Annotated in this window: 52 protein-coding genes and 3 pseudogenes; 38 read left to right on the top strand and 17 right to left on the bottom strand. The window is 71.3% G+C overall.

Annotation, left to right across the window (positions count from 1 at the left end; translation table 11 throughout):
- The coding region (locus ACLL9L_RS17030; RefSeq protein WP_411285843.1) for a dipeptidase at positions 1-774 on the bottom strand (774 nt) is incomplete at its 3' end.
- Between the two features lie 91 nt (positions 775-865).
- Between ACLL9L_RS17030 and rimO the strand changes: the two genes are divergently transcribed.
- From rimO to ACLL9L_RS17055, 5 genes are all read left to right on the top strand, one after another.
- The gene (gene rimO / locus ACLL9L_RS17035) at positions 866-2,347 is read left to right on the top strand and encodes a 30S ribosomal protein S12 methylthiotransferase RimO (RefSeq protein ID WP_411285844.1); all 1,482 of its coding nucleotides are present in this window, start codon (positions 866-868) and stop codon (positions 2,345-2,347) included.
- The gene (gene pgsA, locus ACLL9L_RS17040; protein WP_411285845.1) at positions 2,344-3,000 is read left to right on the top strand and encodes a CDP-diacylglycerol--glycerol-3-phosphate 3-phosphatidyltransferase; all 657 of its coding nucleotides are present in this window, start codon (positions 2,344-2,346) and stop codon (positions 2,998-3,000) included. Before rimO ends, pgsA begins: the two co-directional genes overlap by 4 nt.
- A complete protein-coding gene (locus ACLL9L_RS17045; RefSeq protein ID WP_411285846.1) occupies positions 2,997-3,455 on the top strand; it encodes a CinA family protein in 459 nt (152 codons plus the stop codon). The genes pgsA and ACLL9L_RS17045 overlap by 4 nt, the downstream gene beginning before the upstream one ends.
- Positions 3,456-3,645: 190 nt before the next feature.
- Positions 3,646-3,942 carry a helix-turn-helix domain-containing protein gene (locus tag ACLL9L_RS17050; protein ID WP_411285847.1) on the top strand — a complete coding sequence of 99 codons (297 nt, stop codon included), beginning with the start codon at positions 3,646-3,648 and terminating at the stop codon, positions 3,940-3,942.
- Between the two features lie 7 nt (positions 3,943-3,949).
- A complete protein-coding gene (locus ACLL9L_RS17055) occupies positions 3,950-5,086 on the top strand; it encodes a mandelate racemase/muconate lactonizing enzyme family protein (protein ID WP_411285848.1) in 1,137 nt (378 codons plus the stop codon).
- 6 nt (positions 5,087-5,092) lie between these two features.
- Here ACLL9L_RS17055 and ACLL9L_RS17060 read toward each other — a convergent pair whose 3' ends face one another.
- The 3 genes from ACLL9L_RS17060 to ACLL9L_RS17070 form a co-directional block, all read right to left on the bottom strand.
- Positions 5,093-5,980 (bottom strand): Fpg/Nei family DNA glycosylase, encoded by an 888-nt coding sequence (locus ACLL9L_RS17060; RefSeq protein WP_411285849.1) that lies wholly within the window; start codon positions 5,978-5,980, stop codon positions 5,093-5,095.
- An 87-nt stretch (positions 5,981-6,067) separates the two neighbouring features.
- Positions 6,068-10,894 (bottom strand): DEAD/DEAH box helicase, encoded by a 4,827-nt coding sequence (locus ACLL9L_RS17065; protein WP_411285850.1) that lies wholly within the window; start codon positions 10,892-10,894, stop codon positions 6,068-6,070.
- A 140-nt stretch (positions 10,895-11,034) separates the two neighbouring features.
- Positions 11,035-12,510 carry a DUF3352 domain-containing protein gene (locus tag ACLL9L_RS17070; protein ID WP_411285851.1) on the bottom strand — a complete coding sequence of 492 codons (1,476 nt, stop codon included), beginning with the start codon at positions 12,508-12,510 and terminating at the stop codon, positions 11,035-11,037.
- Positions 12,511-12,739: 229 nt separating this feature from the next.
- Between ACLL9L_RS17070 and ACLL9L_RS17075 the strand changes: the two genes are divergently transcribed.
- The 5 genes and pseudogenes from ACLL9L_RS17075 (at position 12,740) to ACLL9L_RS17095 (ending at position 16,064) form a co-directional block, all read left to right on the top strand.
- A complete protein-coding gene (locus ACLL9L_RS17075; protein ID WP_411285852.1) occupies positions 12,740-12,970 on the top strand; it encodes a DUF3046 domain-containing protein in 231 nt (76 codons plus the stop codon).
- A gap of 256 nt (positions 12,971-13,226) precedes the next feature.
- Positions 13,227-13,844 (top strand): annotated as a pseudogene (gene recA, locus ACLL9L_RS17080) (recombinase RecA); the annotation flags it as partial.
- Positions 13,836-14,690 (top strand): annotated as a pseudogene (locus ACLL9L_RS17085) (recombinase RecA); the annotation flags it as partial. The pseudogenes recA and ACLL9L_RS17085, both read left to right, overlap by 9 nt.
- Positions 14,691-14,867: 177 nt before the next feature.
- Positions 14,868-15,362 carry a hypothetical protein gene (locus tag ACLL9L_RS17090; protein ID WP_411285897.1) on the top strand — a complete coding sequence of 165 codons (495 nt, stop codon included), beginning with the start codon at positions 14,868-14,870 and terminating at the stop codon, positions 15,360-15,362.
- A 21-nt stretch (positions 15,363-15,383) separates the two neighbouring features.
- Entirely contained in the window at positions 15,384-16,064 is a 681-nt protein-coding gene (locus tag ACLL9L_RS17095; RefSeq protein WP_411285853.1) for a regulatory protein RecX, read from the top strand.
- Between the two features lie 66 nt (positions 16,065-16,130).
- Here ACLL9L_RS17095 and ACLL9L_RS17100 read toward each other — a convergent pair whose 3' ends face one another.
- On the bottom strand, positions 16,131-17,102 hold the full coding sequence (locus tag ACLL9L_RS17100) for an ERCC4 domain-containing protein (protein ID WP_411285854.1): 972 nt from the start codon (positions 17,100-17,102) through the stop codon (positions 16,131-16,133).
- Positions 17,103-17,189: 87 nt separating this feature from the next.
- Here ACLL9L_RS17100 and miaB point away from each other — a divergent pair, with 87 nt between their 5' ends.
- Complete coding sequence (miaB, locus tag ACLL9L_RS17105; protein WP_411285855.1) at positions 17,190-18,698, top strand: tRNA (N6-isopentenyl adenosine(37)-C2)-methylthiotransferase MiaB; 1,509 nt, start codon at positions 17,190-17,192, stop codon at positions 18,696-18,698.
- 64 nt (positions 18,699-18,762) lie between these two features.
- On the opposite strand, the gene ACLL9L_RS17110 is transcribed toward miaB, so the two are convergent.
- Positions 18,763-19,122, bottom strand: a complete 360-nt coding sequence (locus ACLL9L_RS17110; RefSeq protein WP_411285856.1) for a hypothetical protein — start codon at positions 19,120-19,122, stop codon at positions 18,763-18,765.
- 178 nt (positions 19,123-19,300) lie between these two features.
- Between ACLL9L_RS17110 and def the strand changes: the two genes are divergently transcribed.
- The 4 genes from def to ACLL9L_RS17130 all read left to right on the top strand — a co-directional run bounded on the left by def (position 19,301) and on the right by ACLL9L_RS17130 (position 22,209).
- Positions 19,301-19,918 carry a peptide deformylase gene (gene def, locus ACLL9L_RS17115; protein WP_411285857.1) on the top strand — a complete coding sequence of 206 codons (618 nt, stop codon included), beginning with the start codon at positions 19,301-19,303 and terminating at the stop codon, positions 19,916-19,918.
- The gene (miaA, locus tag ACLL9L_RS17120; protein ID WP_411285858.1) at positions 19,893-20,894 is read left to right on the top strand and encodes a tRNA (adenosine(37)-N6)-dimethylallyltransferase MiaA; all 1,002 of its coding nucleotides are present in this window, start codon (positions 19,893-19,895) and stop codon (positions 20,892-20,894) included. Before def ends, miaA begins: the two co-directional genes overlap by 26 nt.
- 4 nt (positions 20,895-20,898) lie before the next feature.
- Positions 20,899-21,774, top strand: a complete 876-nt coding sequence (gene dapF / locus ACLL9L_RS17125) for a diaminopimelate epimerase (protein ID WP_411285859.1) — start codon at positions 20,899-20,901, stop codon at positions 21,772-21,774.
- A 231-nt stretch (positions 21,775-22,005) separates the two neighbouring features.
- A complete protein-coding gene (locus tag ACLL9L_RS17130) occupies positions 22,006-22,209 on the top strand; it encodes a hypothetical protein (RefSeq protein WP_411285860.1) in 204 nt (67 codons plus the stop codon).
- 285 nt (positions 22,210-22,494) lie between these two features.
- Here ACLL9L_RS17130 and ACLL9L_RS17135 read toward each other — a convergent pair whose 3' ends face one another.
- Positions 22,495-23,106, bottom strand: a complete 612-nt coding sequence (locus ACLL9L_RS17135; protein WP_411285861.1) for a class I SAM-dependent methyltransferase — start codon at positions 23,104-23,106, stop codon at positions 22,495-22,497.
- A 92-nt stretch (positions 23,107-23,198) separates the two neighbouring features.
- On the opposite strand from ACLL9L_RS17135, the gene hflX reads away from it, so the two are divergent.
- The 7 genes from hflX (at position 23,199) to rpsT (ending at position 32,539) form a co-directional block, all read left to right on the top strand.
- Positions 23,199-24,653: a GTPase HflX gene (hflX, locus tag ACLL9L_RS17140; protein WP_411285862.1), complete on the top strand. Its 1,455-nt coding sequence runs from the start codon at positions 23,199-23,201 to the stop codon at positions 24,651-24,653.
- A 119-nt stretch (positions 24,654-24,772) separates the two neighbouring features.
- The gene (locus tag ACLL9L_RS17145) at positions 24,773-24,898 is read left to right on the top strand and encodes a hypothetical protein (protein ID WP_411285863.1); all 126 of its coding nucleotides are present in this window, start codon (positions 24,773-24,775) and stop codon (positions 24,896-24,898) included.
- Positions 24,899-25,190: 292 nt separating this feature from the next.
- Complete coding sequence (locus ACLL9L_RS17150; RefSeq protein WP_411285864.1) at positions 25,191-27,890, top strand: MGH1-like glycoside hydrolase domain-containing protein; 2,700 nt, start codon at positions 25,191-25,193, stop codon at positions 27,888-27,890.
- 32 nt (positions 27,891-27,922) lie between these two features.
- Positions 27,923-28,690 (top strand): SDR family NAD(P)-dependent oxidoreductase, encoded by a 768-nt coding sequence (locus ACLL9L_RS17155; protein ID WP_411285865.1) that lies wholly within the window; start codon positions 27,923-27,925, stop codon positions 28,688-28,690.
- Between the two features lie 95 nt (positions 28,691-28,785).
- Positions 28,786-31,020: an ATP-dependent DNA helicase gene (locus ACLL9L_RS17160; protein ID WP_411285866.1), complete on the top strand. Its 2,235-nt coding sequence runs from the start codon at positions 28,786-28,788 to the stop codon at positions 31,018-31,020.
- 38 nt (positions 31,021-31,058) lie between these two features.
- Complete coding sequence (gene holA / locus ACLL9L_RS17165) at positions 31,059-32,042, top strand: DNA polymerase III subunit delta (RefSeq protein WP_411285867.1); 984 nt, start codon at positions 31,059-31,061, stop codon at positions 32,040-32,042.
- 236 nt (positions 32,043-32,278) lie between these two features.
- A complete protein-coding gene (gene rpsT, locus ACLL9L_RS17170) occupies positions 32,279-32,539 on the top strand; it encodes a 30S ribosomal protein S20 (protein ID WP_411285868.1) in 261 nt (86 codons plus the stop codon).
- Between the two features lie 35 nt (positions 32,540-32,574).
- Here rpsT and ACLL9L_RS17175 read toward each other — a convergent pair whose 3' ends face one another.
- Both ACLL9L_RS17175 and ACLL9L_RS17180 read right to left on the bottom strand, forming a co-directional pair.
- Positions 32,575-33,135: a type II toxin-antitoxin system PemK/MazF family toxin gene (locus ACLL9L_RS17175; RefSeq protein ID WP_411285869.1), complete on the bottom strand. Its 561-nt coding sequence runs from the start codon at positions 33,133-33,135 to the stop codon at positions 32,575-32,577.
- Between the two features lie 32 nt (positions 33,136-33,167).
- Complete coding sequence (locus ACLL9L_RS17180) at positions 33,168-34,154, bottom strand: phosphotransferase family protein (protein WP_411285870.1); 987 nt, start codon at positions 34,152-34,154, stop codon at positions 33,168-33,170.
- Positions 34,155-34,307: 153 nt separating this feature from the next.
- Between ACLL9L_RS17180 and ACLL9L_RS17185 the strand changes: the two genes are divergently transcribed.
- On the top strand, positions 34,308-35,582 hold the full coding sequence (locus tag ACLL9L_RS17185) for an MFS transporter (RefSeq protein WP_411285871.1): 1,275 nt from the start codon (positions 34,308-34,310) through the stop codon (positions 35,580-35,582).
- Positions 35,583-35,780: 198 nt separating this feature from the next.
- Here the strand turns inward: ACLL9L_RS17185 and ACLL9L_RS17190 are convergent, their stop codons facing one another.
- The 3 genes and pseudogenes from ACLL9L_RS17190 to ACLL9L_RS17200 form a co-directional block, all read right to left on the bottom strand.
- Entirely contained in the window at positions 35,781-35,960 is a 180-nt protein-coding gene (locus ACLL9L_RS17190) for a BldC family transcriptional regulator (protein WP_411285898.1), read from the bottom strand.
- A 27-nt stretch (positions 35,961-35,987) separates the two neighbouring features.
- Positions 35,988-36,824 (bottom strand): annotated as a pseudogene (locus tag ACLL9L_RS17195) (GAF domain-containing protein); the annotation flags it as partial.
- Positions 36,825-36,934: 110 nt separating this feature from the next.
- Positions 36,935-37,684: an HpcH/HpaI aldolase family protein gene (locus tag ACLL9L_RS17200; RefSeq protein WP_411285872.1), complete on the bottom strand. Its 750-nt coding sequence runs from the start codon at positions 37,682-37,684 to the stop codon at positions 36,935-36,937.
- Between the two features lie 133 nt (positions 37,685-37,817).
- On the opposite strand from ACLL9L_RS17200, the gene ACLL9L_RS17205 reads away from it, so the two are divergent.
- The 5 genes from ACLL9L_RS17205 (at position 37,818) to lepA (ending at position 42,747) form a co-directional block, all read left to right on the top strand.
- The gene (locus ACLL9L_RS17205) at positions 37,818-38,249 is read left to right on the top strand and encodes a VOC family protein (RefSeq protein WP_411285873.1); all 432 of its coding nucleotides are present in this window, start codon (positions 37,818-37,820) and stop codon (positions 38,247-38,249) included.
- 85 nt (positions 38,250-38,334) lie between these two features.
- A complete protein-coding gene (locus ACLL9L_RS17210; RefSeq protein WP_411285874.1) occupies positions 38,335-38,925 on the top strand; it encodes a TetR/AcrR family transcriptional regulator in 591 nt (196 codons plus the stop codon).
- Positions 38,922-40,190, top strand: a complete 1,269-nt coding sequence (locus ACLL9L_RS17215) for a cytochrome P450 (protein ID WP_411285875.1) — start codon at positions 38,922-38,924, stop codon at positions 40,188-40,190. The genes ACLL9L_RS17210 and ACLL9L_RS17215 overlap by 4 nt, the downstream gene beginning before the upstream one ends.
- Positions 40,191-40,236: 46 nt before the next feature.
- A complete protein-coding gene (locus ACLL9L_RS17220) occupies positions 40,237-40,791 on the top strand; it encodes a DinB family protein (RefSeq protein ID WP_411285876.1) in 555 nt (184 codons plus the stop codon).
- Positions 40,792-40,908: 117 nt separating this feature from the next.
- Positions 40,909-42,747 carry a translation elongation factor 4 gene (gene lepA, locus ACLL9L_RS17225; protein WP_411285877.1) on the top strand — a complete coding sequence of 613 codons (1,839 nt, stop codon included), beginning with the start codon at positions 40,909-40,911 and terminating at the stop codon, positions 42,745-42,747.
- A gap of 102 nt (positions 42,748-42,849) precedes the next feature.
- On the opposite strand, the gene ACLL9L_RS17230 is transcribed toward lepA, so the two are convergent.
- Positions 42,850-43,668, bottom strand: a complete 819-nt coding sequence (locus tag ACLL9L_RS17230) for a tyrosine-protein phosphatase (protein WP_411285878.1) — start codon at positions 43,666-43,668, stop codon at positions 42,850-42,852.
- Positions 43,669-44,115: 447 nt separating this feature from the next.
- Here ACLL9L_RS17230 and hemW point away from each other — a divergent pair, with 447 nt between their 5' ends.
- Positions 44,116-45,354, top strand: a complete 1,239-nt coding sequence (gene hemW, locus ACLL9L_RS17235; RefSeq protein WP_411285879.1) for a radical SAM family heme chaperone HemW — start codon at positions 44,116-44,118, stop codon at positions 45,352-45,354.
- On the opposite strand, the gene ACLL9L_RS17240 is transcribed toward hemW, so the two are convergent.
- Positions 45,337-46,230, bottom strand: coding sequence for a DUF3097 domain-containing protein (locus tag ACLL9L_RS17240; protein ID WP_411285880.1), 894 nt, complete (start codon positions 46,228-46,230; stop codon positions 45,337-45,339). The two genes, hemW and ACLL9L_RS17240, sit on opposite strands and share 18 nt — an antisense overlap.
- Before the next feature lie 175 nt (positions 46,231-46,405).
- On the opposite strand from ACLL9L_RS17240, the gene hrcA reads away from it, so the two are divergent.
- From hrcA to ACLL9L_RS17260, 4 genes are all read left to right on the top strand, one after another.
- The gene (gene hrcA, locus ACLL9L_RS17245; protein ID WP_411285881.1) at positions 46,406-47,437 is read left to right on the top strand and encodes a heat-inducible transcriptional repressor HrcA; all 1,032 of its coding nucleotides are present in this window, start codon (positions 46,406-46,408) and stop codon (positions 47,435-47,437) included.
- A 26-nt stretch (positions 47,438-47,463) separates the two neighbouring features.
- The gene (dnaJ, locus tag ACLL9L_RS17250; RefSeq protein ID WP_411285882.1) at positions 47,464-48,591 is read left to right on the top strand and encodes a molecular chaperone DnaJ; all 1,128 of its coding nucleotides are present in this window, start codon (positions 47,464-47,466) and stop codon (positions 48,589-48,591) included.
- A gap of 63 nt (positions 48,592-48,654) precedes the next feature.
- Positions 48,655-49,386 (top strand): 16S rRNA (uracil(1498)-N(3))-methyltransferase, encoded by a 732-nt coding sequence (locus ACLL9L_RS17255; protein ID WP_411285883.1) that lies wholly within the window; start codon positions 48,655-48,657, stop codon positions 49,384-49,386.
- A gap of 43 nt (positions 49,387-49,429) precedes the next feature.
- Positions 49,430-49,792 carry an iron chaperone gene (locus ACLL9L_RS17260; RefSeq protein ID WP_411285884.1) on the top strand — a complete coding sequence of 121 codons (363 nt, stop codon included), beginning with the start codon at positions 49,430-49,432 and terminating at the stop codon, positions 49,790-49,792.
- Between the two features lie 13 nt (positions 49,793-49,805).
- On the opposite strand, the gene ACLL9L_RS17265 is transcribed toward ACLL9L_RS17260, so the two are convergent.
- Both ACLL9L_RS17265 and ACLL9L_RS17270 read right to left on the bottom strand, forming a co-directional pair.
- The gene (locus ACLL9L_RS17265; RefSeq protein WP_411285885.1) at positions 49,806-50,975 is read right to left on the bottom strand and encodes a Gmad2 immunoglobulin-like domain-containing protein; all 1,170 of its coding nucleotides are present in this window, start codon (positions 50,973-50,975) and stop codon (positions 49,806-49,808) included.
- Positions 50,972-51,550 carry an RNA polymerase sigma factor gene (locus tag ACLL9L_RS17270; RefSeq protein ID WP_411285886.1) on the bottom strand — a complete coding sequence of 193 codons (579 nt, stop codon included), beginning with the start codon at positions 51,548-51,550 and terminating at the stop codon, positions 50,972-50,974. The genes ACLL9L_RS17265 and ACLL9L_RS17270 overlap by 4 nt, the downstream gene beginning before the upstream one ends.
- 53 nt (positions 51,551-51,603) lie before the next feature.
- Here ACLL9L_RS17270 and ACLL9L_RS17275 point away from each other — a divergent pair, with 53 nt between their 5' ends.
- The 5 genes from ACLL9L_RS17275 to era are packed head-to-tail and all read left to right on the top strand — an operon-like array spanning position 51,604 to position 55,845.
- A complete protein-coding gene (locus ACLL9L_RS17275; RefSeq protein ID WP_411285887.1) occupies positions 51,604-51,948 on the top strand; it encodes a histidine triad nucleotide-binding protein in 345 nt (114 codons plus the stop codon).
- A 41-nt stretch (positions 51,949-51,989) separates the two neighbouring features.
- The gene (locus ACLL9L_RS17280; RefSeq protein ID WP_411285888.1) at positions 51,990-53,072 is read left to right on the top strand and encodes a PhoH family protein; all 1,083 of its coding nucleotides are present in this window, start codon (positions 51,990-51,992) and stop codon (positions 53,070-53,072) included.
- A complete protein-coding gene (gene ybeY / locus ACLL9L_RS17285) occupies positions 53,069-53,536 on the top strand; it encodes an rRNA maturation RNase YbeY (protein ID WP_411285889.1) in 468 nt (155 codons plus the stop codon). Before ACLL9L_RS17280 ends, ybeY begins: the two co-directional genes overlap by 4 nt.
- 7 nt (positions 53,537-53,543) lie before the next feature.
- Positions 53,544-54,869: a hemolysin family protein gene (locus ACLL9L_RS17290; protein WP_411285890.1), complete on the top strand. Its 1,326-nt coding sequence runs from the start codon at positions 53,544-53,546 to the stop codon at positions 54,867-54,869.
- Positions 54,859-55,845 carry a GTPase Era gene (gene era / locus ACLL9L_RS17295; RefSeq protein ID WP_411285891.1) on the top strand — a complete coding sequence of 329 codons (987 nt, stop codon included), beginning with the start codon at positions 54,859-54,861 and terminating at the stop codon, positions 55,843-55,845. The genes ACLL9L_RS17290 and era overlap by 11 nt, the downstream gene beginning before the upstream one ends.
- Before the next feature lie 18 nt (positions 55,846-55,863).
- Here era and ACLL9L_RS17300 read toward each other — a convergent pair whose 3' ends face one another.
- Positions 55,864-57,003, bottom strand: a complete 1,140-nt coding sequence (locus ACLL9L_RS17300; RefSeq protein ID WP_411285892.1) for a M4 family metallopeptidase — start codon at positions 57,001-57,003, stop codon at positions 55,864-55,866.
- Positions 57,004-57,072 lie beyond the last annotated feature (69 nt).

Here is a 57,072-nt window from a genome sequence, read left to right on the forward strand (position 1 = left end):
GTCGCCGTTGATGAACTCCGGCACGAAGGTCACCATGCACGTCCCGCCGCCGTCGCGCATCGTCTCGAGGACGTCGTCGGGCACGTTGCGGGGCACGTCGGTGACCCCTCGCGCGGAGGAGTGGCTGAAGATCACCGGCGCCTGCGTGGCGCCGAGGGCGGCGCGCATGGTGTCAGGAGAGACGTGGGACAGGTCGACCATCAAGCCGATCCGGTTCATCTCGCGCACCACCTCGACGCCGAACCGGGACAGCCCGCCGAGGACCGGCAGGTCGGTCGCGGAGTCGGCCCAGGGGGTGTTGTCGTTGTGGGTCAGCGTCAGATATCCCACGCCGAGGACGTGGAGCATCCACAACGCCGCGAGGGAGCAGCCGATCGACTGCCCACCCTCGGCGCCCATCATCGAGGCGATCCGCCCGGAGGCGAAGACGGCGCCGACCTCGTCCGCGGTCCGGGCGAGGCCGAGGTCGCCCGGATGGCTCGCGACGAGCCGGTGGACGGCGTCGACCTGCTCCAGCGTCGCCGTGACAGCGGTGTCCCCGGGCAGGTTGCTCGGGACGAAGACCGACCAGAACTGGGCGCCGACGTGCCCCGCCCGCAGCCGCGGGAGGTCCGTGCGGGTCGTCGTCAGCCGCTGGGCGAGGTCGAGCCGGGTGACGTCGTCGCCCGCCTGCAGACGGGCCGCCCACGGGAAGTCGTTGTGCCCGTCCACGAGCGGGTATGCCGTGAGCAGCCGGTGGGTGCGCTCGTCGAGGTCCGCGGGAGTCGAGGTCACGGCGCCGATCATGGCACGCAGTTCGTGGCACGAGGTCATGGCCTGCAGGTCGTGGCCGCTTGGTGCTCGAGCGCCCCCGTAGACTCGGCCGGTGACGATTTCTGCAACGCCGCGCCGCAGCGTCGCGCTCGTGACCCTGGGGTGCACCCGCAACGAGGTCGACTCGGAGGAGCTCGCCGGACGGCTGCAGGCCGAGGGCTGGGAGCTCGTCGAGGACGCCGCCGACGCCGACGTGGCCGTCGTCAACACCTGCGGCTTCGTCGAGCAGGCCAAGAAGGACTCCATCGACGCACTGCTCGAGGCCTCCGACCTCAAGGGCGGCGGCAACCGGACCCGTGCGGTGGTCGCGGTAGGCTGCCTCGCCGAGCGGTACGGCGAGCAGCTGGCCTCGCAGCTCCCCGAGGCCGACGCGGTGCTGGGCTTCGACTCCTACGGCGACATGTCCGCGCACCTCGCGTCGATCCTCGGCGGCGGCCAGGTCGCGTCGCACACCCCGCGGGACCGGCGCCTGCTGCTGCCGCTGTCCCCGGTCGACCGGCCGGGCGCGGCGGGCACGGTCTCCCTGCCCGGGCACGGCAGCGCGGGGACCAAACCGGCGGACGACGTCACGATCGAGGGACCGATGCCAGCGAGCGGACCCCGCGTCATCCGGGCCCGGCTCGACGGCCGGCCCTGGGCGCCGCTGAAGATCGCGAGCGGCTGTGACCGCCGCTGCGCCTTCTGCGCGATCCCGACGTTTCGCGGGGCGTTCCTTTCCCGCCGGCCGGCCGACATCATCGCCGAGGCTCGCTGGCTCGGCCAGCACGGCGTGCGCGAGGTCTTCCTCGTCAGCGAGAACTCCACCTCCTACGGCAAGGACCTCGGCGACCTCGGACTGCTCGAGAAGCTGCTGCCGGAGCTGACCGTGGTGGAGGGCATCGACCGGGTGCGGGTCTCCTACCTGCAACCCGCCGAGATCCGCCCCGGTCTGCTCGCGGCCATGGCGGACACGCCCGGGGTCATGCCGTACTACGACATCTCCTTCCAGCACGCCTCCGAGTCGCTGCTGCGACGGATGCGTCGCTTCGGGGGGCGCGAGGCGTTCCTCGACCTCCTGGGCCGGGTCCGCAAGACGTCCCCACAGGCGGGCATCCGGTCCAACGTCATCGTCGGCTTCCCGGGGGAGACCGAGGCCGACGTCGAGGAGCTCGAGGCCTTTCTCATCGACGCCCGGCTCGACGTCGTCGGCGTGTTCGGCTACTCCGACGAGGACGGCACCGAGGCAGAGGGTTACGACGCCAAGCTGCCGGACGACGTCGTCGCCGACCGGCTCGGCCGGCTCACGTCCCTCGTCGAGGAGCTCAACACCCAACGGGCCGAGGAGCGGATCGGCGAGCGCGTCGAGGTCCTCGTCGAGGAGCTCGACCCGCAGACCGGCGAGGTCTCGGGACGCGCGGCGCACCAGGGTCCGGACGTCGACGGCGTCACCCTGCTCGACCTCGGTGACGACGAGGACGCCCCCGAGGTCGGCGACCTCGTGGGCGCGACGGTTGTCGGCACCGACGGCATCGACCTCGTCGCCCGGCGGCGATGAGCGGGGTCGGCCCCGGCAGCGTGGCCGGGGGCGTCACCGGGAGCACGCCCCCGAGCCCCTGGAACCTGCCCAACCTGCTGACCGTGATCCGGGCGCTGCTGGTGCCCGTCTTCGGCTGGCTCCTCCTCAGTGACCACGGGGACAGCACCGGCCTGCGGCTCGCGGCCCTCGGCGTGTTCGTCGGGGCGATGATCACCGACAGCGTCGACGGCGACATCGCCCGCCGCCGCGGACTCGTCACCGACTTCGGCACGGTCTCGGACCCGATCGCCGACAAGGCCCTTACGGGCATGGCGCTCGTCGGCCTGTCGATCATCGCCATCGTGCCCTGGTGGGTGACGGCCGTCATCCTCGTGCGTGAGGTCGGCATCACGGCGCTGCGGTTCGTCGTCATCCGGCACGGCGTCATGCCGGCAGGTCGGGGGGGCAAGCTCAAGACCGCCCTGCAGACCGCCGCTCTGTCGATGCTGATCTTCCCGCTCGACGCCCTCCCCGTCGCGGGCCTGTGGCAGACGGTTGCCTACGTCCTGCTCGCGGCCGCCCTGGTCGTCACCGTGGTGACCGGCATCGACTACCTGCTCATCGCGCGCCGGCTGCGACGCGACAGTCCGCGCACGGCAGCGCGCAGGGCCCGCGCCGGCGACTCCTCGTGAGCCGAGGTGTCGTCGCCCGTCTGACCGAGCTCGGCCAGAGCGTGGCCTGCGCGGAGTCGCTGACCGGCGGGCTGGTCACGGCACGACTCGTCGACACGCCCGGGGCCTCGGTCGTCGTCCGCGGCGGGGTCGTCGCCTACGCCACCGACCTCAAGGGCTCGGTGCTCGGGGTCGACGCGCAGCTGCTGGCCGCCCGTGGCGCCGTCGACGGCGCCGTCGCCAGCCAGATGGCGCTCGGCGTGTGCCGGGTGCTCGGCGCCGACTGGGGTCTGGCCACGACGGGGGTGGCGGGACCCGACCCACAAGACGGTATGCCGGTCGGCACGGCCTTCGTGGCGGTCGCCGGCCCTGACGGCGTAAGGGTCAAGCGCCACCAGCTGCAGGGCGACCGGGCCACCATCCGGGCGGCGGCCGTGGATGCCGTCCTCGACCTGTTCGCCCGGATGCTGGGCTGAGGGAGTAATCCACCGTGGGCGGTCGTTGAGACGGCATACGTCTTCTCGCAACCCGCGGGCATCCGCGGGGGGCGACGGGATAGGGTGAGGAAGTCGGCGCACTTCGCGTCTGCCATCGCATCGAGGCACTGCCAGATCGAGTCACCGCCACATCGAGACCGCGCACACGAGACACAGCGAAGGAGGGGCCATGATCCTGTTGCGACGTGAGCTGGGTGATGTGCTGCGTGAGCAGCGACGGCACCAGGGCCGGACCCTGCGCGAGGTCTCGGCGTCCGCCGCCGTCTCCCTCGGTTACCTCAGCGAGGTCGAGCGCGGCGAGAAGGAAGCATCGTCCGAGCTGATCGGCTCGATCTGCGCCGCCCTGGGACTTCCGTTGTCCGCGGTGCTCAGCCAGGTGTCGACCCGGGTGGCCGAGACCGAGGCGATGAGCGCGTCGGTCACCTTCCCCGTCGTGAGCACCTCCGCGATCGCCTCCGCCGCCTGAGCGCTTCGTGACCCGGATCGATGCGGTCCGCTGCACCCGTCTGCGGGTGCCGTTGCACACGCCCTTCGTCACGGCGCTGCGTCGCACCGAGTCGACGGACACCGTCGTCGTGCGGGTCACCGACTCCGACGGCGTGACCGGGTGGGGCGAGGCCCCGCAGGTCTGGCAGGTCACCGGCGAGTCACTCGCCGGGGCGACGTCGTGCATCGAGGAGATGTTCGCGCCACTCGTCGTCGGTCGGGACGTCGACGACTGGACGGAGGTGACATCCGCCGTGCAAGGCGCTGTCGCCCGCAACTTCGGGGCCAAGGCGGCCATCGACGTGGCGCTGCACGACCTCGTCGCCCGTCGTTCGGGTCTGCCCCTGGCCGTGTTCCTCGACGGTGGGGCGTCCACCCGCGTCGAGACGGACGTGACGTTGTCGGTGGGATCGGGGCAGGCCCTGGGCGCCTCGGCGCGGCAGCGGGTCACCGACGGTTTCGCGACCCTCAAGATGAAGGTCGGGACCGACGCGGCGACCGACGTGGCCCGGGTGCGCGCCGTCCGGGAGGCAGTCGGCCCGGACGTGACGATCCGGCTGGACGCCAACCAGGGCTGGAGCCCGCGGGACGCCGTCGAGGTGATCCGCGCCCTCGAGGCGGCCGCGCTCGGGGTGGAGGTCGTCGAGCAACCGGTCCCGGGCGACGACGTCGAGGGTCTGGCCTGGGTGCGGAGCCGGGTCGGCCTGCCGATCATGGCCGACGAGAGCCTCTACGGCCTGCGCGACCTCGACCGGATCCTGAGGCTGGGTGCGGCAGACGTGGTCAACGTCAAGCTGGCGAAGTGCGGGTCGCTCGCCGTCGCGCTCGAGCTGCTGCGCCGGGCGCGGGAGCACGGGCTCGGCACCATCGTCGGGTCGATGATGGAGAGCCACATCGGCGTAGGTGCTGCAGCCAGTCTCGTTGCGGCACAGCCAACGTCGCTGACCAGCGATCTCGATGCGGCCTGGTGGGCCGCGGCGTCGCCCGTGGCCGGGGGACTGCGGTATACCGGGTCGACGGTGGTGCTGCCGACCGCTCCCGGTCTCGGCATCGACGCACTCCTGTTGACGGGCGACCGGGCCTGGCAACCGGGCCTGGCAACCGGGCCGGCAGGACGCGCCTGACGGGGCTCAGCGCCCGCCGGCGTAGGGGCTGCGGCGACCCTCCCGTCCGCCCGGACCGGTCGTGCCCAGCGGTCGTTGCGCGCGCCCGTCATCGGTCGGACCCAGCCCACCCTGGCACGTCGGGCAGTAGAACATCGTCCGGTCCCGGGGCGCCTCGCCGATCATCGCCACGCGCACCGTGGTGCCGCAGCGCAGGCACGGCCGCCCTGACCGGGCGTGGACGTAGTGCAGCTCCCCCCGGCGGTCGTTCCCCGTCGTCGACTGGACGGCGTGACGCCTGCCGACATCAAGCAGCCGGTGGCATCGGGCCACGAGCAAGGCGACGGCCTCCCGAGGCATTGACGCCGCAGGAAGCCAGGGCTGGAGGCGCTCGAGGAAGAGGGCCTCCGCGGCATACATCGTGCCGACGCCGGCGAGGTTGCGCTGGTCGAGCAGCGCTGCGCCGATGGTGACCGGGCTGGCGGCCAGCCGGCGGACCGCCTCGTCGGCGTCCCAGGTCGGTCCCAGGACGTCCGGCCCGAGGTGGCCGACGAGCGTGTGCTCATCGGAGGTGGCCACGACGTGCAGGTCGCCGAGCCGCAGGCCCACGGCGGTCCATGTCGCCGCGCCGACGACGGCCCGGATCTGGGGGTTGCGCAAGCTCCGGGGGGTGAGGTCGGCCGTGGCCTCGACCCGCCACTGGCCCTCCATCCGCAGGTGCGAGTGGATTGTCACGCCTCCGTCGAGACGGTGCAGGACGTTCTTGCCGCGGGCCACCACCTCGGTCGTGACCTGGCCGGTCAGGTCGATCGTCGACAGATCGGGCCATCGGAGGTCGGCAGCGACGAGCACTTCGCCGCCGAGGGCCTGATGCAGCCGTGCCGCTGTCCTGAAGACGGTGTCGCCCTCAGGCACGACGTCGCCTCCGTCCTTCGACGGACCGGGTGTGCCGGGGCGCTCTGGTGATCGGGGTCAAGCTCATCGAGGTCCGGGTGACGGGGCTCATCGACGGAGCCTGAGCCCACGGGGCGTCGCATGGAACCCGGCGCGGGCGAGGGCTTCCTCGAGCGGGTGGCCGGAGCCAAGGACCTGGGCCCCGTCGGTCCGCTCGACCGTGAGCCGCCCGAGCGCCCCCTCCCGGACGGCGAGTGCGAGGGCGTCCGCCGCGCCCTGGAGGTCATCCGGGGACTCGGTCCAGGTCAGGAGGGTGCGACCGCCGCGCTCGACGTAGAGGACCAGCTCTCCGTCGACCAGGACCACGAGGGCCCCGGCCTTGCGGGCGGGCTGGTGCCCCCGACCCGCTCCCGTCACCGTCGACGGCGCGGCTTGGCCGGGGTCCGCGGGTGGGCGATCGGGCCAGGGCAGGGCGGCGCCGTAGGGATTCGCCGGATCGCACGCGGCGAGGACAATGGCACGGGGCCGTTCGCTGGCTCGCGTGTGAGCGCCGAGCGGGCGGCTCTGCGCCCGCAGGCGGTCGACGGCGCCCGTCGTGGCGAACTGGGCGGCGCCGAGCCCCTCCACGAAGTAGCCCCTCCGGACGCGGCCCGACTCCTCGGCGGCAGCGAGCACCCGGTAGACGGCGGCGAACCCGCCCGGGACGGCTTCGGCGACCACGCTCCCGCGGGTGACCACTCCGTAGCGGTCGAGCAGCACCTCGGCGTTGGCGTAGGCGACGAGCGTGGCGTCGGGCTCGCCCACCGGCACCACGGCCCAGCGACCGGCAGCCGCTGGCGGGCCGGAGCGCGCCGGCAGGGAAGGCCGGCTCGGTCCGGTCCGGCCGGCGAGGGTGCCGAGGGCGCCGGTGCGGCCGGCATACCGGCCCCGACGAGGACCGACCTGGCGCTTCTTGTGTGCGGTGCGACCCCCGGCAAGCAGCGCCCGCAGCGGCGCCAAGGTGTCGTTGGTCAGCCGCCCGGCCCAGGTGAGGTCCCAGAGCACCCCGAGGAGCGTCTCGTCGTCGGTGCTGCCCACGCTGTCGGCGAGGGTGCGGAAGAAAAAGGCCCCGCCGCCGGCGAGGGCGTCGAGCACGGCGTGGTGCAGCGCGCCGAGCTCGAGCGTCTCGTCGGGCGGCGCCATGGTGAGAGGGGCGAGATCTGCGACGTGCAGCGAGAGCCATCCGTCGTCACCGGGCAGGGAGCCGTGGCCGCGCCAGACCACGTCGCCGCTCGACATGAGCTCGTCCAGCATTGACGGCGTGTAGCCAGCGACGCGAGCGGGCAGCACGAGGGTCTCGAGGGAGCTGGCCGGGAGGACCGCGCCGCCGAGCTGTTCCACGGCCCGCACCAGCCCTTCGAGTCCCCGCAGGGTCCCACCGACGCCTTGCCACGCGGGGAGGAACCGGGCGAGGTCGGTTGCTGTGACCGGCTCCACCTCGGCACGCAGTGCCGCCAGGGAGCGACGGCGCAGGGTGCGCAGCACACCGGCGTCGCAGAAATCGGGGCCGCCGGACCCGGCCCCCGTCGGGTCGGGGCGCAGCTCGCCCTCGACAACCCGTCCCGCACCGACAAGTCTCCGGAGGGCGTCCTTGACCACGGCCTGGCCCAGGCCCAGCCACGTGGCGATGTCCTGGGCGCCGAAGGGTCCGTGGGTGCGGGCATAGCGGGCCACGAGGTCGCCGAGCGGGTCGGGCACCGGCTCGAGGAAGGTGCTTGGGACGCCGACCGGCAGGGAGGAGCCCAGGGCGTCCCGCAGCCGGGAAGCATCCTCGATGGCGGCCCACCGTTCATGCCCGGCGACCCGCACGCGGATCACCTGGCGGGAGCCCTCGAGGTCGACGAGCCAGCCACCGACCTGACGCGGACCGGCCTCGTCGACGGTGCGGGCGACGACCCCCTCGAGAGGGAGCGCTCCCAGCGTCCGCAGCAGGTCGACGACGTCCTCGGCGTCACGGCAGCGGCGTTCGGGGTCGAGACGCTGCAGCTCTGCCTCGGTGCGGGAGATCGCCTCGGGATCAAGCAGGTCGCGCAGGCTGAGCCCGTCGCCGCGCCCGAGCAGTTCGGCGAGCAGTGTCGGGTCGAGTGAGAGGGCGGCCGCGCGGCGCTCGGCCAGCGGGGAGTCACCCTCGTAGATGAACTGCGCGACGTAGCCGAAGGTCAGGGACCGTGCGAACGGCGACGGGACGGCGGTCTCGACGTCCACCATGGTGACCTCGCGCGAGCCGATCCGGCGCATGAGGTCGGAGAGGCCAGGCACATCGAAGACGTCCTGGACGCATTCGCGCACGGCTTCGAGGATGATCGGGAACGAGGGGTACTGACTGGCGACCTCGAGCAGCTGGGCGGAGCGCTGGCGCTGCTGCCAGAGGGCCTGCCGCTGACCGGGACGGCGGCGCGGGAGGAGCAGGGCGCGGGCGGCGCACTCGCGAAAACGCGAGGCGAAGAGGGCTGACCCGCCGATCTGCTCCGTGACGAGGTCGTGGACGTCGTCCGGCTCGAGGAGGATGAGGGCGAGCAGCTCCTCGTCGACCGCGTCGCGCCGGGCTCCGCGGCCGGGTTGGGCTCCGCGGCTGGGTTGGTCTCCTCGGCTGGGTCCGGCTCCGCCGAGCGGGCCGGGCGTGCCGTCGGAGTCGTGGGTCAGGTCGTCGAACTCGATGTCGGGCAGGCGAAAGACGATGCCGTCGTCGCCGTGCATGGCTTGCACGTCCACACCGAACCGCTCGCGCATCCGGGCCGAGACGCAGAGCGCCCAGGGGGCGTGGATCGGTGCGCCAAAGGGGGAGAGCACGGCCACCCGCCAGTCCCCGAGCTCGTCACGGAAGCGCTCGACGACGATGGTGCGGTCGCTCGGCAGGTGCCGGGTCGCCGCCTTCTGCTCCTCCAGGTAGGCGAGCAGGTTGTCGGTGGCCCAGTCGTCGAGGCCGGCCCGGCCGACGCGCTCGCGAGCCTGCGCCGGCGACAGCGCCCCCACCTCGCGAACGAACGCGCCGACGGCCTGCCCCAGCTCGGACGGCCGCCCCAGCGAGTCGCCCTTCCAGAACGGCAACCGCCCGGGTAGTCCCGGTGCAGGGGTGACCAGGACGCGGTCGTGGGTGATGTCCTCGATGCGCCAGCTCGACGTCCCGAGGGTGAAGACGTCGCCCACCCTCGACTCGTACACCATCTCCTCGTCGAGCTCGCCGACCCGGCGGCCCGTGCCCTCCGAGCCGGCGAGGAAGACGGCATACAGGCCGCGGTCGGGGATGGTGCCACCAGAGGTGACGGCGAGACGCTGGGCACCGCGGCGGCCGCTCAGCGTGCCGGTGACCCGGTCCCAGACGATGCGCGGGCGCAGCTCGGCGAACTCGTCGCTGGGATAGCGGCCGGCGAGCATGTCCAGCACCGACTCGAGGACAGAGCGGGGCAGCGCGCCGTAGGGAGCCGCGCGCCGCACGAGGGCCTCGAGGTCCTCCACGGCCCAGTCGTCGAGGGCGCACATGGCCACGATCTGTTGGGCGAGGACGTCGAGCGGGTTCGCGGTGACCCGTAGCGCCTCGATGCCACCGGAGCGCATCCGCTCGACGACGACAGCCGTCTGGACGAGGTCGCCGCGGAACTTGGGGAAGAGGATGCCGCGCGACACCGCGCCGACCTGGTGACCCGCACGGCCCACCCGCTGCAGGCCGCTCGCGACACTCGGCGGCGACTCGACCTGCACGACGAGGTCGATGGCGCCCATGTCGATACCGAGCTCGAGGCTGCTCGTCGCGACGACGGCTGGCAGCAGGCCCGCCTTGAGCGCGTTCTCTATCTCGGAGCGTTGCTCGCGGCTCACCGAGCCGTGATGGGCCCGGGCCAGGACCGGGGGTGCGCCCGAGGAGGCGCCGGACTGCGCCATGACCTCGGCCGGGGAGGAGGTATGCCGTGGCCGGGCGCCACTGTCGGAACCGCCGTCCTGGTCAGCGTCGGCGTCGGCGTCCGCGATCCGTTCCTGCCAGATCTCGTTGAGCCGGGCCGTGAGCCGCTCGGCGAGCCGTCGGGAGTTGGCGAAGACCAGGGTGGACCGGTGGGCTGCGACGAGGTCGACGATCCGTTCCTCGACGTGCGGCCAGATCGAGGCACGTCGCTGATCGCCGGCTGCCGGTCCGCTGAGGTCCTCGGTGACCTCACCGAGGTTGGACATGTCAGCCAGCGGCACGACGACCTTGAGGTCCCACTCCTTGGTGGACGGAGGCTGGACGATCTCGACGGGGCGCCCCCCGGAGAGGAACCGGGCGACCTCCTCGACCGGGCGGACCGTCGCAGAGAGCCCGACGCGCTGGGCAGGATGGGGCAGCAGGGCGTCGAGTCGTTCGAGCGTCAGGGCGAGGTGGGCCCCGCGTTTGGTGCCGGCGACGGCGTGGACCTCGTCGAGGATGACCGTCTCGACTCCGAGGAGGGCCTCGCGGGCGCTCGAGGTGAGCATGAGGAAGAGCGACTCCGGGGTGGTGATGAGGATGTCGGAGGGGGTGCGCGCGAAGACCCGGCGCTCGGCCTGGGGCGTGTCGCCGGAGCGCACCGCGACGCTGATGTCGGGGGTGGGGAGCCCGAGGCGCGTCGCGGCGTGGCCGATGCCGACCAGTGGTGACCTGAGGTTGCGCTCGACGTCGACGGCGAGGGCCTTGAGCGGCGAGACGTAGACGACGCGGCAGCGCTTCAGCCTGTCATCGGGTGGCGGTGCGCTGGCCAGCCGGTCCAGTGCCCAGAGGAACGCCGACAGGGTCTTGCCCGAGCCCGTTGGCGCCACGACGAGCGCGTCGCGGCCGGAGCTGATGGCCGACCACGCGCCGACCTGCGCTGGCGTGGGCGTCGAGAACGACCCCCGGAACCACTCGGCGGTCGCGGGGGAGAAGCGGTCGAGCACGTCCTGCGTCATCAGGAGCGCAAGCCTGCCACCTGCCACCGACAGCGACGCAGGGCCCACCGGCATACTGCCGCTTCGAGGCGTATCGCCTCGGCGCAACCGAACAGGCCGTCCCCAGGGACGAACCTGGGGGACGGCTCAGCCCGGAGGGCTCAGTTGCCGACGAGCCGCAGCGCGAAGCTCGAGTCGCCGTTGGTGCCGAGCGTGCCGGAGACACCCAGGGCGCTGAGGGAGGTGACAAGTTCCTGGTAGTCCGCGGGAACGGACTTGAGGTAGGTCGTCTCGAGCTTGTCGAGGTTGACGAAGATCGCCGTGGTCGCCCTGTCGCCATCCGCGACGGCCTTCTTGTAGGCGTCGGTCGCGCCGAGCCTGCCGTCCTGCTGGATCGCGCCGAGGTAGTCGTCGGTCGTGGCGAGGAAGAGCTTGTCCCCGTCGACCTTCCGCTTGACGAAGTTGTCGACGCCGCCCTTCTCGACGAGCCCCTGGACGATCTGGTCGGCGCGCTTGGCGTCGGTCGTGACGATCCTGGCCCCGATCGTCGGCAGCTCCGACTGCCCGACCTTCGAGAAGTCCTGCTCGGGCACGGACAGGGTCAGGCTCTTGCCGAGGAGGACCTGCAGGTCGTCGGGGAGCCGGATGCCGGACTGACTCTCGATCGCGCTCAGGGTGTCCGCGCCGGGCCGGGTCCTGGCGATCGTCCTCTGCAGCTGGGGCCAGGCCTTAGCGAAGGCGTCGCCGAGGCCGTTGGACTGCCACGCGACCATGGTGGTGTCCGGGAGGGCCGCGGCTCCGCCGGTCATCGGGGGCGTGTCCGGCAGGTTCTTCGAGCCCCGGCCGATGCCGGCGAGCTCGACGTAGTCGGCGTCGAAGCGCAGCGCGATCGCGGCGCGCCCGATGCCGTCGAGCTGGGCGGTGTCGATGCCGGTGGAGGCGCTGCCCATGTTCTTGGCGAACTCCCCGAAGCCCTTGCCGTCGAACCACATCGAGGCGATGCCCTGGTCTCCGAGGGCGCTCATGTCGCCGGAGAAAGTCGGGTTGGCCGCGAGCGAGCCCTTGCCCAGGTCGGAGAGCACGGTGCTCCCCGCGCCCTTGCGCGTCATCAGCGCGAAACCGTCCTTGGTCGTCACCTCGAGATCGTCCTGGTCACTGGACGTGGTGATCCTCGAGATGCCGTCTCTGGCTCTGGCCTCATCGGTGACCTGGAGCGCCAGGACGATGTTGGGCTTCGCGCTCGTCCCCCCCGGCATGACGGCGAGGGCCGCCCGGTCGCCGAGCCACGGCTTGACGTCCGTGTCGTAGTTGAGTGCCTGGAGCTTCTTCTGCGACCCGGCAATCCACGTCCACAGCGTCTGCTTGACGTCGATGTCCTCGCCTTCGGTCTTGAGCTTGGGCAGCTTGCCGAGGAAGCGCGTGGCGGCGATCTTCTGGCCGGAGGAGGGGTCGAGGTCGAACCGGACGTAGCCGATGGCGGTGCTGGGGATGACCTCGGCAGGCTGGGCGCCCTTGCTCGCCAGCGCGGTCCGGGCGTAGGTGCCACCAGCGCCGACGAGGACGACGGCGCCGACGAGGCCGCCGACGAGCAGGGCGTGCCTGGCGTTGGCCCTCGTGGGCGCAGGGCCGAACTCCACCTCGTGAGTCCCCGAGGTCTCGTGAGCCCCCGGGCGCCCTGGTCCCGGACCCTGCGGACCAGCGCCCGGACCCGTCGGCTCGAAGGGTTCGGGCGGGTGGGTCTCGGTCATGACGTTTCCCCCTGCTACATCCTGGAACGTGGCAGGGCAAACTGTAGGACAGCCGTCCGACACGTATGGGCAGATCCGACAAATCGGCCGCTCCCTCCCGCTGTGACACACTCGCGCGGTGCGTTTGAGCCAGTTCTGGTCCCTGATGAACGACGAGTTCGGTGTGGCGTATGCCGCGTCACTCGCTCGGGACCACACGCTCAGTTCGCTGGGGAGCAGGACCGCCGCGGAGGCCCTCGAAGCGGGGATCTCGCCCCGCGAGGTCTGGGCCGCCCTCTGCGACGATATGGACGTCCCGGTCGAGCGGCGCCACGGCAAGACCCTTCGGGAGCCCCGAAAGAGGGCGTGAGGGGCTCTGGAGGTCGACGAGGTGGGTCCGCCGTGTCACGGGCGTGTCGCGCTCGCGTCGAACATCTGTTCGGTAATGTTGTCCACACGGAGTGCGCGCGACGTCCCACGATCCACAGGCTTGCCGGTGGGCCAGACGGATGTCGGTGCCCGCTCCTAACGTCTGACTCGACAACACGTCCGATCGGCAACACGGCCGACGTGGAGCGGGTCGCAGGTGGACGGCAGACATCGACACAGGAAGCAAGGTGGGTGACATGGCGGCAGGCACGCCGGATCGCGCGAAAGCGATCGAGACCGTTCTCGGCCAGATCGAGAAGCAGCACGGCAAGGGCGCCATCATGCGCCTTGGCGACGACGTCCGCCCGCCGATCGAGGTGATCCCGACGGGGTCGATCGCCCTCGACGTCGCCCTCGGCATCGGTGGCTTCCCCCGCGGTCGGGTCGTCGAGATTTACGGACCCGAATCGAGTGGAAAAACAACCGTGGCGCTTCATGCGGTGGCCAGCGCCCAGAAGGCCGGCGGCATCGCGGCCTTCATCGACGCCGAGCACGCGCTCGACCCGGACTACGCCAAGAAGCTCGGCGTCGACACCGATGCGCTCCTCGTCTCCCAGCCCGACACGGGTGAGCAGGCGCTCGAGATCGCCGACATGCTCATCCGCTCCGGCGCGATCGACCTCGTCGTCATCGACTCGGTGGCGGCGCTGGTGCCCCGGGCCGAGATCGAGGGCGAGATGGGCGACAGCCACGTCGGTCTCCAGGCCCGGCTGATGTCGCAGGCGCTGCGCAAGATCACCGGCGCCCTGAGCAACACCGGCACGACGATCATCTTCATCAACCAGCTCCGGGAAAAGATCGGCGTGATGTTTGGCTGTTTTTCCTACAACACCCGGGTCACGCTCGCCGACGGTTCGACGGAAAGGATCGGCAAGATCGTCAACCAGCAGATGGCCGTCGAGGTGCGCACCTACGACCCGGTGTCGGACTCGATCGTCAACCGTCCGGTGACCAACTGGTTCGACAACGGACCGGCCTCCCATTTCCTCCGGTTCACCGTGGAGAAGTCCGGCGGCAACGGCCGATCCCAGTTCGCGGTGACGGACAACCACCTCATCCGGACGCCAGGCGGCTGGCGCGAGGCCGGCGAGGTCATCGCCGGTGACCGGGTCCTCGCCAACGAGACCGCCCGGTTGAGCGACCAGCAGTGGCAGGTCGTCCTCGGTGGGCTCATGGGCGACGCGCATCTAGCGCCCAACATGCGCGGTCGCCTTGGGGTGCGCTTCCGGATGGGTCAGGGAGCCAAGCAGGTCGACTACCTCGACTGGAAGGCCTCGTTGTTCGGCAACATCTCTCAGAGTCGCACGACGAACGCCAAGGGGGCCGGTTTCGTCGATCTCACACCGCTGCCCGAGCTGGGGCAGCTGCGCGAGGTCGTCTACTGGGGCGACGGCAAGAAGCACCTCACCGACGACTACATCAAGGCCCTCACGCCCCTGGCTCTGGCCGTGTGGTTCATGGACGACGGTTCGTTCTCAGAGCGTTCCAAGGGGCTGCAGGCCAGGACCGCCGGGGGGAGCGGGCGGGTCGAGTTCTGTGTCGAGGCAATGAGCGAGGCGAGCCGGATCCGGGTCACCGAGCACCTGCGCGACACCTATGGCATCGAGTCACGGCTCGCGCCGCGCGGTGCAGCCCAGAAGGCCTACCTGACCATGACGACGGAGGGCAGCCGGGTCTTCCAGGAGCTCGTGGCTCCGTTGGTCCACCCGTCGATGGAGCACAAGCTGTTGCCCCGGCTGCGGGGCCAGTTCACGGTGGTCCCTGAGTTCATCGAGCCGCGTGAGGTGCTTGTCCCGGCCAAGGTGCTCGACGTCCACGCCAAGCCACCGGCCCGATCGATGCATCGCTTCGACATCGAGGTGGAGGGCACCCACAACTACTTCGTCGATGGGGTCATGGTCCACAACAGCCCGGAGACGACGACGGGTGGCAAGGCGTTGAAGTTCTACGCCTCGATCCGTCTCGACGTGCGCCGCATCGAGACGCTGAAGGACGGCTCCGACGCGGTCGGCAACCGGACCCGGGTCAAGGTCGTCAAGAACAAGGTCTCCCCGCCGTTCAAGCAGGCCGAGTTCGACATCATCTACGGTCAGGGCATCTCGCGTGAGGGTGGCCTGATCGACATGGGTGTCGAGCAGGGCTTCGTCCGCAAGGCGGGTGCCTGGTACACCTACGAGGGCGACCAGCTCGGCCAGGGCAAGGAGAACGCCCGGACCTTCCTCAAGGACAACCCCGACCTCGCCGACGAGATCGAGAAGAAGATCAAGGAGAAGCTCGGCATCGGCCCGCAGGTGGACAAGCCGGCCATTGCCGACGTCCCGGTCGACTTCTGATCCGCTGTGCAAGGTCAGGGTGTGCAGAGTCAGGGTGTGAAGGGCCAGGCCATGCAGAGCCAACAGGAACGGCTCGCCGCTGCCGCCGCAGCCTTGGCGGCAGCGGAGGGGCTGGCCGGTCGTGGAGCCTCCGGGCGCCCGGCGCCCGCACGATCGAGCACGGTGCCCACCCGGCCGAGCTCGTCGCCCGGGTCCGAAGGGGCTCAGGCGGCCAACGAGCCCATCGCCGAGGACACTGCCCGGGCGATCGTCCTGCGGCAGCTGGCAATGGGTCCGCGCAGCCGGAGGCAGCTCGAGGACAAGCTGCGCCAGCGCAGCTGCCCGGATCACCTCGCGACGACGATCCTCGACCGGATGACCGAGGTCGGGCTCGTGGACGACCAGGCGTTCGCGCAGCTGCTGGTGCGCTCGAGGCAGGCCGGTCGAGGCCTTGCGAAGCGCGCCCTGGCCCAGGAGCTGCGGACCAAGGGGGTCGGCGACGAGATCGTCGAGCAGACGCTCGACTCGATCGACCCGGAGTCCGAACGTGCCCGAGCTGCGGAGCTCGCGGCCAAGAAGCTGCGGACGATGGCCGGGCTCGGGCCGACGGTCCAGGCTCGTCGGCTGTCGGGGATGCTCGAGCGCAAGGGATATCCCTCCTCGGTCGTCTACTCGGTGGTCCGGGCGACGATCAACGACGCGCCCGAGCACCGGCGCGACTGATGTCCATCGCCGCCCGCCACGGGGAGCCAGCGGGAGCCGCCGGCCGCGTCCCCTGGTCGCGGCGGCTCAGGGGGAGTGAGCCTTCTGCCATGCCTGGATGATGTCGGGGCGGAGGCGCCCGCGCAGGGCAACGTCGAGGCCGCTGGCGCGGGCCCATGCCCGGACTTCGGTGGTGGACGGCGCGGGGTCTGGTGGACCACTGGTCGCGCAGCCCTCACCGCTGCCGATACGGGCCAGGGCAGGGAGTTCCGTCTGGGCCCAGGTGTGGGCGGCAGCGAGATAGCGGTAGGTCCACTCCTCCGCCAGCTTGCGGCTCTCGCAGAACACGATCGGGATCGTGGGCCAGCGGACCTGCAGCTCGGCCAGGCCGTCAGCGACCTGAGCGGGTCGAACCCTGTCCAGGGCGAAGATCTGCGAGTAGCGGTCCTCGACGACGACCGCGGCTCTGGGCAGGGCGGCGAGCTCTCCCAGGGCGTAACGCAGCCGACCGCTGGTCAGACTGGACACCAGGTCGGGCAGGGACTTGCGCTCCACCGAGGCGATGACCCGGCTGTGGTGGCTGACGGCGTAGTCACCGCAGGACAGGCCGCGGCGCACGGTGCGGACCTGTTGACCGGTGAACTGGTAGGGGTAGTGCTCGTGGGCGTCGACCACGATCTCGAGCTCGCGGATCCCGGCTGCCCGCGCGGTCGGCAGGCGCACGTCGGGACGGGCCTGCTTGCGGGTCCGTGGCGACTGCCAGAACACCATCTCCCTGCCGCGGGCATGGGTGAACACGATCTGGGAGCGCTGCTCGCGGCCACGGTCCGCCACGACGTCGATAGCCGCGCCACGCCGGGTACATGCACGCAGCACGACCCGCTCGACGATCTCTGGCTGGCTCGGCCACTCCGACACCGGAACGGGGTGGCAGTAGAGGGCGCTGGTCCGTGGCCAGGTGCCCTTCGTGCGGAACACCAGACCGTCCCCGAGCGGCAACCGCAGCAGAAAGGGCAGCGTGCTCTCGGTGTCGGGGTTGCGGGCGATCAACAGTTCCACCCGGACAGTCTGCCCACGTTGCCGTCTCCCACGCCATCGGCTGCCCGCGACGTCGCTGGCGCGGATACGGCATACCCTTGTCCAGCGATGAAGACCTACGATGTGCGCACCCACGGGTGCCAGATGAACGTGCACGACAGTGAACGCCTGGCCGGACTGCTCGAGACCGCCGGCTACGTGGACGTGAACGGCCTCACCGACCGCCCCGAGACGGCCGACGTCGTCGTCTTCAACACCTGCGCGGTGCGGGAGAACGCCGACAACAAGCTCTACGGCAACCTCGGTCAGCTGCGCCCGGCGAAGCTGAAGAACCCCGAGATGCAGATCGCCGTCGGTGGGTGCCTCGCCCAGAAGGACCAGGGCCTCATCGTCGAGAGGGCCCCGTGGGTCGACGTCGTCTTCGGCACCCACAACATCGGCTCGTTGCCCGCGCTGCTCGACCGTGCCCGGCACAACCAGCGCGCCGCGGTGGAGATCAAGGAGAGCCTCGAGACCTTCCCGTCGACGCTCCCGACGCGCCGCGACTCCGCCTACGCCGCGTGGGTGTCGATCTCGGTCGGCTGCAACAACACCTGCACGTTCTGCATCGTGCCGAGCCTGCGCGGCACGGAGACGGACCGCCGACCCGGCGACGTCCTCGCCGAGATCGAGGCGCTCGTCGCGCAGGGCGTCATCGAGGTCACCCTCCTCGGGCAGAACGTCAACACCTACGGCGTCGAGTTCGGCGACCGGCTCGCGTTCGGCAAGCTGCTGCGGGCGTGCGGGCAGATCGACGGCCTCGAACGGGTCCGCTTCACCAGCCCCCACCCGGCCGCGTTCACCGACGACGTCATCAGCGCGATGGCGCAGACCCCCAACGTCATGCCCAGCCTCCACATGCCCCTGCAGTCCGGCTCCGACCGGGTCCTGAGGGCGATGCGCCGGTCCTACCGCAGCACGAAGTTCCTCGCCATCATCGAGGCCGTCCGCGCGCAGATCCCCGACGCGGCGATAACCACCGACATCATCGTCGGCTTCCCGGGCGAGACCGAGGAGGATTTCCAGGCCACCCTCGACGTCGTGCGGGCCGCCTGCTTCTCGAGCGCCTTCACGTTCCAGTACTCCATCCGCCCCGGCACACCGGCCGCGACGATGCCGGACCAGCTGCCGAAATCCGTTGTCCAGGAACGTTATCTGCGGTTGCTCGAGGTGCAGGAGGAGGTCTCCTGGAGTGAGAACCGCACCCTCGAGGGCCGCGAGGTCGAGGTCCTCGTCGCCACCGGCGAGGGGCGCAAGGACAGTGCGACCAAGCGCCTGTCGGGCCGCGCCCGCGACAACCGGCTCGTCCACTTCGCCGTGCCCGAGGGCGCCGAGGCGCCCCGCCCGGGTGACGTCGTCAGCGTGGACGTCACCTACGGCGCCCCGCACCACCTCGTCGCCGACTCCGCCCTCACCGGAGGCCGGTATGCCGTGCGCCGCAGCCCCGGGGGCAACGCCTGGGCCGCGCTGCGCGACCAGGGCAGCACCAAGCCGGCCGTGTCGTTGGGGATGCCCAGCATCGGTGGACCGGCGCCGTCACCCGCGGTCGCGCCCGGCTGCAGCGTCCCGGCGTCCTGAACCCGCCTCGCGCCGCGCGCCTGGACCTGGGACCTGGGACCGGCACCTCACCGGCGGCGCGGAGTCAGGCGTTGAGGCCGGCATCCTGCCCCGACTCGCCGCCGTCGGACGACTCCACGCTCGGGTCGACCGGCTCCCGGTCGGGGGCGCTGTCACCGCTGCCGTCCGTGAGCGACCCCGGGTCGAAGCCGGCGCTGCCGGGGGCGTGGTCGTCGTTGGCGGCCTCGGAGCCGGGGTGGTCGGCGCCGTCACCGGTGTCCCCGCCCTGCTGCCGGCCCGCAGCGGGGACGGTCTGGTTGGCGTAGGGGTTGTTGCCCAGGGCCTCGTCGCGACGGTCCACCTGCTCGTCCGGGCTCCCCGCACCGGGCGCGCCGGTCGCCTCGGGCGCGCCGGTCGTGTCGGGCGTTCCACTCGTGTCGTCCATCGGGACTCCTCGTCGTCTCGGGAGGGACCTGCCTGCCCCTGGGCCCTCACTCTGGTCCAGCCGCCCCCGCGGTGCCACCCCGGGGGGCGGGCACGTCCTCCGCAGCGTCGCCAAGGTCCGCGGCGCGTCATGCGAGTCCACGTTGAACTCCCGGCACGATCCCTGCTTGACTTCGGGGATGGCCGTGCGTCCCGTCGTCATCACCGGAGATCCGGTGCTCCATCGACCGGCGAGCCGGGTCGAGTCCTTCGACGACGAGCTGGCACAACTCGTCCAGGACATGTTCGACACGATGGACGCCGCCCACGGCGTCGGCCTCGCCGCCCCGCAGATCGGGGTGGGCCGGCGTCTCTTCGTCTACGAGATGGCCAACGACGACGGCGTGCCCGTGCGCGGCGTGGTGGTCAACCCGATCCTGATGCTGAGCAAGGTGTCCACGGAACGCCCCGACCCCGATCTCGAGACCGAGGGGTGCCTGTCGGTGCCGGGCGAGAGCTTCCCCCTCAAACGGGCCGAGCACGCCCGGGTCAACGGGTTCGACCTGAGCGGGGCCCCGCTGGAGTTCGAGGCCACCGGCTGGTTCGCCCGGTGCATGCAGCACGAGTTCGACCACCTCAACGGCAAGCTCTACGTCGACCGGCTCGACGAGCGGCAGGCCAAGAAGGCACGCAAGGCGATCACGAAGAACGGCTGGGGAGTGCCAGGCAGCTCATGGATGCCCGGGGTCGACGTCGACCCCTTCGGACACGACGAGGACGACCTCGACGAGGGTGGTCACGACGAGCTCCTCGTCTGACGACCGGGGACCGGGGACCGGGGACCGGGGACCCGACGAGCGCGAGCTCCCCCCGCCGCTGCTCGCGATCGTCGGCCCGACCGCCAGTGGCAAGTCCGACCTGGCCCTGGACGTCGCCGAGCGGGTCGGCGCCGAGATCGTCAACGCCGACGCGATGCAGCTCTACCGCGGGATGGACCTCGGCACGGCAAAGGTGACCCCCGACCAGCGCCGCGGCATCCCGCACCACCAGCTCGACGTCCTGGGCCTGCGCGACGAGGCCAGCGTCGCGGCATACCAACGGCATTCGCGCGCGGACATCGCAGCGATCCAGGGCCGGGGCCACCGCGTCGTCGTCGTCGGCGGCTCGGGGCTCTATGTGCGGGCCACGCTCGACCGGTTGGAGATCCCCCCGACCGACCCGGCGGTCCGCGCTCGCCTGCAGGCCGAGCTCGACGCGCACGGACTGGATCCGCTGCGAGCGCGGCTGCGCGAGCTCGACCCGTCCGCGGAGGCGGCGATCGAGGCCAACAACGGCCGGCGGACCGTCAGGGCCCTCGAGGTGATCGAGCTGACCGGCCGCCCCTTCTCGGCGACGAGACCTCGCCGGGAGCACGTCCTCGCGACCGTGACCATCGGGCTGGCGACCCCGCGACCCGTCCTCGACCTGCGCATCGAGCGGCGCGTGCGGCGGATGTGGGAGGCGGGCCTGGTCGCCGAGGTCGAGGTCCTCCTGAGCCTGGGCCTGCGGGAGGGTCGGACCGCCGCGAAGGCCCTCGGCTACAGCCAGGCCATCGCCCACCTCGACGCGACGATCACGGCCGAGCTCGCGCAGGAGCAGACGATCACCGCCACCCGTCGTCTCGTCCGCCGGCAGGAGTCGTGGTTCCGGCCCGACCCGCGGATCGTCTGGCTCCCGCACGACGCCCCCGACCTCGTGGACCGCGTCCTGGCGCTGGTCGAGGCCGGCACCGTGACGGCCGCCCTGCCAGAATGACCGCATGCGCGGTCTGCACTTCACCAAAGGACATGGCACCGAGAACGACTTCGTGCTCGTGGCCGACCTCGACGGCACCCGCGACCTCACCGTCGAGGAGGTCCGACTGTTGGCCGACAGACGCGCCGGCCTCGGCGGCGACGGGGTCATCCGGGTCGTCCCCACCGCGCGGGCCAGCGAGGCCCTCGTGCGTGAGCAGGCCGGGCGGGCCGCCTGGTTCATGGACTACCGCAACGCCGACGGCTCCGCTGCGGAGATGTGCGGCAACGGCACCCGGGTCTTCGCGGCCTACCTGCGCCGCGAGGGCCTCGAGACGGCCGACGAGTTCGCCATCGCCACCCGCGCGGGTGTCAAGACCGTCGTCGTCACCGGCGAGCAGTATGCCGTCGACCTCGGCCCGTGGCGCGTCGTCGACCCCGCCGGCGCTCGGGAGCGGGGTTTCGACTCGACCGTGCGGGCGCGGGGGGGCGTTGAGCTGCCGGCGCTCAGCCTCGACCTCGGCAACCCTCACACCGTCGTCATCCTGCCTCCGGGCATCGACCTCGACACCCTCGACCTCACCGAGGCCCCCGCGGTGTCACCCACCCCCGCGCACGGCACGAACGTCGAGTTCGTCCGGGCCATCGCCCAGGGCCACATCGCGATGCGGGTCCACGAGCGCGGCGTCGGTGAGACCCGCTCGTGCGGTACGGGCGCCGCCGCGGCTGCGCTCGCGACCCGCTGGTGGGAGGGCGAGAGCGACGACAACCGCGAGTGGACCGTCGACGTGCCCGGCGGTCGGCTGAGCGTCCGTGCGCTCCCGGACCAGCACGTCGAGCTCGCCGGGCCCGCCGTCCTGGTCGCCGACGGCACGCTCGAGCTTCCCTCCCCGCCGAGCTAGTCAGACCCCCGCCGACGCAATACCCCTCGAAGAGCCGGCCGCCCCACGGCCGGAGCACCTCGTCGGCCGCCTCGACGAGCGCTCCCACGTCACCCTCCAGGGCGCCCCGCAATGCCGCGTCGAAGGTCGTCGCCCGCGTCGAGGTCTGCTCCGAGTCCAGCGCCACGACCTCGCGGACCAGGCCCTTGCCCGTCCCGACCCAGCGGCCGGACCCGGCGAGGAGCAGTCGCAGTGCGCGGTCCCAGAGCGCCGTGGCGACAGCTGTGCGCTCGAGGGGGTCCGTGGCCCCAGCAGGTCCTCGATGAGTTCGCTGACGGCGTAGCGGAAGGTCGCCACCTCATCGACATCGAGCGGTGGGGGCCCCTCCACGACCTGCGCACGGCAGTCCGCGGGAAGCGTCACCCCCGAGCCGTCCACATCGACGAGCACGACTGACTCGGCCACCAGGCGCGTCATCGTCGGCTGGCGCCGCGCGGCGTCCTTGGCCCGGTAGTGGGCCAGCGACGCCTCGGTGTGGACGAAGAGCTCGACCGGCCACACCTCGAATCGTCGTGAGTCGCGTTGGGGCGCAGGCTTCCCGTCCAGCAGGACGGTGATGTCCAGGTCCGACGTCGACGTCCCGGCACCACGTGACACGCTGCCGCCGAGCCAGGCGGGCCCGGGCCTGCGGGAACCACTCGGCAACGGCTCGCCGAGCGGCGTCAACCGGGTCGGGTGCGTTCACGCCGGGGCCCACCGCACGGCAAGGATGCGGAACCCCCGCGCTGTCTCGAAGCGCTCGCACCGCAGCCCGTCGAGGCTGTCGTTGGCCCACCGTTGCAGACTGTCGGCGCCGAGGTTCTTCTGCACGACGAGGTATGCCGTCCCGGCGGCTTCCAGCCGCAGCAGCCAGGTCTCGAGCATCTCGTGCAGGGCGGCCTTGCCGACCCGGATCGGCGGGTTCGACCAGATTGCGTCGAAACGCACGTCGTGCGGCACGTTCTCCGGCCGGCTCGCCGTCAGGTGCTCGATGCCCAAGAGGCTGGAGTTGTCCCGGACCAGGTCCAGGGCCCGTTCGTTGACGTCCACGGCATACACGTGGGCCTGGGGTGACACCAGCCCCAGGGTGATGGCGATGGGACCCCAGCCACAGCCCAGGTCGAGGAGGTTTCCCGTCCGGGGCGGCTTGGGCGCCTGGCGGAGCAGCACGCCGGTGCCGACGTCGACCCGGTCCGGGGAAAAGATGCCGCCCGCCGTCTGGAGGCTGAGCCGGCGCCCGGCCAGCTCGACAGAGAGGGGCCGACGCTCGGCGGCGCCGACCGGCTCGGCCGTGAAGTAGTGGTCGCCGCTCACCGCCACCACGGTACTGGGGGGAGGTCAACGACGCCCACGCCGGCATAAACGGCTCGCGGGTGTCGTTGACCACATGGGACACTAGGGAGAACATGACACGACGCTCTGAACTACTTGCCGACAAGGCCGCCGCCATCGCCGCCGAGGCGGACGCCTTCGAGGACGACTACCTGACGGACGATGTCGACGGTGAACAGCTCGACCGTGAGGAGCGCGCCTCCCTGCGGCGCGTGTCCGGCCTCTCCACCGAGCTGGAGGACGTCACCGAGGTCGAGTACCGCCAGCTGCGGCTCGAGCGGGTCGTCCTCGCGGGGGTCTGGACCGAGGGCACCGTCGAGGACGCCGAGAACTCCATCCGCGAGCTGTCGGCCCTCGCCGAGACCGCCGGCTCGACCGTGCTCGATGGTGTGCTGCAGCGCCGGCACAGGCCGGATCCCGCGACCTACCTCGGCAAGGGCAAGGCGATCGAGCTGCGTGACATCGTCATCGCCGAGGGCGCCGACACCGTCGTGTGCGACGGCGAGCTGGCCCCCGGCCAACGGCGTGCGCTCGAGGACGTCGTCAAGGTCAAGGTCATCGACCGCACGGCCCTCATCCTCGACATCTTCGCCCAGCACGCCAAGAGCCGCGAGGGCAAGGCGCAGGTCGAGCTCGCCCAGCTGCAGTACCTCCTGCCACGCCTGCGCGGCTGGGGTGAGTCGATGTCCCGGCAGGCGGGCGGCCAGGCCGCCGGCGGGCAGGGGATGGGCTCGCGCGGCCCTGGTGAGACGAAGATCGAGCTCGACCGCCGCCGGATCAACACCCGGATCGCCAAGCTCAAGCGCGAGATCACCGGAATGAAGACCACCCGCGACACCAAGCGCAGCAGCCGCAAGGTCCACCACGTGCCGAGCGTCGCCATCGCGGGCTACACCAACGCCGGGAAGTCCTCGCTCCTCAACCGCCTCACCGGCGCCGGTGTCCTCGTCGAGAACTCGCTCTTCGCGACCCTCGACCCGACGGTCCGCAAAGCCGAGACCGAGGACGGGCGCCCCTACACCCTCGCCGACACGGTCGGCTTCGTCCGGTCGCTGCCGACGCAGCTCGTCGAGGCGTTCCGCTCGACGCTCGAGGAGGTGGGCGACGCCGATCTCCTGCTCCACGTCGTCGACGGCTCGCACCCCGACCCGGAGGGCCAGATCACGGCCGTGCGATCGGTGCTCGCCGACGTCGGGGCCGACGGGGTCCGGGAGGTCATCGTCATCAACAAGGCCGATGCCGCCGACCCCGAGGTCCTCGACCGGCTGACCCGCCACGAGAAGCACTCGATCATCGTCTCGGCCCGCACCGGCCTGGGCATGGGTGCGCTGCGTGACCTCATCGCGCAGGAGCTGCCGCGGCCGGACATCGACGTCAAGGCGATCCTGCCCTACGACCGCGGCGACCTGCTCAGTCGTCTGCACGCCGAGGCCGAGATCCTCTCCACGGACCACCGCGAAGACGGCACCTTCGTCCACGCCAGGGTGCACCCGACCCTCACGGGTGAGCTCGCGGCATACCTCGTCTGACCTGATGCCCGGCGGGCGCATCATCCTGCTCTGCGGGCTGCCGGGCAGCGGCAAGTCCACCCTGTCCCGTCGCCTCGAGGCCGAGCGTCCCGGCCGTGCGGCTCAACCCGGACGAGTGCATGAGCGATCTCGTGATCGACCACGTCGACGAGGGCTTCCGGGAGCGGATCGGGGAGCGGTTCTGGCGGCTCACCCAGGAGCTCGCGAAGGCCGGCCTGACGGTCGTCCTCGACGACGGCTTCTGAGCCAGGTCCGAACGTGACGCCAAGCGCGAGTGGGCCCGGGGCCCACGGCCTGGCGGTGGAGCTGCACGTCCTCGATGTCCCGCTCGACGAGCTGGTGCGTCGGGTCGAGGGACCCCGGGCGCCACCCGCACTCGGTCCCGCTCACCAGGTCCCACCCAGAAAAGATATCTCCCCTCCTTGAGCCTGGCAGACCCGGCGGAACGGGCCCTGTTCGACCCACCGCCCCGCGCGGGCTGAGCAACGCCGGTATGCCGGTGCGGTGCCTCTCAGGAAACCTTGGCAGGGTGGGCCGGTGACGTCACCCCCGGAGCCTGCGCCGAGCCCCGAGCATGCCCGGCTCGCCGAGTCACCCGGCGACAGCGACCCGTGGCGGTTGTGGGGGCCCTACCTTTCCGGGCGGCAGTGGGGGACCGTGCGCGAGGACTACTCCGCGGAGGGAAACGCCTGGGAGTCCTTCCCGTTCGAGCAGGCGCACGCGCGGGCCTACCGGTGGGGCGAGGACGGTCTGGCCGGGCTCTGCGACCGGTTCGGGTTCCTCAACCTCGCCGTCGCGATGTGGAACGGGCGCGACGACCGGCTCAAGGAACGGCTCTTCGGGCTGACCAACCCGCAGGGGAACCACGGCGAGGACGTCAAGGAGTACTGGTGGCACGTCGACGCCACCCCGACCCATTCATGGGCCGAGTGGCTCTACCGCTACCCGCAGGCCGCCTACCCCTATGACGCGCTCGTGACAACCAACGCCGAGCGGTCGCGAGCCGACGAGGAGTTCGAGCTCTCGGACACCGGGGTCCTGCACGAGGACCGGTTCTTCGACGTACGGGTCACCCACGCCAAGGCCGACCCTGGCGACGTCCTCGTGACGATCACCGCCACGAACCACGGGCCCGACCCCGCGCCGCTGCACCTCGTGCCGCAGCTGTGGTTCCGCAACACGTGGGCGTGGGGCCAGGACGACCGGCTGCCATCGCTGCGACGGACGACCGCGCCCGAGCTCGAAGACGGCGACCTCGTGGTCGTCGAGGCGGAGCACGAGCTCCTCGGCCGCTACATGCTGTTCGCCGAGGGAACGCCCCAGGTGCTGGTGTGCGACAACGAGACCAACAGCGAACGGCTCTACGGCACGACGAACCGCTCGCCCCACCCGAAGGACGCCGTCGACCGGGCGATCGTCCGCGGCGACCCCTCGGGGCTCAACCCCGAGGCGGTCGGGACCAAGGCGGCGTTGCACTACGCGTTCGAGGCGGTACCGCCGGGCCAGAGCGTGTCCGTGCGACTGCGCCTGCGCTCCGGGACCCGACCGGATCGACCGTTCGCGACCTTCGACAGGCTCGTGTCCGACCGGCGTTCCGAGGCGGACGCGTTCTACGCCCTCGTCATCCCCGAGGCGGTGGACGACGTCGACCGGCACACGGCGCGGCGGGCCTTCGCCGGCCTGCTCTGGTGCCGTCAGGCCTACCGCTACGACGTGGCGCACTGGCTCGACGGCGACCCGGCGTCCCCGCCGCCGCCCCTCGAACGGCGGGCTCCGGAGCCGGTCGGGCGCAACTCGGCGTGGCGCAACCTCTCCATCGCCGACGTCATCTCGATGCCGGACGAGTGGGAGTACCCCTGGTTCGCGACGTGGGACCTGGCCTTCCACGCCGTCGCCCTCGCCCACGTCGACCCCGCCTTCGCCAAGTCGCAGCTGTTGCTGCTGTGCCGGGAGTGGGCCCAGCACCCCAACGGCCAGCTGCCTGCCTACGAGTGGTCCTTCTCCGACGTCAACCCGCCGGTCCACGCCTGGGCTGCCTGGCAGGTCTACCTGCGCGACGGCGCCCGCGACACCGACTTCCTCAAGCGGGTCCTCACCAAGCTGCTCCTGAACTTCAGCTGGTGGGTCAACCGCAAGGACGCCGACGGCTCCGACCTCTTCGAGGGCGGTTTCCTCGGGATGGACAACATCGGCGTCTTCGACCGGTCCCGGGAGGTCCCGGCGGGTTGGCGGCTCGAGCAGTCGGACGCCACGGCGTGGATGGCGTTCATGTGCCTGTCGATGATGCGCATCGCGCAGGAGCTCGCCCGCACGGACCACGCGTTCGACGACCTGTCCACGACCTTCCTCGAGCGTTTCCGCTCCATCGCCGACGCGATGGATTCCTTTGGCAGCCATGGCATCTCGCTGTGGGACGAGGAGGACGGATTCTTCTACGACGTCCTGTCCGGTCCCGACGGCCAGCTGGAGCCGATGCGGGTGCGTTCCCTCGTGGGCCTGCTGCCGCTGCTCGCGGTGGCCAACAGCCCGTCCTGGGTCGAGCAGGAGCTGCCGGACTTCACCGCCTCGCTGCGGTGGCTCCAGCGTCATCGCGCCGAGCAGTGCGAGAGCATCATGGACACCTCGGGTCACGAGGGCTCGGGGATGACCCTCGCCGTGGTCGACCGGGGCCGGCTCGTGCGTCTGCTCGGACGGCTGCTCGACGAGGAGGAGTTCCTCTCGCCGCACGGCATACGCTCGATGTCGGCGGCCCACCGCGACGGGCTGACCCTCGATGTGGCGGGCACCCGGATGTCGACCCACTACACCCCGGGGGAGTCCGACACCGCGCTCTTCGGAGGCAACTCCAACTGGCGCGGGCCGATCTGGTTCCCGGTCAACGCCCTCCTCGTCGACGCCCTCCACACGTATGCCGCGGGGGCCGGGCGCGACGTCAGCGTGGAGTTCCCGACGGGGTCGGGGCAACGGCTGGGCCTGCACGAGGTGGCGCAGCGGATCGAGGGGCGACTCGTCTCGCTCTTTCGGCCGGACGGCGAGGGGCGTCGACCGAGCGATCCCCGCGACCACGGGCACGGGCCGCTGTGGCAGGATCACCCGACCTTCAGCGAGTACTTCCACGGCGACACGGGTATCGGCCTCGGGGCCTCCCACCAGACGGGGTGGACGGCCCTCGTCGCGCACCTCATCTGCACCACCTCGGTCGCCACCTCAGCCGTGACCGATCCCTCTGAGAACTGACCCGATCCGCCTCTCTGCCATAGGAGCCCAGCGTGCTGCTCAAGGACAAGACCGTCATCGTCACCGGGGGGAACAGCGGCATCGGCGCCGCCATCGCGCTCGCCGCCGGCCGTGAGGGGGCCAACGTCGTCATCGACTACGTCGTCCACCCGGAGGCGACCGAGGAGCTGGACGACGAGATCACCCGGGCCGGGAGCGAGGCGATCGGGGTCGACGCCGACGTCAGCAAGGTGGCGGACCTGCGCCGACTGATCGAGGTCGCCGTCGCGCAGTACGGGCGGATCGACGTGCTCGTCAACAGCGCCGGCATCGAGACCCGCACGTCACTCCTCGACACCAGCGAGCAGGACTACGACACGGTCATGGCCGTCAACCTGAAGAGCGCGTTCTTCGCATCGCAGCTCGCGGCCAGACAGTTCATCGCCCAGGGTGGGGGCGGCGTCATCATCAACATCTCCTCCGTCCACGAGGACTGGCCGATGCCGGGCAACACCCCGTACTGCGTGTCGAAGGGGGGGATGCGGATGCTCACGCGCAACGCGGCCGTGGAGCTCGGCGCCCACGGCATCAGGATGCTGAACGTCGCGCCCGGCGCCGTCGACACTCCGATCAACACGTCGACGACGACCGATCCCGACAAGCTCAAGGCACTCAACGCCTCGATCCCGCTCGGCCGGGTGGCGAAGCCGGAGGAGGTCGCCGAGACGGTCGTCTTCCTGGCGTCAGACAAGGCGGCCTACGTCACGGCCACGACCGTCGTCGTCGACGGAGGCATCATGCAGGGGTCCGTCGGGCTCTGAAGGGCGCTGGGGGCGCTGACCGACGACGCCGCGCTCGAATCACCCGGCCTGTGGAGCGTCGCGGGTGGGGCGTCGACCCGGCATACGCTGGGGGGATGGCCGCCGACCTCGATGCCCTCCTGCACGCCGCGGTCCTGGGAGTCGGGGGCACCGAGCGAGCCGGGCAGGTGGAGATGGCCCAGGCGGTGGAGCGGGCCGTCGAGTCCAGGGAGCACCTGCTCGTCCAGGCGGGGACCGGCACGGGCAAGTCGCTGGCCTATCTCGTGCCCGCGGTCAAGCACGCCATCGACGTGGGCAGGCCGGCCGTCGTCGCCACGGCGACGCTCGCCCTGCAGGCCCAGATCGTCGACCGGGACATGCCACGGCTGGCCCGCGCGCTGCAGCCGTTGCTGGGCCGGACCCCGACCTACGCGCTGGTCAAGGGCCGGCGCAACTACGTCTGTGTCCAGAAGCTCGGTGGCGGGTTCCCCGAGGAGGAGGGCCTCTTCGGGGTCGAGCAGGTGGATCGCAGCGCCTCACGGCTCGGGGCGGAGGTGGTCCGGTTGCGGGAGTGGGCCGACACCACCGAGTCCGGCGACCGCGACGAGCTGGTGCCCGGCGTCTCCGAACGCGCGTGGCGCCAGGTGTCCGTCTCGGCGCACGAGTGCCTCGGGTCGAGGTGCCCGATGGTCGCCGAGTGCTTCGTGGAACGGTCCCGCGAGGCGGCCAGGGACGTCGACGTCATCGTCACCAACCACTCCTTCATGGCCATCGACGCCTTCGAGGGTCGCCAGATGCTGCCCGAGCACGACGTCCTCGTGATCGACGAGGCGCACGAGCTCGTCGACCGGGTGACCTCAACGATCACCGACGAGCTCACCTCTGCCATGGTGACGTCCGCGGCCAAGCGCGCCGGGCGGCTGTCGGAGAACACCGCCGAGGTCGAGGACGCAGGACTCCTGCTCGACAGCGTCCTCGAGACGCTGCCCGAGGGGCGCCTTCACGGCATACCGGACTCCCTCGCGCTCGCCCTGACGCGGGTGCGCGACACGACCCGCGCCGTGCAGTCCGACCTCAAGCCGACCCCCGGCGATGAGGCCGACGGCGGTCGCCAGGTCGCGCGGGCGGCCATCGACGAGCTCAACGAGAACGCCGCACGGATCCTGGAGCAACGCGAGCTCGACGTCGTCTGGGTGAGCAAGGACCCCCGGCGCGGCGCCGTGCTGCGGGTGGCGCCGATGAGCGTGGCGATGCTGGTGCGCGAGCGGATCTTCGAGGACCGCACCGTGATCCTCACCTCAGCCACGCTCGAGCTGGGCGGGACCTTCGATGCCGTCGCCGGCACGATCGGCCTGCGCGGCGACGGCGCTCCGCCCTGGCAGGGTCTCGACGTCGGCAGCCCGTTCGACTACCCCAAGCAGGGCATCGCCTACGTCGCCAAGCACCTGCCGCCACCCGGCCGCGACGGCACGCCTCCCGAGACGCTCGACGAGATCGAGGCGCTGGTGCGGGCCGCCGGCGGTCGCACCCTCGGCCTCTTCTCCTCGACCCGGGGCGCCCAGAACGCCGCCGAGGAGCTGCGGGCGCGCTTCGGGCAGGACGGCACCGGGATCGACATCCTCTGCCAGGGCGACGACCAGATCTCCACGCTGGTGCGCCAGTTCGCCCGCGAGCCCACCACCTGCCTCTTCGGGACGCTCACCCTCTGGCAGGGCGTGGACGTGCCGGGGTCGTCGTGCCAGCTCGTCATCATCGACCGCATCCCCTTCCCCCGACCGGACGACCCGCTCGCGTCGGCCCGCGCGCAGGCCATCGCCCGGATGGGGGGCAACGGGTTCATGGCCGTCTCGGCCACGCACGCCGCGCTCCGCCTGGCGCAGGGCGCCGGCCGGCTGATCCGTCGCGCCGAGGACCGTGGCATCGTCGCCTTCCTCGACTCACGGATGATGACGGCCCGGTATGCCGGGTTCCTCCAGCGCTCGCTGCCCCCCTTCTGGCCCACGACCGACCGCGAGATGGTGCTCGCCGCCCTGCGCCGCCTCGACGACATCGCGCCCGAGCCGGAGCCGGTTGCCGACCCGGCGCTGCGCGGGGTCACCGGAGCGATCGAAGACGTCGTCGACTCCCGTCCCGTCGCCGGGGTCACCCCTGTGCCCACCTCGTCGCGCACAGCCGTCGTGGCCGGGCACGCCTGGACCAGCGTGCAGGACGGGGAGCTCGCGGAGGGGGTCGAGGCCGGGGTCGACCTCGGCGGGCTCGCCGACCACCTCGAGCTCCCGGCCGAGGTCGTCTCGGCCCGGCTCGAGCAGCTGGGGCTCGAGCTGGAGGACTCCACCTTCTCCTTCGACTGAGGTGCCGGTCGACGGAGGTGTCGGCCGGACGTGACAGGGTGAGCGTCGTGACCCCGTCGCCGACCGTCCCGTCGCTCGTCCTCGTCAGCGGACCTGAGGAGGTCCTCGCCGAGCGGGCCGTCGCGAGCACCGTCGCGCAGCTGCGGGACACGAGCTCGGACCTCGAGGTCATCCGCCTGACGGCGTCGACCTACCAGCCGGGCGACGTCGGCATCCAGACCAGCCCGTCCCTCTTCGGTGGAGACAAGGCCGTCGTGGTGCAGGCTGTCGACGAGGCCACGGACGAGCTCCAGGCCGACCTGCTCGACTACCTCGCGGCACCGGCCCCCGAAGTCACCCTCATCGCCGTGCACCGTGGCGGCCAGCGCGGCAAGAAGGTCCTCGACCTGCTCAGGAAGCAGGGCGCCCGGGTGATCGACTGCCCCGCGATCAAGAGCGACCGGGACAAGAGTGACTTCGTCATGAACGAGTTCCGACGCCAGGGTCGCAAGGCCACCCCCGAGGCCGTCCGCGCGCTGATCGAGGCGCTGGGCAAGGACGTGCGCGAGCTCGCCGCCGCCTGCAGCCAGCTGGTGTCGGACACCCACGGGGTCATCGACGACCAGCTTGTCGAGGTCTACCACGGGGGCAAGGTCGAGGCGACCGGCTTCCGCGTCGCCGACGCGGCGATGGCCGGCCAGACCGGCGACGCCCTGCGCCTGCTGCGGCACGCCATCGCCACCGGGGTCGACCCCGTCCCGATCGTCGCCGTCCTCGCGGCGCAGCTGCGCCAGCTCGTCAGGGTCGGCTCGGCAGGCCGGGGGAGCAGCCAGCAGCTGGCCAAGGAGCTCGGGATGGCGCCATGGCAGGTCGACAAGGCCCGCCGGCTGGTCGGGCACTGGGACGCCGAGGGCCTCGGGCGGGCGATCCGGGCCGTCGCGGCCGCGGACTTCGAGGTCAAGGGCGGCGGCCGCGACCCGGTGTATGCCGTGGAGCGGGCCATCCTGACGATCACCACCGCGCGGACCGGAGTGCGGCGCTGACCGGGGGCTGGCCCTGCGCTGGCCCTGCGCTGACCCGGGCGCTGACCCGCTCCTCTCGTTCGCCGGTTTGGGCGGGGCGTTGACCGCTGGTAGATTTCCTCCTTGCGTGCGCGCCCGGTCGTGTGCGTGCGTTGCACCATCCAGCGCGGTTCACCCACGGGCGTCCTCGACTCCCAGTCCCGATCCGCGTCTGCCGCCTTTCACGGCACTCATCAACTGACCAAGAAAGATCACTCGTGGCAAACATCAAGTCGCAGATCAAGCGCATCAAGACCAACGCGAAGCGCACTGACCGCAACAGGGCCGTCAAGAGCGAGATCCGCACCTGGGTCCGCAAGTTCCGTGAGGCCGCGGCCTCCGGTGACGCCGACGCGGCGAAGGACGCGCTGAAGACGGCGTCCACCAAGCTGGACAAGGCGGCCGCCAAGGGCGTCATCCACAAGAACCAGGCCGCGAACAAGAAGTCGGCGATGGCGAAGCAGGCCTCGTCGCTCTGACCCGAGCGCCCCGTGTGCGGGGGGAACTCAGGAACTCAGACCTCGCGCCGGATCGCGTCGGCGACCTTGAGGAAACGGTCCTCTCCGAGCACAGAGCCCTCCCGCCGCACGGTGGCCGGGTCGACCCGGATGATGCGGTCGATCCGCACCTCGCTCGGGCGTCCCGCCCGGTCCCAGGCCCCTGAGCCGATGTCGACCCAGTCCCGACCGGCCCGGTGCTCCTGCGCCGCGTCCCGATCGTGGTTCTTGCTCGTGAGCATCACCCCGAGCAGCCAGTCGCCGTCGGAGCCGACCAGCAGGACGGGTCGGTCCTTGCCGATGGAGTGGTCCTCCTCGAACGGCACCCATGTCCACACGATCTCGCCGGGGTCGGGTTGACCGTCGGGTTCCGGCGCATAGCTCATGGCCGGGACGCCCCGGAAGTCGCCCGGGTAGGCCCGGGTGCGGCTCGGGGGAGCGACGCCCCCGTCGCCGGGCCGGTCGCGACGGGGCGTCGGTCGGACCGGCCGGTCCGGCTCGTGCTCAGCCCTGCCACCGCCGAGTCCGAGAGTGCGCTGCACTGCGCTGAACAATCGCCGTCCGAGTCCGTCTGCCATGGCCCTCACCGTAGCCGGGAGCGGCGTGTCGCTCAGGCCTCCCAGCCGCGCCGGCGACGAACAAAGTCGAGGAACATGCGGGCCATCAGTCGTTGGTGCCGACGCAGCGCCGCAGTGCAGCCGGGTGGCGGCGGCGCGTCGAGGTCGCTCATCATGTAGGCCGCGATGACGGCCAGGAACCCGTCGATGCCCAGCTGGTCGGCGTCCCGGGTGAGCGGGGACGTCTCCATGAGCCCGTCGACCTCGAAGCCCTGCCACGCCATCATCGGCGCCAGCCCGACGAGGTCGACCCAGGCCGGTCCCACCCCGACCCAGTTCCAGTCCACGACCCAGGCCTTCCCGGCGCCGTCCACGAGGAGGTTGTCAGGCCGCACGTCCCCGTGGGACAAGGTGGCCCCCGACAGGTGGTTCGACGCGTCGAGGACCAGGGCCCCGAGATCCTCCTGCCGTCGCAGGACCCACCCCGGCATCCCCGCCGGCAGCTCGAACCGTCCCTCGCCCATGGCCTGACCCACACCGAGGATGCTCTCGTCGCCGGCCATGCCCCGGGCGACGCTGGCGCCGGCGAGCTCGGCGGGACACGGGGTGGCCAGCTCGGCCAGGATGACGCAGGCCTCGTGGACCGCGTCGATGTCGGCTGGCGTCCAGGGTTGGCCGGGCATCCGCCCGTCGACCACGTCGAGGAGCAGGACGCTCCACCCCAGCGTCGCACTTGCGGCAATCAGGCCGGGGGCCGGCATGCCGGGTGGCAGCGCACGCAGCACCCGCGCCTCCCGGGCGAGCGCGTCGACGACGTGGGGCATGTCAGGGCCACCGGCCTTGACGAAGGCCCGTGAGCCGTCGGCGAACCTGACCGAACCGGCATACGACCCGGTGAACCCACTCGTGACGACGGGGTCGGCCGCGACCACCCGGCTGCCGACGAGGGAGGCGACCTCCGCGCGCACCCCGGAGGGCAGCATCGACCAGCTCGGCCGCTGCGAGGTGGCCCGGTAGTCGACGTCGGGGACCGTGCTCATCCCGCCAGTCTGCCCCGACGTGGTGCAGCAGTTCACCCCAATTTGCCCGGGCCGTGAATAACCGGGACCCTTGCCGTGTTGCCGTCGAGAGCAACGTGAGCCGGTCATCGCGGACCCGCACGTCCACCCGCACACCTCCGACGAACGGCCCCGATGACTGACGTCCTGCTGTCCTCCGACACGTCCCAGACCGTCCGGACCTCCGAGACCGCCCCGACCCCCCCGACCGCCGACCCGACGCTCGGGAATGCGGGGGCCGCCTCGGGGCGCGTGGGCCTCGCCCTCCTCGCGCTGGCCGTCGGCGGGTTCGCGATCGGCACCACCGAGTTCGTCACCATGGGCCTGCTGCCGCAGGTCGCGGCGGGGATCGGCACCGACATCCCGACGGCGGGCCACTTCGTGTCGGCCTACGCCGCAGGGGTCGTCGTCGGGGCCCCCCTCATCGCGGTGTTGGCGGCCAGGGTGCCACGCAAGCAGGTCCTGCTCGCCCTCATGGTCGGCTTCGCCATCACCAACGTCGCCTCGGGCTTCGCCTCGACCTACGGCCAGCTGATGGGCGCCCGTTTCCTCTCGGGCCTGCCGCACGGGGCGTTCTTCGGCATCGGCTCCGTCGTCGCCGCGAGCCTGGTCCCTAGGGAGAAGCGGACCTGGGCGGTGGCGATGATGCTCGTCGGGCTCGGCGTCGCCAACGTCATCGGGGTGCCGCTGACGACGTTGCTCGGACAGAATCTGGGCTGGCAGGTGCCCTACTGGGTCGTCGGGATCATCGGGGCGATCACCGTCCTCACCACCTGGGCGTGGATCCCGGACCAGCCGGCCAGCGGCGAGGAGTCGATGCTCGGGGAGCTGCGGGCACTCAAACGCCTTCAGGTCTGGCTAGCACTCCTGATCGGCACCGTCGGCTTCGGGGGGATGTTCGCGACCTATGCCTACATCACCCCGACGATGACCGACCTCGCCGGCTTCTCCACGTCGTTCGTCCCGGTCATCCTTGGCATCTACGGGGTGGGCATGGTCACCGGCATGGTCGTCTCGGGCCGGGTGGCGCGCTTCGGCCTGATGCGCGGCATCGTCGTGTCGATGGCGCTCATCGCCATCATGCTCGGGGTCTTCGGGTTCCTCGTCCACGTCCCGGCGCTCGCCGTCATCATGGTCTTCATCCTCGGCTTCCTGCCCTCGATCCTCGTGCCGATGCTGCAGACCCGGCTCATGGACGTGGCCCACGAGGGCCAGGCCCTGGCGGCCGCCCTCAACCACTCGACCCTCAACATCGCCAACGCGCTCGGGGCGTGGCTGGGCAGCGTGGTGCTCGCGGCGGGCTTCGGCTACGAGTGGCCGAGCCGGGTCGGCGCCCTGCTGGCGGTGCTTGGAGTCGTCATCTCGGTGATCTCGATCGTCGTCCAGCGCCGCCGCCCCTCCGGCTCCTGACGACTTCTTCGCGCCGGGGGGAAGCGCCGTGGACCACGATCTGCGCTGCGCGGGAGAGCAGGGTCCCCGCAGACGGTGACGAACGACAGCTCCCAGAGGCAGATCCGTGACGTCAGACGCGTGGCGGGCCGCCCACGTCCCGTCGTTCGTCCCCCACCGGTCTGCGCCGAGGTGCCGGCATCAACGCGTGCAGCGGCGTCAACCCACTTTGAGGAGCCGGCTGACCTCGCTGTAGCGGTAGCGGCGGTGGCCACCGAGCGTGTGGACCGCGGTCAGCTGGCCGGCCCTGGCCCACCGCGTGATCGTCTTGGGGTCGACGCGGAACATCGCCGCGACCTCGGCGGGCTTGAGCAACGTCTCGGGATCCGTTGCCTGAATGAGCGCGGGGTTGGCCACGACGGCCTCGGCGACGTCGTCAAGGCTCTGGTTGTTGCGGAGGGCGTGGCCACGGATGAGCTCGGAGGCGTCGTCGACGCTGACGCCGCGTGTCCTGGCCAGGGCGCCCTTGGCCTGCTCGCCGGTGATGCGGCTGTTGAGGGAGCGCTGGAGCTGTGCGGCGGTGAGCTCCCCATCGCGGAGGCTGCGTTCCTGGAGCAGCCCAATGGTGGAGATGTCCGCGAGGGCCTGGATGAAGCGGACGTCGCCGGGCTTGAGGTGGCCCGTGTGGGAACTGAAGAGGTTCAGCGCCCCGATGACGTCCTTGCGGTGCCTCAGCGGGAAGGCGTGGACGGAGCGGAACCCGGCGCGGACGGCGTTGGGGGCGAAGACAGGCCACCGGCCCCCTGCCTGGGCGAGGTCGGTGTTGACCACCGGGGTGCCGGTGCTGAAGCAGTCCAGCCAGGGACCCTCCTCGTTCTGCAGCCTGAACAGCTCCATCAGCTTCGCCGACTGCTTCGAGGCGGCCGTGAACTGCAGCCGACCGTGCGGGTCGGCCAGCAGCAGCCCCGCGGACGCGGAATGGCTCATCGACGCGCTGCGAGTGGTGACCAGCTCGAGGAACTCGATGGGGTCGAAGTCATCGACCAGGGTGTCGGTGATCTCGACGAGGACCTCCGCGAGGCGCTCGACCGCGATCATGATCTGCGGCTCTCTCGCGGGGTGCCCACCATCGCGAGCGGGAGGGCGGCTCGACGCTCCCGGCGCCGACCTGATGCTGGCGTGAATGTGGGCATCTGGATCTCCGATCACATCGTGTTTCCGATGCGTTGTCGGGTCCAGGACAACACAATTCAGGCAAATCATAGATCAGAACCGGGCCCTTGCACCTATTTGGGTCGCGTGTGATGGATATTGTTTTCGAGTGGCCACTCTGGTGACCCCAGCGGCTGGCAGCTCACGCCAGCCCGTGCCGCCTATCGCGGACCGATGCCGGCGCGGGCGCGCGATTCCTCGCTGCCCAGCCGCAGGACGTTGACGTCGGTCGTCACCGCGATCCACGAGAACCCATGACGTCTCAGGACCGTGGCTCGCTCAGGCGAGCCCGCGTAGGCTCCAGCCCTGATCCCGACATGCGCGCAGGCGCGGACAATCCTGGGCAGTGGGGCGTGGTCGTCGAAGTCCGCCAGGAGCTCGTCGACGTCGCGACCCAGGGCCAGGGACAGGTCGAACGGCCCGACGAAGACCATGTCGAGGTCGCGGGTGGCAACGATCGCGTCGATCTCCCTTACGGCGTCAGCCGTCTCCACCATAACGGCGCAGAACGGGCCACCTGCGCTGGAGCCGCCGCGTGCAGGGTCAGGCCGCCCCGCGCCCGGCAGCGGTCCCCAGCTGCGCGTCCCCCGTGGTGGGTAGTGGGCGGCGGCGACACAGGCCTCGGCGCCGGCTGCGTCGGCGACCAGGGGGACGATGACGCCATCGGCTCCGACGTCCAGCGCCCGCCCGATGAGGGTGGGGTCCGGTGCGGCGACGCGGACCAGCACCGTCGTGGCCGGGTCCCGTCGCAGCGAGAAGACCGCACGGAGCGCCGCGTCGTCGAAGTGTCCGTGCTGCGCGTCGAGGCAGACCCAGTCGAAGCCGCCACCAGCCAGCTCGACGGTGGTCCGGGGTTCGCCGAGGGTGGCCCACACCCCGGTCGCTGAGGTGCCCACCGACCCGTCCGTCATCCCCTGAGTGTGTCAGTCCTGCCGCTGTTTCGCCGACGGGAGGTGTCGCTCGGAGATGGACCACTGTCCCCGGTATGGCCCACACTGGGCAGACCGCTGAGTGGCGGCATCACACCGAGACCGAGGAGGCGCCATGGCGCTCATCGAGACCACTGGGCTGCACCACGTCCGTCTGACCGTCAGTGACCTCGCACGGTCCCGGGCCTTCTACGAGGAGATCCTCGGCTTCGAGATCGCCGCGCAGTCCCCGGGCGACCCCAGTGACCCCGCCGTTCGTGAGGATCCAGCCCAGCTCTACGGAGGTGTCGTCTACCAGACCAATGGCATCCTGTTCGGGTTGCGACCGGTGGCCTCCGCGCACGATGCCTTCGACTCCACCCGGACCGGGCTGGACCACGTGAGCTTCGCCGTGGCGAACCGGGACGCTCTCGACGCCGCAGTGGTGGCGCTGGATGAGCGGGGAATCACGCACGGCGAGGTCACGCTCCTCGAGGGGTTCGGGATCGCGATCCTGTCATTCAGCGATCCGGACGGAGTGCACCTCGAGCTGACCGCGCCGCTCTGACCGAGGCGTCCTGGGGGCTGGCTGGCATCGGCATGTCATCGATGAACACTCTTGTTCACCGACGAACAACGCGTACCGTTGATCCATGGTCGCTGTCGGTCAGGAGCTGGCGCGGCACGCCGTCCTCCTCGACGCGGCTGTCAGGTGTCTCGTGGCCCAGCCCCGCGCCTCCCTGGCTCAGATAGCCACGGCGGCCGGCATCGGTCGCACGACGCTCTTCAAGCTGTTCGCGACCCGCGACCAGCTCGAGCATGCCGTGGCGATGCGGGCCCTCAGCGTCTGCGAAGCGGCGATCAACTCGGCTTCCGGGCACGCCGAGGAGGGCGAGCAGGGCGGCGACGGCGGGCTGCGGGCCCTGGTCACGGCCCTCATCCCCATCGGGCCGCAGCTCACCTTCGTCTGGCGCAGCACCAGCCTCGACGTGGACGAGGAGGTCGTGGGCGCCTACCACCGCATGGACGCAGCCCTGCTCGGCGCCCTGGCCAGCGCCCGCCAGGCCGGGGTGCTGCGTGCCGACCGGCCCGAGTGGTGGCTCGGACAGACGCTCTACGCCCTCGTCCACGTCGCGTGGGACTCGGTCCAGTGCGGTCAGCTGGCCCGGCTCGACGCCCCCGACCTCGTCCTCGACACCCTGCTCGGGGGCGTCGGCACCCTCGCCGCGCGGACCGCGAGATGAGTCGACTCGCCCGGGCCAGGCAGGCGGCTGCCTTCGCCGGCGGGCTCTACGGGCAGCGCTGGGACCGCTGGTATGCCGGGCGGTTCCGCGGCGACGACCTCGCGCGCCTCAGCCTGCGGGAGGGACGCCGCGACCCCTATCCGATCTACGAGGAGATGCGCACGCGCGGGCCGATGGTGCGGACCAGACTCGGCAACTGGGCGACCCCGAGCCATGCCGTCTCGAAGCAGGTGCTGCGCAGCCGGGCCTTCGGGGTGAGCGAGCCCGGCGACGTCGGCCGGACCGCCCCGGGCACATCGTCCGAGGAGTTCGACCTGTCGTTCCTCGGTCTCAACCCACCCGACCATACGCGGTTGCGACGACTCGCCGGACCGGCGTTCAGCCCGCGGATGATGGCGACCTACCGCACCCGGATCGACGCGACGGTCCACCGGCTGCTCGACGCCGCGCAGCGACGTCAGCAGTTCGACCTCGTGGCGGACTTCGCCGCGCCCCTGCCGATCGCGGTCATCGCCGAGATGATGGGAGTGCCGGACGCCGACGTCGCAGCGTTCCAGCGGTACGGCGCGGCCCTGGGGAGTGCACTCGACGGCCTGACGTCCCTGACCCACGCCCGCGAGGTGATCCGGGCCAACGCCGAGCTCGAGACGATCTTCGAGTCGCTGTTCGCGCGGCGCGAGCGGGAGCCGGGCGACGACCTCGTCAGCGCCCTCGTCGCCGAGCGGGGCGAGCGGATCCAGCCACGCGAGCTCGTGCCGATGTGCTCGCTGCTGCTCATCGCCGGCTTCGAGACGACGGTCAACCTGATCGGCAACGGCACGCTCGCCCTGCTCCGCAACCCCGCGCAGTGGGAGCTGCTGCGGGCAGACCCCTCGCTCGCCGCGCAGACCGTCGAGGAGGTGCTGCGCTACGACTCGCCGGTGCAGGAGACCGCACGGGTCTCGTTCGAGGACACCGAGATCGCGGGAGTGGGGGTCCGGCGCAACCAGTGGGTCGTCACCCTGCTCGGTGGTGCCAACCGTGATCCGGAGGTCTTCACCGACCCGGGCCGCTTCGACATCACCCGGGCCGCAGGAGCCGAGCACCTCGCGTTCTCCAGCGGCATCCACTACTGCCTCGGGGCCCCGCTGGCCCGGCTCGAGGCGACGGTCGCCTTCGCGGCCCTCGCCGAGCGGCTCCCCGGACTGCGGCAGACCGGTCGCGTCGTGATGCGGCCCTCGACGACGATCCGCGGCCCGCGCCGGCTTCCGGTGGCTGGTCGCTGACGCACGGCGTCCCCGGCTGTCGGTCGGTGGTGACAGGGTGGTCGCCATGACGCCGAAGCCGACCGTGCCCGAGGAGAACCACTCGAGGACGTGGTCGGGTGACACCCGCCCACCGCTGCCGCAGGACGGCGACGAATGCACGATGCTGACGACCTACCTCGACTGGCACCGGGCGACGTTCGAGCTGAAGTGTGCCGGCCTCGACCCGGCCCGGATGTCTCAGCGCACGATGCCGCCTTCGACCCTGACGCTCCACGGCCTGCTGCGCCACCTCACCGGAGTCGAGCGCTGGTGGTTCCAGATCAACCTCGCGGGTGACGACGTCCCCCTGCTGTACTACGCAGACGACGACCCCGACCAGGACTTCGGGCGCCTCGACGGCGACGTGGCGGAGGCGTTCGCCCTCTGGCGCCGCGAGTGTGACCACTCCCGTGAGATCGTCGCCGGCGCATCCTCGCTGGACCAGGCCGGCACCCGGGTCCGCGACGGCCAGCCGATCTCGGTGCGGGGCGTGCTGGTCAAGATGATCGCCGAGTACGCCCAGCACAACGGCCACGCCGACCTGCTGCGCGAGGGGATCGACGGGGCGACCGGACACTGAGCCGCGGGGGCTACGGGACGCGCCGCGCGTGCACGGCATACCGGGCTGCGCGTGGGAGACTTGGGCGTTCGACGTCCCCCATCCCCCGAGCGCGAGGTCTGCCCCACCGTGTCACCCATGGCCCGCACCGCGCTGCCACCGCACGCGACGCCGCCGGACCTCCTCCGGAACTTCTGCATCATCGCCCACATCGACCACGGCAAGTCGACGCTGGCCGACCGGATGCTTCAGCTGACCGGCGTGGTCGACCCGCGGGCGATGCGCGCGCAGTACCTCGACCGGATGGACATCGAGCGCGAACGCGGCATCACCATCAAGAGCCAGGCCGTGCGGATGCCGTGGGAACTTGACGGGATCACCTACGCGCTCAACATGATCGACACCCCGGGGCACGTCGACTTCACCTACGAGGTCTCAAGGTCGCTCGCTGCGGCCGAGGGTGCGGTCCTGCTCGTCGACGCGGCGCAGGGGATCGAGGCGCAGACGCTGGCCAACCTCTATCTCGCGATGGAGAACGACCTGACAATCATCCCGGTGCTCAACAAGATCGACCTGCCCGCGGCCCAGCCGGACAAGTATGCCGAGGAGCTGGCTCGGCTGATCGGGTGCGAGCCGCAGGACTGCCTGCGCGTGTCCGGCAAGACCGGTGACGGCGTGGAGCCGCTTCTGGACCAGATCGTCGGCCAGATCCCGCACCCGACCGGCGACCCCGACGCGCCCGCCCGCGCGATGATCTTCGACTCGGTCTACGACACCTACCGGGGCGTCGTGACCTACGTGCGGGTCATCGACGGCAACCTCAACCCGCGCGAGAAGATCGCGATGATGTCGACCAAGGCCACCCACGAGCTGCTCGAGATCGGCGTCAGCTCGCCGGAGCCGGTGCCCTCCAAGGGCCTGGGTGTAGGCGAGGTGGGATACCTCATCACCGGGGTGAAGGACGTGCGCCAGTCCCGGGTCGGCGACACCGTCACCAACGCCGGCAAGCCCGCGACGGTGGCGCTCGGCGGTTATCGCGACCCCAAGCCGATGGTCTTCTCGGGGCTCTTCCCCATCGACGGGTCGGAGTACCCCAACCTGCGCGACGCCCTCGACCGGCTCAAGCTCAACGACGCCGCCCTCGTCTACGAGCCGGAGACGTCGGTCGCCCTCGGCTTCGGCTTCCGGGTCGGCTTCCTCGGGATGCTCCACCTCGAGATCATCCGCGAGCGGCTCGAGCGCGAGTTCGACCTCGAGCTGATCTCGACGCTGCCCAGCGTTGTCTACGACGTCACCCTCGAGGGCAACCGGCACATCGAGGTGACCAACCCGAGCGAGTACCCCGACGGCAAGATCGTCGAGGTCCGCGAGCCGGTCGTCCGCGCGACGATCCTCGCCCCGAGCGAGTTCATCGGCGCGATCATGGAGCTGTGCCAGCAGCGCCGCGGCTCGTTGCGGGGGATGGACTACATCTCCGAGGAACGCGTCGAGATGCGCTACACGCTGCCGCTCGCGGAGATCGTCTTCGACTTCTTCGACCAGCTGAAGTCGCGCACCCGCGGCTACGCGTCGCTCGACTACGAGCCCGACGGCGACCAGGTCGGTGACCTCGTGCGGGTCGACATCCTGCTGCAGGGCGAGCAGGTCGATGCGTTCAGCTCGATCGTGCACAAGGACAAGGCCTACGCCTACGGCGTGCAGATGGCCTCCAAGCTGCGCGAGCTCATCCCGCGCCAGCAGTTCGAGGTGCCGATCCAGGCCGCGATCGGTGCCCGGATCATCGCCCGCGAGACGATCCGCGCCATCCGCAAGGACGTCCTCGCCAAGTGCTACGGCGGTGACATCACCCGCAAGCGCAAGCTTCTCGAGAAGCAGAAGGAGGGCAAGAAGCGGATGAAGATGGTCGGCCGCGTCGAGGTCCCCCAGGAGGCGTTCATCGCCGCGCTCTCCAACGACGGCGAGAAGGCCAAGAAGTAGGCCGGTGCACGGCATACCCCTTGCTTGCGTCCGGCACCTCCGTTGCCGGGTCGAGCGACCTGCCGGACGCAAGGAGTCAGGTTCGGTGCAGGACGCAGGGGGTCAGGTGCGGAGCTTGGCGCGCAGGCGGGCGGTGTCCTCGTCGGTCCAGCCCTGGGTCGCCAGCCAGGCCCGGGCGCCACCGTGCTCGGTCTCGAGGGATTCCAGCAGCAGCCGCATGGTGTCCGCCCGCGGCGACTGCTGCTCGACCGACTTGTCGGTGAGGTTGACGGCGTAGGCGGGGCGCCGGCTGAGCCGTTCGAGGATCTGCGGGACGCGCTGGGCCGAGGCCGCGAAGTCGGCGGTGATGGCCTCGTCCGTGGCGCCGGCGAGCTTGAGCGCGAGCCCGACGACCGTGCCGGTGCGGTCCTTGCCCGCGGCGCAGTGGACGATGACGGCGCCCGGGCTCGCGGCGATGGCGCGCAGTGCGGCGACGACGGAGTCGGGGCGCTGGGTGAGATATCCGAGATAGTGCTTCGACCAGTAGGTGTCGTGGCCGCCTCGCGAGGCCCTCGACCCGTCCTGCGGCGCGTTCCCGAGGTGGGGATCGGCCACCCAGGGCAGCTCCCGCTCCCCGGCCGGGATCCCGGTCTCGACCGAGTCCTCCGGGTAGAGCGTGAAGTGGTGGATCCGGACGTCGGCCCGCGCGTGCAGCGGACCGTCGCCCTCCTTGGCGACCTCGACGTAGGTGCGCAGGTCCACGACGTCGGTCACCCCGAGGTCATCGGTGAGGTGGTGAACCGAGTCGGGCGCCAGGTCCTGGAGGTTGTCGGACCGGATCAACCGACCGGGCAGGATGTGTCCGCCGTCGACGGTGGGCAGACCGCCGAGGTCTCGCATGTTGACGACCCCGTCCAGCTCGAGCCAGGCAGGTGTGTGCACCAGATGACCCTAACCGCGCCGGATGCCCAGGCGGCACCGGGCCCGCCACACCTGGCCCGCGACAGCGGCGGAGCTCCGGCACAGGGTGAGGGCCTCGGCGAGTATGAGTCTCCGAGGCCCTCGGGCACGAACCGAGGTCCGTGTCCAGTGTCCGGGACCGAGGTCCTGGACGGGTGACCAGCAGGCTGGTCGATCACAATGATCCTCGAGTCCCGTTCCCCCGAAAGGGAATTGGATCTCGTGAACATCGATCCCGCCTTCGGCAAGCCGACTGCGTAGGTCAGGTCTACGCCCTCGTGGCCCCCCCGGCAAGACCCCGGACGGACATACTCCGGCCACCTGGTCCTTGATCGGCGTGTCGTGGTCTGACACGCCGTGGGAAGAGGGTCGGGCCCGGGGGCGGTGGGGCCGGAGGGACTCGTCGAGCTCCCCTGAGAGACTCTCGGTATGCCGAGTGCCCTGCCCGACGGCGATCCCGCCCCTGCGTCGGGGGAGCTCCCCCCCGCAGCCCTCGACCGCCTGCCGGACGGACCCTTCGGGGTCTACCTCCACGTCCCGTTCTGCGCGGTGCGCTGCGGCTACTGCGACTTCAACACCTACACGCTGCCCGAGCTCGGTGACGGGCGCACGGTCGGGGGAAGCACCACCACCTTCGCCGACGCGGCCCTCGCCGAGCTCGACCTCGCCGCCCGCGTCCTGGGCGACCACACCCGACCCGTCGAGACGGTCTTCGTCGGCGGCGGCACCCCGACGATGCTGGCGGCGAGCGACCTCGTGAGGATGCTGCACGGCATACGGGGGCGCTTCGGGCTGGCCCCGGATGCCGAGGTGACCACCGAGGCCAACCCCGACTCGGTCACCGACGGCAGCCTCGCCGAGCTCGCCGCCGGTGGCTTCACCCGGGTCAGCCTGGGGATGCAGAGCTCGGTGCCGCACGTGCTCGCGGTCCTCGACCGGACCCACAACCCCGACAACGTCGCCCGCGCCGTCCGCGGGGCCCGCGCGGCTGGTCTGCAGGTCAGTCTCGACCTCATCTACGGCACGCCGGGGGAGAGCCTCGACGACTGGCGGCGCAGTCTCGAGGATGCCGTGGCGCTCGAGCCGGACCACGTCTCGGCCTACGCGCTCGTCGTCGAGGCCGGGACCAGGCTCGCCGCGCAGGTGCGCCGCGGGGACGTCCCGGCGCCGGAGGACGACGACGAGGCGGCGAAGTACGAGCTGGCCGACGAGGCGCTCACCGCTGCGGGTTTCGGCTGGTACGAGGTGAGCAACTGGGCCCGGGGGGAGCGGTTCCGGTGTCGTCACAACGAGGGGTACTGGTCCGGTGGCAGCTGGTGGGGCGTCGGGCCCGGGGCGCACAGCCACCTCGGCGGGGTGCGGTGGTGGAACGTCAAGCACCCGACGGCGTATGCCGCGCGGCTGGCGGCGGGCGCCTCGCCCGCAGCGGCCCGTGAGGTCCTCGACGACGAGCAGCGGCACGACGAGTGGGTCCTGCTCGGGGTGCGCCTCGTCGACGGGCTGCCGATGGGCGGGTTGCGTGTCGCCGGTCGGGCTGCAGTGGCCGGGCTCATCGCCGACGGGCTCATCGACGGGTCGGCGGCGCTGCGGGAGAGCCGGATCCGGCTCACCCGACGCGGTCGGCTGCTGGCCGACACCGTCGTGCGGAGGCTACTGGGCGTCGGTTGAGGCGGCGGTGACGAAGTCGATCAGCTCCTCGACGCTGGCGAGGAGGGCCGGCTCGAGGTCGGCGTAGCTGCGGACCGTCCCGAGGATCTGCTTCCAGGCCCGCGCGATGTCGGCCTGGGTGTCGTGGGGCCAGCCGAGCTCGGCGCAGATGCCGTGCTTCCACGACTTGCCCGGGGGGATGACCGGCCACCGCGTCCAGCCCAGGCGCGCCGGGCGGACCGACTGCCAGACGTCCACATAGGGGTGGCCGAGGACGAGGACCTCGCCCCGCAGGCCCGGCAGCGCCCGGACGGCGTCCACGATGCGGGCCTCCTTGGTGCCGGTCAGGAGGTGGTCGACCAGCACACCCATCCGCCGGCCCGGCGCCGGGCGGAAGGCCTCGATGGCGCCGGCGAGGTCGTCGACGCCGTCGAGCATCTCGACGACGACGCCCTCGAGCCTCAGGTCGGCGCCCCACACCTTCTCGACCAGCTCGGCGTCGTGACGGCCCTCGACGAAGATCCGGGAGCCGACCGCGACGCGGGCCGGGGCGCAGGTCACGGCGGTCGAGCCGCTCGCCGTGCGAGAGGTCTGCTGACGCGCTGCGTCGAGGGCGGCTCGGGAGGCCAGGACCGGGGGCGTGAGGACGACCGGGAGACCATCGAGAAGGAATCCCGGGCCGAGCGGGAAGCCCTTGGTGCGGCCGCGACGGTCCTCGAGGTGGACGACGTGCATGCCGCCGGCCTTCTCCACCCGCACGACGGCTCCGCACCACCCGGTCTCGACGTCCTCGACGACGAGGTCGGGCTCGGCCGCCACCTCGCTCGCGCGCCCGCCCCTCGGGGCGCGCCAGTCACCGGCGAGCACGTCGCCGCCGTATCGATCCCCATCTGCCACCCGGCGAGCGTACGGTTGCCCGCGACGGACGCGTCGCTCGACGCGCCGGGGGCGGACCGGGGGGCGGACCGACCCCGCACCCAGGGCGCGTGTGGGGGTCGGACCGACGTCGTAGACTTGGCACTCACGGCATACGAGTGCCAAGGACGAGCGGACGAGCAGAGGAGGCGCGGCGATGAGCGAGGAGCGACGGCTCGCAGTCCTTCGGGCGATCGTCCAGGACTACGTCCACACCTCCGAGCCGGTCGGGTCCAGGGCCCTCGTCGAGCGCCACCACCTCGGGGTGTCCGCGGCGACGGTCCGCACCGACATGGCCGTCCTGGAGGACGAGGGCCTCATCGCCGCCCCGCACACGTCCGCGGGCCGGATCCCCACGGATGCGGGCTACCGGATGTTCGTCGACCGGCTCAGCTCGGTCAAGCCGATGAGTGGTGCGGAGCGGGCCGCCATCAGCCGCTTCCTCGCCGGCGCCGTCGACCTCGACGACGTCGTCGAGCGCACGGTGCGCCTGCTCAGCTCCCTCACGCGGCAGGTCGCGGTGATGCAGTACCCCTCGCTGACCCACTCGACGGTCCGGCACATCGAGCTCGTGCCCATGGGGTCGCAGCGCCTCATGATCGTGCTCATCGTCAACACCGGCCGCGTGGAGCAGCGCATCGTCGACTCGCGCCACGACCTCACCACCGCCGATGGCGACGCCCTGATCGCCAAGCTCCGCACCGAGCTCAACGCCGAGACCTCGTCGCGTCCCTTCAGCGAGGCCGCCAGCCGACTGCACTCCCTGCCCGAGCGCTTCGAGCCGCGGGACCGCGACGTCGTGCGCGCCGTCGTCCAGACCCTCGACGACGCCCTGGTCGAGGAGCGCGAGGAGCGCGTCGTGCTCGCCGGCACCGCCAACCTCGCCCGGTTCGGCCCCGACTTCCCCCAGACCATCGGGCCCGTGCTCGAGGCGCTCGAGGAGCACGTCGTGCTGCTCAAGCTGCTCGGCACGCTCGGCCAGGACCACGACGCCATCGCCGTGCGGATCGGCCACGAGAACGCCCACCAGGGCCTGACGTCCACCTCGGTCGTCTCGACCGGCTACGCCGCGGGCAGCGAGGTCGTCGCCGGCCTCGGTGTGCTCGGCCCGACCCGGATGGACTATCCGACGACGATGGCGTCGGTGCGCGCCGTCGCCCGATACGTCTCGCACATTCTCGGACCCTGAAACCGCCAGTAGGACAAGGAAACTCGTTGAACGACTATTACAAGGACCTCGGCATCTCCCGTGAGGCGACCGCTGAGGAGATCAAGCGGGCCTACCGACGGATGGCGCGCAGGCTCCATCCTGACGTCAACCCCGTCGAGGGCGCCGAGGAGGAGTTCAAGAAGATCTCCCAGGCCTACGACGTGCTCTCCGACGCCGACAAGAAGCACTCCTACGACATGGGCGCCGATCCGTATGCCGCGGCCGGTTCCGGGGGTGCGGGCTTCGGTCAGGGCTTTTCCTTCAGCGACGTCATGGACGCCTTCTTCGGGGGGCAGGCGACGACCCGCGGCCCGCGCTCACGCCAGCTGCGCGGCCAGGACGCTCTCGTGCGGCTCGACATCGACCTCGGTGACGCGGTGTTCGGCGCCGAGGAGGAGCTCACCATCGACACCGCCGTCACCTGCGGCACCTGCCACGGCGAGGGCGCGCAACCGGGCACCGGCACGAGCACCTGCGCCGTCTGCCAGGGCCGGGGCGAGGTGCAGACCGTCCAGCGGTCCTTCCTCGGACAGGTGATGACGAGCCGCCCGTGCCAGGCCTGCCAGGGCTTCGGCACCGTGATCAGCAACCCCTGCTTCGAGTGCTCCGGCCAGGGCCGGGTCCGCACCCGCCGCACGCTGAAGCTCCGCGTCCCTGCCGGTGTCGACTCGGGCACCCGGATCCAGCTGGCCGGCGAGGGCGAGGTCGGCCCGGGTGGCGGTCCCGGCGGCGACCTCTACGTCGAGGTCGCCGTCCGCCCGCACGAGACCTACACCCGCCGCGGAGACGACCTGCACTGCACCGTCGAGCTGCCGATGAGCGCCGCTGCGCTCGGGACGTCGTTCAAGCTGAGCACCTTCGACGGCAAGTCCGATCTCGTCATCGCCCCGGGCACCCAGGCCGGCGACACCTCGACGATGCGCGGGCTCGGGGTGACCCACCTGCGCGGCAGTGGACGCGGTGACCTGATCGTGCACGCCAACGTCCAGACCCCGACCAGGCTGACGCCGGAGCAGGAGGACCTGCTCCAGCAGCTCGCGGTCCTGCGCGGCGAGGAGCGTCCGGAGGGTCGCCTCGAGCCGCTCGAGAAGGGCCTGCTGGGCAAGCTCCGGGACGCCTTCAAGGCGAAGTAGTCCCGATGATGTGCCTGCCGGCCTCACCCCACCGCCGATGGTGGTGACGATTTGACGGACCGGATGTTCCTGCTCGCTCCCGCCCAGTGGGGAGCGGCCGGCGTGGGCGACCTCGTGGCGCTGACCGGCCCCGAGGCCCGCCATGCGGCCCAGGTCGTGCGGATCCGCGTCGGCGAACGGGTCCTCATCAGCGACGGAGCCGGCCGGCGGGCGCTGTCCGAGGTCGTCACCGTCGGCCCGGGCCAGCTGACCGCCCGGCTCCTCGAGCTCGAGACGGCCCCGGACCCGAGCCCACGGTTCGTCCTCGTCCAGGCGCTGGCCAAGGGCGAGCGGGACGAGCAGGCCGTCGAGGCCGCGACCGAGCTCGGCGTCGACGAGGTCGTGCCCTGGCAGTCCTCGCGGTGCATCGTCCAGTGGCGCGGGGACAAGGAGGAGAAGGGTCGCCTGCGGTGGGAGGCGCTCGTCACCTCGGCCGCAAAGCAGTCCCGCCGCAGCCGGGTCCCGCTCGTCGCGCCGTTGGTCCGCCAGGCCGCGCTGCGCGAGCGGGTCGGGTCGGCGGCGCTCGCCCTGGTGCTGCACGAGGAGGCTGTCATCCCGTTGGCCGGGCTCTGCCTCCCGGACGCGGGAGACGTCGTCCTGGTCGTCGGCCCCGAGGGCGGCATCACCCCGGAGGAGCTGACCGCACTGGGTGACGTCGGCGCGGTCGTGGTCAGACTGGGCACCGAGGTGCTGCGGTCCTCCAGCGCCGGGCCCGCCGCGCTCGCGGTCCTCAATGCTGCCTCCCGGTGGCGCTGACGGCCGTTGCCCGATGGCGGCTGATGCTGGGAGGCTGGTTGACGTGGCAGTCCCGGTCGCGACCATCGACACCTACATCGCCTCGTTCCCGCAGGAGGTCCAGGTCGTCCTCGAGACCGTGCGGCAGGCGATCCTGACGGCGGTGCCCGGGGACCGCGAAGCGATCAGCCATGCCATGCCGGCCATCACGCTCGACGGCAGTGCCGTGGTCAACTTCGCCGCATGGAAGGGCCACCTCAGCCTCTACCCCCTGCCGCACGTCGAGGGCGCCCTCGCGAAGGAGGTCGCGGCATACCGGACCGCGAAGCACACCGGGAGGTTCCCGCTGAGCGGGCCGGTCCCCTACGACCTCATCGGCCGACTGGCGGCGCTGCTCGGCGAGCAACGGACCCTTGCCGGCGGCTGATCCGCTGGCGGGATCACCTGACGGAGAAGGCGACGACCTTCTGGGCTGCGAGGGTGCCGTCCTTGGGGCTGGAGGCGAAGGCCCGGAAGAGGTAGTCACCGGTCGGCAGGGAGCCCAGGTCGACCGACCAGCTGCCCTGGGCCGGGCAGCCGCTCGAGGCGGTCGTGCTGCCCTTCGTGACCACTGTCGTGCCCTGCGTCAGCTCCCACTGGACCCCGGCCTCGAACGTGCACGCCAGTCCCTTGACGACGACCGGGGCCGACGCGGGCAGGACCTGACCCCGAGAGGGGCTGTCGATCCAGACCGGAGCGAGGTCGGTGTATGCCGTGTCGGCCGCGGGCCGCTGGTAGACACCGGCCGCCACGGTCTCGAAGAGGGGCGCGCCGCCCGCGACCGAGATCCTGACCGGGAGGTTCTGCTGCAGCCCGGCCGTCGCCGACCAGACCACCTGCTGCACGCTGACCCGCTGCTGCTCGGCGGTGAGGCCCTTCACCCCGGCGGAGCTCAGCACGACCTGGATCTCCTTCGTCCCGGCGGTGACCTTGGCGGTCGTGCCCGATGGCCACGGCTGGAGGTAGCCGTCGGTGGCGACATAGGCCTGCGCGGCGAGGGAGAGGTTCACCGCTGCTGCGCCCTGGGCGACGCCGTCGGCCCCGACGGGGAGCGCGGTCCGCAGGTATTCGCGCACCAGACCGACCTTGCCGGCGCCGTAGGGCGAGACGAAGTAGACCGGGACGGCCATGTCCTTCGTGGCCGGCGGTGCGGACGTCGGACTCGAGGGAGGCGGCGTCGGCGGGACCCCCGTCGCCGTGCCCGTCGCCGTGCTCGTCGCCGTCCCCGTCGCCGAGGTGGTGGGCGAGGCTGAGCTGGTCGTCGAACCGGTGGCCGAGGTGGTCGCACTCGCCGTCGCGGTGCTGGTGGCCGCGGGGAGCGGCGGGGTGGCCCCCGGCCGCAGGCCGAGCCACGCCACGACAGCGACGGCGGCCACGGCCGCGGCCGCGCCGACCGGCATGAGCCACCGGGGCCGGGCGCCCGCACCGGCACGCCCGTCGACCTCGGCCCGGATGTCGTCGAGGCGCTCGTGGGGTTCCACGTCTCGTGCCTCCTGGGTCAGGGCGACCCGAAGCCGTTCCTCGATGTCCGTGAAGTCCTCGCCGCCGAAGGGCGGGCGTGCAGCGTTCATGACCGGCCTCCCATCGTGTCCCGCAGGGCCGCCAGGGCCCGGTGCGCGTGGGACTTCACGGCGCCGGGCGAGATGTCGAGCGCCTCGGCGATCTGCTTCTCGGACAGGTCGCTGTAGTAGCGCAGGACGAGCACCTCCCGCTGTCGCTGGGGCAGTCTCCGCACAGCACCCATCAGGGTGTCTCCTTCGTCGTGGCGCACGGCCATGGTCTCTGCGCTGTCGGCCGTCCGTCGTCCCGGAGCCTCGGCCCCGCCGGCCGCGGACCGCAGGTAGCGGTCCTCGACGCCCTGGTGGCGAAAACTGGAGCGGCAGCCGTTGACGACGCTGCGCCGCAGGTAGGCCAGGGCGTTGCCCTCCTCGCGCAGCTGCGCCATCCGGGGGTGGGCCGCGACGAAGACGTCCTGGACGATCTCCTCGGCCCGCCCCTGGTCCCGCACGAGCAACCAGGCGAGCCGGACCAGCGAGCGCCAGTGGGCGGCATACAGCTGGGTGAGGGCGTCGTCCGCGGCCCAGCGCGCAGCAGAGCGCCCTGCGGCGTCGGTCCCGCTGCGTTCGGCCACGCCCAACGTTCTCATGCACCCTAGACGCGCAGGTGCCGCGACACGTTGTCACGAAATACGCTCACCTCATGATTGCTCCCATGTGCCTCTTCTGCCGCATCCTCGAAGGGGAGGTCCCGGCGCAGGTCGTCGCCCAGACGGAGGCCTCGCTCGCCTTCCGCGACATCGACGGCAAGGCGCCCACCCACGTGCTCGTCATCCCGCGCAGGCACGTCCAGAACCTCGCGGAGCTCGCCGAGTATGCCGCGGAGCTGGCTGACGTCGTCGGCCTCGCCGCACGCGTCGCGCAGGACGAGGGGCTCGACCTGGGCTACCGGCTCGTCGCGAACACGGGGTCCCAGGCGGGGCAGACCGTCCACCACGCGCACCTGCACCTGCTTGGTGGCCGGGAGATGACGTGGCCACCCGGCTGAGGACGGGCCGCCGAGCGTGCGGGACGTAGACTCGAGGCAACATGACAGACGCTGACCACCACCTCGAGCCGCGGTCTCCCGGCGCCGCGGTCCCCATCCACACGATGACCATCCCGCCCACGGTCTCGATGGTCGCCCTCCTCGGTCCGCGGGACGAGGTGCTGCGGACGATCGAACGGGCCTTTCCCGACCTGGACGTCCACGTGCGCGGCAACGAGCTCTCCCTGCGCGGCGACAGCGCCGACGTCGCGCTCGTCGAACGCCTCGTCGACGAGCTCCTCCTGGTCATCGACGCGGGACAGGCGCTCAACCGTGACGCGGTCGAGCGCTCGATCACCATGCTGCGCAGCCAGACCCGCGAACGGCCCGCGGAGGTGCTGACGATGAACATCGTCAGCAGCCGAGGGCGCACCGTCCGCCCCAAGACGCTCAACCAGAAGCGCTACGTCGACGCGATCGACACGCACACCATCGTCTTCGGCATCGGTCCGGCCGGTACGGGGAAGACCTACCTCGCGATGGCCAAGGCCGTCGCTGCCCTGCAGGCCAAGCAGGTCAAGCGGATCATCCTCACCCGCCCGGCGGTCGAGGCGGGCGAGCGGCTCGGCTTTCTGCCCGGGACGCTCAACGACAAGATCGACCCCTACCTGCGTCCGCTCTACGACGCGCTGCACGACATGATCGACCCGGAGACCATCCCGAGGCTGATGGCGTCCGGGACCATCGAGGTCGCCCCCCTCGCCTACATGCGGGGCCGGACGCTCAACGATGCGTTCATCATCCTCGACGAGGCCCAGAACACCTCCGCCGAGCAGATGAAGATGTTCCTCACCCGGCTCGGCTTCGGCGCGCAGATGGTCGTCACCGGCGACGTGACCCAGGTGGACCTCCCGGGGGGCACGACCTCGGGGCTGCGCCAGGTGCGCGACATCCTCAAGGGTGTCGACGACGTCTACTTCGCCGAGCTCGACTCGAGCGACGTCGTGCGCCACCGCCTGGTCGGGGCCATCGTCGATGCCTACGAGCGGTCGGAAGCCAGCCGCCGATCCGACGCCGGCCGGGGTGAGCGTGGCCGCGGCGAGCGGGACCGGGGCGAGCGGGACCGGAGGAGCGGCACCCCGTGAGCATCGACGTCCTCAACGAGACCGAGACAAGGGCTGACGAGCTCGAGCTCGTCGCCCTCGCGAAGTACGTCATGGGCCAGATGCGGGTCCACCCCCAGTCCGACCTGTGCATCAAGCTCGTCGACGAGCAGGCGATGGAGACCCTGCACGTGCAGTGGATGGACCTGCCCGGGCCGACCGACGTCATGAGCTTTCCCATGGACGAGCTGCGGCCTGGGCGCGAGGAGAAGGAGCCGGAGGAGGGTGTCCTCGGAGACATCGTCCTGTGCCCCTCGGTCGCGGCGAGACAGGCCGCCGACGCCGGGCACACGGCCGAGGAGGAGCTGCTGCTCCTCACGACCCACGGCCTGCTGCACCTGCTCGGCTTCGACCACGCCGAGCCGGACGCGGAGCGGGAGATGTTCGAGCTGCAGCGTCAGCTGCTGCTGACCTTCCTCGCTGGTCGCGGCCGGCCGACCACCTGAGGCTGACGTGATCCCCCAGATGGTGGCGCTCGCGCTGCTGAGCGTCGTCGTGGCCTTCCTCCTCTCGGCATCCGAGGCGGCCATCATCCGGATGTCGCGGGTGCGCGCCGAGGAGCTGCACGACGACGGCCGCAGCGGCTCGAGGTCGCTGCTGGTCGTGGTCGGCGACTCCTCGGCATACCTCGCGGTGCTCGCCTTCCTGCGCGTCGTCGCCGAGGCGGCGAGCGCGGTCCTCATCACGATCGCCGTCCTCGACCTCGTCGACAGCACGACCGCCGGCCTCTTTATCTCCATCGCGGTCATGGCGCTCGTCTCGTTCGTCATCGTCGGTGTCTCGCCGCGCACGCTCGGGCGCCAGAACTACGACACGGTGGCCCTGTGGGCGGCGCCGTTCGCGGTGGGCCTGCGCAAGGTGCTCGGGCCGGTCGCCCACGTCCTCGTGGCCCTGGGCAACGCCGTGACTCCCGGCAAGGGATACCGTGAGGGACCGTTCCAGAGCGAGGCCGAGCTGCGCGACCTGCTCGACCGGGCGGGGGAGTCCGACGTCATCGAGGACGACGAGCGGGAGATGATCCACTCGGTCTTCGAGCTCGGCGACACCGTCGTGCGCGAGGTGATGGTGCCTCGGACCGACATGGTGACCATCTCCCAGGACAAGACGCTGCGCCAGGCGATGTCGCTCTTCCTGCGCTCCGGGTTCTCCCGGATCCCCGTCGTCGGGGACGGCAGCGACGACACGCGTGGGCTGCTCTACCTCAAGGACGTCGTCCGGCGCACCTACGCCGACGCCGACTCCGCGAGCACCCTCGTCGGACATGCCATGCGCCCCATGCACTTCGTGCCCGAGAGCAAGCCCGTCGACGACCTGCTGCGCGAGATGCAGCAGGACCAGAGCCACTTCGCAATCGTCGTTGACGAGTACGGCGGCACGGCCGGCCTCGTGACGATCGAGGACATCCTCGAGGAGATCGTCGGGGAGATCGCCGACGAGTACGACCGGGAGGCCCCCGGCGTCGAGCAGCTCGCCGACGGGTCGACACGCGTGCCGGCCAGTCTCGACATCGACGACCTCGCCGACCTCTTCGACGTCGAGATCGAGGAGGAGGAGGTCGACACCGTGGGCGGCCTGCTCGCCAAGGCGATCGGACGGGTGCCGATCCCCGGATCGCACGCCGGTGTCGCCGGTTTGTCCCTCACGGCTGAGAAGATGGCCGGACGACGGCACCGGCTCGCCACCGTCATCGTCCGGCGACTCGAGACCGGGGCAGACGAGCCGCGCCGCGGCCCGCACGCCCACCCGCTGCTGGAGAAGGAGCAGGCCCGTGAGCACTGAGCACGACCACACCGAGCCTGACGACACCGAGCCTGACGACACCGAGCCTGACGACACCGAGCCTGGGGCGCCTTACCGCGCCGGGTTCGCCTGCCTGGTCGGGCGTCCCAACGCCGGCAAGTCGACGCTGACCAACGCCCTCGTCGGGCAGAAGGTTGCCATCACCTCGTCGAAGCCGCAGACCACCCGGCACACGATCCGCGGCATCACCACGAGCGAGGGCGCCCAGCTCGTGCTCGTCGACACCCCCGGGCTGCACAAGCCGCGCACGCTCCTCGGCTCGCGGCTCAACCACCTCGTCCGCGAGACGCTGCTCGACGTCGACGTCATCGGGTTCTGCCTGCCTGCCGACCAGCGGGTCGGGCCCGGTGACACCTACATCGCCCGCGAGCTCAAGGACCTCCAGCAGGCGAAGCGCAAGCCGGTCGTCGCCATCGCGACGAAGTCCGACCGGGTCGACCGATTGCGGCTCGCTGAGCACCTCATTGCCATCGACCAGCTCGGCGAGTGGACTGAGATCATCCCGTGCTCGGCGACCAGAGGCGACCAGGTCGAGGAGGTGAAGGCGGTCCTTGCGTCGTACCTGCCCGAATCGCCGCAGCTCTACCCCGACGGCGTCCTCACGGACGAGCCGCAGATCATCATGATCGCCGAGCTCGTCCGGGAGGCGGCTCTGGAGGGGGTGCGCGACGAGCTCCCGCACTCGCTGGCGGTCGTCGTCGAGGAGATGCTGCCGAGGCAGGGCCGCCCCGAGGGCGACCCGATGCTCGACCTGCGGGTCAACGTCTTCGTCGAACGCTCGAGCCAGAAGGCGATCATCATCGGCAAGGGCGGCTCGAGACTGCGGGACGTGGGCACGACCGCTAGGCAGGGGATCGAGGCCCTGCTCGGGCAGAAGGTCTACCTCGACCTGCACGTCAAGGTCGCCAAGGACTGGCAGCGCGACCCGAAACAGCTCCAGCGGCTGGGCTTCTGAGGCCTGCTCTTGGACTGGTCAGGTCAGCACCTTGACGGTGACCCAGGCGTCGTGGACGGACTTCGCCTTCGGTGAGGTCGCGCCGAAGCGGGTCCGGGCGGCGGCCACGGTGAGGTCGGCGAAGTCCGCGAAGGTGACGTCCTTGGCGATGTCCTTCCCGGTGAGCACGTCGTACCAGACCTGACCGGCGCCCTCCCAGGCGTGGCCGCCGATGCCGGTGGCGGCGAGGTAGAACGCGCGGTTGGGGATGCCGGAGTTGGTGTGGACCCCGCCGTTGTCGTGGCTCGCGTCGTGAGGCAGGTCCACGAAGCCGCCCATGTCAGCCGGCTGCGGGTCCTTGCCGAGCACCGGGTCGTCATATGCCGTGCCCGGTGCCTTCATCGACCTCAGGGCGGTGCCCTTCACCTTCTTGGTGAACAGGCCGGCGCCAATGAGCCAGTCAGCCTCGGTCGCGCTCTGGCCGAGCGTGAGCTGCTTGACCATCGAGCCGAAGCAGTCGGAGACGGACTCGTTGAGGGCGCCGGACTGCGCGACGTAGGTCAGGCCCGCCGTGTACTGCGTCATGCCGTGCGCCAGCTCGTGCCCGATGACGTCGATGCTCGACGTGAAGCCGTTGAAGTAGGTGCCGTCCCCGTCGCCGAACACCATCTGCGCGCCGTCCCAGAAGGCGTTGTCATAGGCCCGGTCGTAGTGCACCGTCGCAACGAGCGGCAGGCCCCTGTCGTCCAGCGAGTTGCGCCCGTATGCCGTGTTGAGCAGCTGCCAGGTCGCGCCCAGCCCGTCGTAGGCCTGGGTGACGGCCAGGTCGCCATCCGGCGGCGCGCCTTCGGCCCGGACGAGCGCGCCGGGCAGGGTCGTGGTCTGTTTGGCGTCGTGGATCGCGCGCTGCAGGACCGCGGGTGGGGGCGTGGCCGGCTTGTGCGGTCGTGGCCGCTTGACCATCGCCCCCGGCAGGCCCGCGCCCGGGAGGAACCCGTCCGGGCTGCCGGGACCACGCTCGGCGGCCACGGTGCGGCGCTCGCGCATGACCTGGTCGCGATCCAGGGTGCGCCGGGCGGCGTCGACGACCTCGCGCCGATCGGACCCCACCATCGCCTCCAGCAGGTAGGGCGGGATGATCGTGCAGTGGGTCTCGGCGCTCAAGGGTGTCCGTGTCATGACCCCACCGTGCCCCCGACCACCGACAGGGGCAACCCCGGGCCCTGTCCGGCGTCCGCCATCCGGTGG

The sequence above is a fragment of the Lapillicoccus sp. genome (genome assembly GCF_046595215.1).
Classification (GTDB): Bacteria; Actinomycetota; Actinomycetes; order Actinomycetales; family Dermatophilaceae; genus Lapillicoccus.

Coding starts and splice junctions, on each gene's coding strand:
- ACLL9L_RS17145 (WP_411285863.1), top strand. CDS start 24,773: ATGAGCGATCTCGTGATCGACCACGTCGACGAGGGCTTCCGGGAGCGG.
- ACLL9L_RS17160 (WP_411285866.1), top strand. CDS start 28,786: ATGGCCGCCGACCTCGATGCCCTCCTGCACGCCGCGGTCCTGGGAGTC.
- pgsA (WP_411285845.1), top strand. CDS start 2,344: ATGAGCGGGGTCGGCCCCGGCAGCGTGGCCGGGGGCGTCACCGGGAGC.
- ACLL9L_RS17275 (WP_411285887.1), top strand. CDS start 51,604: ATGATTGCTCCCATGTGCCTCTTCTGCCGCATCCTCGAAGGGGAGGTC.
- ACLL9L_RS17185 (WP_411285871.1), top strand. CDS start 34,308: ATGACTGACGTCCTGCTGTCCTCCGACACGTCCCAGACCGTCCGGACC.
- ACLL9L_RS17255 (WP_411285883.1), top strand. CDS start 48,655: ATGTTCCTGCTCGCTCCCGCCCAGTGGGGAGCGGCCGGCGTGGGCGAC.
- ACLL9L_RS17090 (WP_411285897.1), top strand. CDS start 14,868: ATGCATCGCTTCGACATCGAGGTGGAGGGCACCCACAACTACTTCGTC.
- lepA (WP_411285877.1), top strand. CDS start 40,909: ATGGCCCGCACCGCGCTGCCACCGCACGCGACGCCGCCGGACCTCCTC.
- ACLL9L_RS17065 (WP_411285850.1), bottom strand. CDS start 10,894: ATGACGCAGGACGTGCTCGACCGCTTCTCCCCCGCGACCGCCGAGTGG.
- ACLL9L_RS17205 (WP_411285873.1), top strand. CDS start 37,818: ATGGCGCTCATCGAGACCACTGGGCTGCACCACGTCCGTCTGACCGTC.
- hflX (WP_411285862.1), top strand. CDS start 23,199: ATGACACGACGCTCTGAACTACTTGCCGACAAGGCCGCCGCCATCGCC.
- ACLL9L_RS17215 (WP_411285875.1), top strand. CDS start 38,922: ATGAGTCGACTCGCCCGGGCCAGGCAGGCGGCTGCCTTCGCCGGCGGG.
- ACLL9L_RS17265 (WP_411285885.1), bottom strand. CDS start 50,975: ATGAACGCTGCACGCCCGCCCTTCGGCGGCGAGGACTTCACGGACATC.
- ACLL9L_RS17050 (WP_411285847.1), top strand. CDS start 3,646: ATGATCCTGTTGCGACGTGAGCTGGGTGATGTGCTGCGTGAGCAGCGA.
- def (WP_411285857.1), top strand. CDS start 19,301: ATGGCCGTGCGTCCCGTCGTCATCACCGGAGATCCGGTGCTCCATCGA.
- ACLL9L_RS17300 (WP_411285892.1), bottom strand. CDS start 57,003: ATGACACGGACACCCTTGAGCGCCGAGACCCACTGCACGATCATCCCG.
- ACLL9L_RS17200 (WP_411285872.1), bottom strand. CDS start 37,684: ATGACGGACGGGTCGGTGGGCACCTCAGCGACCGGGGTGTGGGCCACC.
- ACLL9L_RS17270 (WP_411285886.1), bottom strand. CDS start 51,550: ATGAGAACGTTGGGCGTGGCCGAACGCAGCGGGACCGACGCCGCAGGG.
- ACLL9L_RS17210 (WP_411285874.1), top strand. CDS start 38,335: ATGGTCGCTGTCGGTCAGGAGCTGGCGCGGCACGCCGTCCTCCTCGAC.
- ACLL9L_RS17180 (WP_411285870.1), bottom strand. CDS start 34,154: ATGAGCACGGTCCCCGACGTCGACTACCGGGCCACCTCGCAGCGGCCG.
- ACLL9L_RS17110 (WP_411285856.1), bottom strand. CDS start 19,122: ATGGACGACACGAGTGGAACGCCCGACACGACCGGCGCGCCCGAGGCG.
- ACLL9L_RS17175 (WP_411285869.1), bottom strand. CDS start 33,135: ATGGCAGACGGACTCGGACGGCGATTGTTCAGCGCAGTGCAGCGCACT.
- miaB (WP_411285855.1), top strand. CDS start 17,190: ATGAAGACCTACGATGTGCGCACCCACGGGTGCCAGATGAACGTGCAC.
- hemW (WP_411285879.1), top strand. CDS start 44,116: ATGCCGAGTGCCCTGCCCGACGGCGATCCCGCCCCTGCGTCGGGGGAG.
- hrcA (WP_411285881.1), top strand. CDS start 46,406: ATGAGCGAGGAGCGACGGCTCGCAGTCCTTCGGGCGATCGTCCAGGAC.
- dapF (WP_411285859.1), top strand. CDS start 20,899: ATGCGCGGTCTGCACTTCACCAAAGGACATGGCACCGAGAACGACTTC.
- ACLL9L_RS17220 (WP_411285876.1), top strand. CDS start 40,237: ATGACGCCGAAGCCGACCGTGCCCGAGGAGAACCACTCGAGGACGTGG.
- ACLL9L_RS17280 (WP_411285888.1), top strand. CDS start 51,990: ATGACAGACGCTGACCACCACCTCGAGCCGCGGTCTCCCGGCGCCGCG.